The sequence below is a fragment of the Paractinoplanes globisporus DSM 43857 genome, from assembly GCF_000379645.1.
GTDB classification, from domain to species: Bacteria; Actinomycetota; Actinomycetes; order Mycobacteriales; family Micromonosporaceae; genus Actinoplanes; species Actinoplanes globisporus.
The window spans coordinates 1,024,946-1,082,240 of record NZ_KB903294.1; the positions used below are offsets into that span (position 1 = coordinate 1,024,946).

The following is a 57,295-nucleotide window of genomic DNA, read 5'->3' on the forward strand; positions in this document are numbered from 1 at the left end:
CCCGCACGAGCAGGTCGACCAGGCGTTCCTCGTGCCCCGGCTCGGCCGGCGAGTGGATCAGGTTGACGCCCCAGTTGTCCTGGCCGGGCAGGCTGCGGCGCAGCTCGTCGACCGCCCGCTCGACGGCCGGCAGGGCGAGCCCGGCGGCGCCGAAGAACCCCAGCATCCGCGCGCGGGCCATGGCGACCACCGAAGCCACGGTCGCGATGCCGTTGGCCATCTCCCCCGCCACGTACGGAAATCGCACGCCGTGGGTCCGGTTGAAGGACCGGTCGCCGAGCCACTCGGGGTAGAGCGCGGGCAGCGTGCCGACCAGCTCGTGTCCCGCCCCGGCCCCGACGACTCCGCCCAGGCCGAGCCCGGGCTCGCGCCCGGCCTCGCTGCGCACGATGTGCACGGGCTCGCGAAAGCGGCGAACGCCCTCGAGGATGCCCGCCGGCGAGAAGTCGGCCGCACGTCCCCCCGGAGTCCAGCCCAGCGCGTCCACGAGCCCCCACGTTAGTCCCCGGCGGCCACTTAGGATGTCCGGCGTGACCGCGAGCCTCCTCACCACGATGGTCGAGCGCCTCGACGCGGCTCCGCACGCGCCCCTCTACACGTTCCTCGATCGCCACGGGAACGAGACGGACACGGCCGACTGCGAGGAGATCGTGCGGCGGGCGGCGGGAACGGCCGATCTCCTCCGGTCGTGCGGGGTGGTGGCCGGCGACCGGGTCCTCCTGATCTTCCCGCCCGACGACGGTCTCGACTTCGTCGCGGGCTTCTTCGGGTGCCTGCTGCTCGGCGCGATCGCGGTCCCGGTGGCCAGCCCCGATCCGCGGCACCTCGATCGGGAACTGCCGAAGCTGCGGCACATCGTCGAGGACTGCGGCGCCCGCGTCGCGCTCACGCATGCCAGGTACCGCGCGCTCACGACGCTGGTGTCGGTCCGCGACGGTGTCGCGAATCGGCTGCGCGGCCGCGGGACCTCGAGCTGGCCCAAGCTGACCTGGCTCCTGTCCAACCGCGCGAAGCGGACGGAACCGGGCGACGCGGCGGCGAAGCTGGCCCGCGCGGCGAGCGAGTTCGGCCCCGACGACATCGTCTATCTCCAGTACACGTCCGGCTCGACGTCGGCGCCCAAGGGCGTGGTCATCCGCCATCGGAACCTCGCGCACAACCTCGAGCTGATCGGCCGCAACACTCGAGTCGACGGCGAGTCGGTGCTGGTCGGCTGGGTGCCGCTCTTCCACGACATGGGGCTGGCGGGCGGGATCCTCAACGCGATGCACACCGGCGCCCGCTGCGTCGCCTTCTCCCCGCTCTCCTTCCTGGCCGCGCCCCGGCTCTGGCTCGAGGTGATCGACCGCTATCGCGGCACGCACATCGCCGGGCCGAACTTCGGCTACGAGTACGTGCTGCGCGGCCTGCGCGACGGCGACGCGTACGACCTCTCCTCGCTGCGCGCCACCCTGCAGGGTGGTGAGCCGATGCTCGCGGCGACGATGGATCGCGTCGAGGCCCAGCTCACGCCCATGGGCTTCGATCCGGCGTCGTTCTGCAACGTCTACGGCATGGCCGAGGCCGTGCTCTTCGTCAGCGGCGCGGTCGGCCGGAAACCGACGCTGCTCCGCGGGGACCGGGCCGTGCTGGACCGGGACGGCGTGATCGTTCCCCCCTCGCCGGGCGCGCCCGCGGTCACCCTCGTGGGCAGTGGCGTCCCCGATGCCGAGCTCGGCGTCGCGGTACTGGCCGTCGATCCGGTCACACTTCTGCCGCAACCACCCCATACCGTGGGCGAGCTCTGGGTCTCGAGCGCCAGCGTGTCGACCGGCTACTGGGGACGCGGTGACGAGGCCGTCTTCGCCGCCCGCCTGGCAAACAACGACAAAAGACGATTCTTGCGTACGGGTGACCTCGGCGTCATCGGCGACAGCGGCGAGGTGTTCGTCTGCGGCCGGCTCAAGGACCTGATCATCGTCGGCGGCCGCAACATCCATCCGCAGGACCTGGAGACCGCGGTGGTGGCGGCCGACCCGATCCTGCGGCCGGGCAGCGCGGTCGCGTTCGGGGTGCGGGCCGACGGCGCCGAGCGGGTGGTGGTGGCGGCCGAGGTACGCAAGAAGGCCCTCGCTTCGCCGGTCCCGGTCGAGCGTACGGTGTCGGCGATCCGGGCCGCGGTGGCCGCGCACAGCGGCGTGCAGTGTCACGAGGTCCTGCTCTTGAAGCCCGGTCGCCTGCCCAAGACGACCAGCGGAAAGCTTCAGCGCGGGGAGTGCAGGCGGCAGTGGGCGGACGGTTCGCTGCGCTCGTCGGCCTTGGTGGGACAAAGCGGTCCTGGAGAACAAAAAGAACAAGAGCCACCGGCGGACTACCTGCTCTGGCTGCTGCGGACCGAGGTCGCGGCCCTGCTCCAGCTGAGCGACCCGAACGACGTACCCGTGGATCTGCCTCTGCGCGACGCCGGCCTGGACTCGCTCGGGCTGATGGACCTGGCCAGGCGCATCGAGAACCGGACCGGCGCGCGCGTGACACCGGCGGACGTCGACGACGGCACCACCCTGCGGGATCTGGCGACCCTCGTCGCCCGGCAGTTCGAGCTCGCGCCCGCCGAGGATCAGGCGACGGTTCCGAACGCGGACACGGGCGACATCCCGCTCAGCCCCGGGCAGGTGCACGCCCTGCGGCTCGGCCAGGCGGACTGGTGGAACCGCGCGGTCATGCTCGACGTGCATGGGACGCTCACCCCGGAGCGCCTCCGCCGGGCCACATCCGCGCTGGTCGCCCGGCACGACGCGCTGCGGCTGCGGTTGCACCGGTCCGCCCAGCGCTACGGCGACGTCGAGCACAGCTTCACCTTCGAGTCGGTCACCGTGAACGGGCCCGACGAGCTCCTGCCCTTGCTGAACGACCAGCATCGTCGCATCAGCCGGGAGAACGGGCCGGTGATGCGTCTGCTCCTGATCGAGACGGGCTCGGGGCAGCGCCTCTTCATCGCCGTCAATCACTTCGTCATGGACGGCGTGACGCTCGGCATCCTGGTCGACGAGCTCGACCACCTCTGCCGGCTGGACGAACAGGGCGAGCCGCTCCGCCTGGGCCGGGCCTCGGCGCGTTTCGAGGACTTCTCCCGATGGATCAACGATTTCGCGTACGGGGGCGCGGCCGTCGACCGGGATTTCTGGCGCGCGCAGCTCGACGTCCCACCGCCGACCCGATACGACTCCCGCCTTCATGGCAGCCTCAAACAGAAGGACGCTTCCGACGTACGGCAATATTTGAGTCCCGGGGAGACGCGCGCGCTCCGGGGCGTACGGCTGAATGGTCGTCGTTCTCCGATTGCCACGACCCTGCTCGCGGCGCTGGTACGGACCGCTCAGCACGAGTGGGACTGCGGTCGTCTGACGATCAGACTGTCGACCACGGCGCGACAGGGAGCGGTGCACGGCCTCGATCTCTCGCGGACGGCCGGCGACCTCCACTGCACGTTCCCGCTCGCCTTCGAGGACAGCTCCGCCCAGAGCCCGGCGGAGACGTTGACCGCGGTCGCCGAGCGGCTCGCCCGCGTTCCCTCGGCCGGCGTGTCGTTCGAGGCCCTCACGAATCTGAGCGACGACTCGTCCTTCTCCGACGCGCCGGTTCCGACGCTGTGGTTCAACTTCCAGGGCGAGGCGCCGGCACAGAGCCGGAGCGGCCTCTTCTCCCCCCGTGACGTACCGCTCGGCGAGATGTCGGATCCCGAGGGCGGCCTGCGGCAACCGCCGCTCTACCTCGAATGCTCCATCCTCGAGGGAGCAACCCGGCTGGACTGGTCCTGCTCGCCTCGCCACCTGGGGTGGACGGGCGGAGAGATCGACGACTGGATGGCCCGGTTCTCCGACGAGCTGCGCGGCCTGTTGACCATCCCGTCGGAGCGGCGCTGACCGGGCTGCTCCCGGGACTTCGGCCGAACGCAACCACACCACGGGCCGCGGCGGTAAGGTCCCCTATCGACGCAGTGGCGGGCGGAGGGGGCACGATGGCCGTCCTGGGTGTTCTTTCCCCGTTCCTCGGCGGGTGGTACTTCGGCGGCGTGATCGAGGGGATCGCGCGGGCCGCGGCCGACGCCGGCGCCGCGGTGGTCGCCGTGCAGACGCTGGACGCGGGCACCGTCCAGCTGGAACTGACCGAACCGCCGCACCCGCCGTACCCCCTGGCCTGGGACCACGTCGCCGGCTTCGTCGTGATCGTGAACGCGGCGAGCGCCAAGTACCTGCACGAGATCCAGTCCACCGGCCGTCCGGTCGTCGTGGTCAGCCACGAGTTCCCCGAGCTGGACTGCCCGACCGTCTTTCCCGACAACCGGGTCGGGGTGCGGGCCGCGGTCGAGCATCTGATCCGGCACGGGCACCGGCGGATCGCGTTCGCCGGCTTCCTGAACGCGCTGGACCAGCAGGAGCGGTACGAGACCTACCGCCGGACGCTGCGGGCACACGGCATCGAGCCGGACCCGGACCTGGTCTTCGAGGCCACCGACAACCAGGAGGCCGGGGGCGCCGGCGCGGCCCGCGCGATGCTCGAGGCCGGGCTGCCGTCCACCGCGGTGGTTGCCGGCACCGACCTGAACGCGATGGGCATCCTCCGGGTGCTGGCCGGCGCCGGCTGCCGGCTGCCCGAGGACCAGGCCGTCGTCGGCTTCGACGACCTCTCGGACGCGTCGTTCACCGAGCCGCGCCTGACCACCGTCCGCCAGCCGCTGTTCCAGGTCGGCGCCACCGCGGCCGAGGTGCTGCTGGCGGCGATCGACGGCACCGGCGGGCCACCGGCGCGTCACGAGGTCGCGACGGAACTGGTGGTGCGTGAGTCCTGCGGCTGCCCCGGTTCGGCCGGTGAGGCGTCGCTGCGGGCCGAGGGGCAGTCGCAGTACCGGGAGCGCACCCGGTTGCAGCGCTCCCTCAGCAGCCAGTACGACATCAGCCTCGACCTCTTGCGCAGTCACGAGGAGGATCCCCGGCAGTTGGGCTGGCTGGGCCGCACGTCGGCCCGGGCCGGCTGCCTCGGGCTGTGGACCCCCGGCGAGCCGAGTCTCGAGATAGCGGGACACTTCCCGCCCTCGGCGCCGCTTCCGCCGGTCACGGCCAGCGGGTTCCCGCCGGCGGAGATCCTGGACGAGGCCCGCGCCGAGCCCGGCTCGCTGACCTTCGTCGTACCGGTCAGGGTGGGCGACCGCGACTGGGGGCTGCTGGCCACGGTCGACCGGGTGGACCTGGAGGCGGCCACCGGGCGCGAGCCGATCAACCAGTGGGCGGCGCTGCTGACGATGGCGCTGGACTACCAGGCCGTGCTGCACACCCTCCGCGAGCAGGAGGAGCAGTTGCGGGCGAGCGCGCTCCACGACCACCTCACCGGCTTGCCCAACCGGTCCCACTTCCTGCAACTGCTGGCCGCCGCGATCGAGCGTGGCCCGGAGGTGGCCGTGCTCTTCGTGGACCTCAACGACTTCAAGCAGATCAATGACACGTACGGGCACGCCGTCGGCGACCAGATCCTGGTGGAGGTCGCCGACCGGCTGCGTGCCGAGCTGGGCGGCCACGGCACCGCGGGCCGCTTCGGGGGCGACGAGTTCCTGGTGCTGCTGGACGCGCTCGGCGACGACCACACCCCGGAGTCCACGGCCCGGCGGCTGCTGTCCGCGCTCGACCGCCCCCACCGGCCGGACGGACTTCAGCTGGCGGTCTCGGCGAGCATCGGCGTCGCCGTGGCGCACCGCACGCCCTTCGCCGACGCGGATGCCCTGGTCCGCGAGGCGGACGCGGCCATGTACCGAGCGAAGTCCCGGCGCACCGGCGTCGAGGCCGGCTCGGGCACGCCCCGACGCTGACGTCGCCGGAAGGCAGGCAGCGGGCCTCACCCAGCCCGTCGGGCGGCGAAGAACCGCAGCAGCTCGCTGTTCACCGACTCGTGGTGGCTCGCGTACATCCCATGTCCCGCGTCGGGAAACTCGATGTATTCCGAGCCGGAGATCGCGGCGGCGGTGGGTCGTCCGCAGACTTCGACCGGCGCCGAGAAGTCGGCCGTACCATGCATGACCAGCGTCGGCACGTCGACCAAGTCGACGAAGCGGCGATTGTCGTCGTGGAACACGTGCCGCTGCAGGGCCAGTACCGCGTACATCGAGGCCGACTCGCAGTCACGGCGAGTCCGATCGATGAGGCTGGGCGAGACCGGCCTGAGGTGTGACGCGAAGAAGACCTGTTGCTGGTCGGCGAGCCAGCGAGTGCGGTCGGTCCGCAAGGCGTTCAGCAACCCGTCGAACAGTTCCTCCGGCAATCCGCCCGGGTTGTCGGCGGTCTGCTTCAAGAACGGCAGCATCGGCGACACCAAGGTCAGGCTGTGAACGCGATTGCTGCCACGCTCGGCGAGATAGCGGACGGCCACGGCGGCGCCGCCCGAGTGGCCGACCAAGCGGACGTTGTCCAGGTCGAGGGCATTGGCTTCTCCTCGATCTCCGGACGCCGGACCCGTCCGGGTCCACTAGCGTATGACGTACGCTAGTGATAGCGTACGTCATACGCAAGAGAGGAACCGAGATGCCGGCTCAACGTTCAGGCGGGGGCGCGACCAAGCGAGCGCCGCGCAACACACTATCCCGCACGGTGATCGTCGAGGCGGCGCTGGTGCTGATCGACACCGAGGGTCTCGAAGCGGTGACGATGCCGCATGTCGCCCAGCGCCTCGGGGTCGGAACGATGTCGCTCTATCGCCACGTCAGCGACAAGCGCGACCTCGTCGACGCGGTCGCCGAACGGGTCATGGGACAGATCGAGGTCCCGGACGGCGCCGCTGATGACTGGGAACGCCGCGTTGTCGGCTACCTGCGAGCGCTTCGGTCGGCGGCCACCGCCCATCCCGCTCTCGGGCGCATCCTCGCCGACCACGGGCTGACGGTGGGACCCGTCTTCGCCCAGCTCGAGACCGTTCACGGCGTCCTGATACGCGCCGGCTTCGCGCCCGGCGACGCGGTGCGTGCCTTCTACAGCCTGTTCACCTACGTCTTCGGCTCCGTCATCTGGGAGCTGCCGCGGGTGCACCAGCAGCCGGAAGAGGCATACGTGTCCTCGTGGAACAAAGCAATCGACGCACTCGACCCGAGCGACTACCCGCATCTGCACGCCCTGCGCCCGGACCTGCCATCGGCGGCCTCTGACGACCAGTTCGAGTACGGGCTCGGCCTCCTTGTCGAATCACTACGCACCCGAGGAGATCAGCTCACATGAAGTTCACCAACACGATCACGATCGATCGCCGGCTCGCCGACGTGTTCGGCTTCCTCGCCGACTTCGAAAACGTACCGCTGTGGAACTATGCGATAAGCGACACCCGGAAGATCGACGGCGACCCGGTCGGTGTCGGCTCGCGCTACCGGCAAACACGAACGCTTCCCGCCCGGAGGGAGGAGACGTTCGAGGTCACCCAGTTCGAGCGCGACCAGATGCTCTCGATCCGTGGTGCCCTGGGCCCCTTCCACTCCGAGGTCACCTACCTGCTCACCCCGGCCGGGAACGGCACTTTGCTCACCAACACCATGAAACTCGAGGCCTCGGGTCCGGTCCGGCTCGTCGCGCCCTTGGCGGCCGCCGGCATCAAGTCGGCGGTGGCCGCCAACCTCGGCGTTCTCAAGCAGCTCCTCGAAGAACGGCGGCCGGCCTGACCGCGATCGCACGAGGCGTAGGTCCCTCTAGGAGGCGGGGTCCGCCGCCGTGCCCGAGTCTGCTTGATAGGCGCGGAACACGTCTTGCAAGGTCGGGAAGATGTTGTCGCTTCCGATGACATCCACCGTGCCGTACGCCCGGAGCGTCGTGAGCAGCTGAGTGTCCGGCCGGACGAGCACGAAACGGGCGTGGTGGGCCCGGCTGTAGTCGACGAGGTGGCTCAAGGTCACCCCCGCCGAGTAGTCGACGTCGGAGATCGAGGCGCAGTCGAGCGCGATCCAGCGAACGGGGTCCGGGGCGGCGGAGATCACCGATTCGAGGTGGTCGGCGAAGCGGTTGGCGTTGGCGTAGAACAGCTCCGCGTCGTACCGGAAGATCACCAGTCCAGGCAGGCTCTGTGTGCCCGGTCGTGCCGGCAGGTAGACCGGCTGTCCGGACTCGTCCTGCTGGACGACGTAATCGCCGGGTTTGTACTGCCGCCGGACGAGGTCGAGCAAGGACAGTACGACCGCGAGGACGATTCCCTGCTCGACCCCGATGGCGAAGACGGTGACCGTCGTGATCAGAGCGACCACGAACTCGTTCTTGCGGCGGTGCCACAGCCGCTTCAGGCCGGTCAGGTCGATCAGGCTGAAACCGATGAGGAAGACGATCCCGGCCAGCACCGCCGTGGGCATGGCCGTCAGCAGCTCGGTGAAGAACAGGGTGAAGAGCAGCACCACCGCCGCCATCGTCATGTTGGCCAGCTGGGTGCGCCCCTTCTGCTCATCGAGGATCTCCGTCTTGGTCGGGCTGCCGTTGACCACGAAGGTGCCGCTGAGACCGGCGGCGAGGTTGGCGCCGCTGAGCCCGACGATGTCCCGGTTGATGTCGACCGCGTCTCCGTGCTTGAACGCGAAGCTGCGGGAGGTGGCGGCGCTCTGGGCGATGATGAGCACAAAGCACGACAGTGCGGTCGGCAGCACCTTGGCCGCATCCGACCAGGAGATTCCCGACGGCAGGCCGAGCGGTGGGAAGCCGCCCTGCACGGCACCCACCACGGCCACGCCGTGCGCACGCGCGTCGGTCAGGGCGGAGACCGTGGTCAGCAGGAGGACGGCGACGATGGCGCCCGGGACGACCGGCAGGAAGCGCTTGAAGATCAAGATGATCACGACCGTGCTGAGCCCGAAGGCGAACGTGGTGAGGCTGGTCGAGGACAGCGAGGTCAGCCAGTGCCATTGCTGTTCGACCCAGCCGCCGCCGCCCTTGCTGATGCCGAGCAGGCCCGGGATCTGCCCCGACAACACCTGGATCCCGACCCCGGTGAGGAACCCGATCAGCACCGACGCGCTCAGGAAGTCGCCGATGAAACCCAGCCGCAGCAGGCGTGCCAGGAACAGCAGCACACCGCAGACCAGCGCGGTCAGGCCGGCGAAGGCGAGCCACTCCTGCGACCCCGGTGTCACTCCGGCTACGCCGAGACCACTCAGGCCGGCCGCGAGCACGGCCGCGGTCGCCGAGTCGGCGCCCACGACGAGCAGCCGGGAAGAGCACAGCAGAGCGAAGATCAGGGTAGGGAAGATGACGGTGTAGAGCCCGGTCACGATCGGCGTGCCGGCGATGGAGGTGTAGCCCATCACCTCCGGAATCGCCACGGCGGCCAGCGTGAGGCCGGCGATGACGTCGCCGGTCAACCAGGCGCGGCGGTACCCCCGCAACGACATCGGGAACAGGTTCATGCGAAGCCTCCCGGCTGGACCGTGTGCCATCACGGTGGCGGCCCAGCTCGGTACGCACATCACCCGGAACGGAGGAAAGACCCAAGAGATATAGGTGTTTCGATATCTTGTGCCTGGTGGCACCTTCCTGTTCTCCTACGGCCAGCCGTGAATCGGCCTCGACCCTAGGAGCCCCCCATGAGACTCAGAACGGTGACGGCAGGACCTGCCCTAGCTGTTTTAGCCGCGGCAGCGCTGACCCTCAGCGCGCAGCCGGTGGCGGCCTCGCCCGGCTCATCCCTGCCGGCTTTCAGCGCTTCCCTGTTGGCCGCTCCGCCGACCATCAACGTCGCCAACGTCAACGCCCACCTGCAACAGCTGCAGACCTTCGCCAGCAGCAACGGCGGCAACCGGGCGACCGGCACGGCGGGGCACACCGCGACGACGACGTATCTGCAGCAGAAACTGCAGGCGGCGGGCTTCACCGTCACCGTGCAGACCTGCACCACCTGCAGCGGCGGCTCCGCGAAGAACATCATCGCCGACTGGCCGGGCGGGAACACCAGCAACACCTACATGTTCGGAGCCCATTCCGACGGCGTGTCGGCCGGGCCGGGGATCAACGACGACGGCTCGGGCTCGGCCACGCTCCTCGAGGCCGCGCTCCAGCTGGCCGCGAACAACCCGACCATGACCAACCACCTCCGGTTCGGCTGGTGGGCCGGCGAGGAGCAGGGACTGATCGGCTCCAAGTTCTACGTCAACTCGCTGAGCTCGGCCCAGAGGACCGCGATCAAGGCGTACGGCACCTTCGACATGGTCGCCTCCACCAACGGCGGGTACTTCGTCACCGGCACCGACGCGATCGCCGTGAAGCTGCGTGAGTACTTCACCTCGATCAACGTGCCCACCGAGACGTCGACCGAGTGCTGCAGCGACGACGGCTCGTTCCGCAACGCCGGCATCCCGTCCTCGATCAACTCCACCGGTGCCAGCTTCACGAAGACGAGCGCCCAGGTGGCCAAGTGGGGCGGCACCGCCGGGCAGGCGTACGACTCCTGCTACCACAAGGCCTGTGACTCGTACCCGTCGAACATCAACGGCACTTCGCTGGGACGCTGGGCCAACGCCGAGGAGTACGCCCTCTGGACCCTCACCACGGGTGGCACGACACCGGCCAACGACTTCTCGGTGTCGCTCAGCCCGGGCGCGGGCGCGGTCAACCCGGGCTCGTCGGCCACGGCCACCGTCAACACGGCCACCACCTCAGGCAGCGCGCAAACCGTCGCCCTGACCAGTTCCGGTGCTCCGGCCGGTGTCTCGGTGAGCTTCAGCCCGGCGTCGGTCACCTCCGGTGGATCGTCCACCATGACCGTCGCGACCAGCACGGCCGCCGCGCCCGGTTCGTACACCATCACGGTGACGGGAACGGGCTCCGCGACCCACAGCACTTCATACACGCTGACGGTCAATGGGACTGGCAGTTGTACCAGTCCCGGCCAAAAGCTCGGCAATCCCGGCTTCGAGACCGCATCGACACCGTGGACCGCCACGACCGGGGTCATCGGCGCGAACACCGGCGAGGGATCGCCGCGTACCGGCACCCGCGACGCGTGGCTCGACGGCTACGGCTCGACCCACACCGACACCCTGTCCCAGTCGGTGACCCTGCCCGCCGGCTGCGGCTCGTACACGCTGTCGTTCTATCTGAAGATCAGCACGGCGGAAACAACAACCACCAGCCAGTACGACAAACTGACCGTTCAGGTCGGCAGCAGCACGCTGCAGGTGTTCTCCAATCTCAACGCCAGTGCGTACACCCTGCGCTCGTACGACCTGGCCGCCTTCGCCGGGCAGACCGTCACCCTCAAGTTCACCGGGGCCGAGGATTCCTCGCTGAAGACGTCCTTCGTCATCGACGACACCGCGCTCACCGTCAGCTGACAGCCGGCCGCCGGCCCCGCTTCCTGTCCTGAACCTCTCGGCGGAGGTTCAGGACAGGACGGGTTGCGGCGCCTCCAGGAACTGCTCGATCTGCTCGGCCGGCATCGGCCGGCCGAAGTAGAAGCCCTGCATGAGCGGGCATCCCCACCGGCGAAGCTGGTCGATCTGTTCGGCCGTCTCCACGCCCTCGGCCACGACCTGGAGGCCGAGAGCCCGGCTCAGGTTGAGGATCATGCCGACGATCGCCTCGTCCTCCCGGTCCTGGCCGATGCCGGCGACGAACGATCGGTCGATCTTCAGCGCCTCCACCGGGAACCGGCGCAGGTAGGTCAGCGAGGAATAGCCCGTGCCGAAGTCGTCGAGCGCCAGGTGGACGCCGAGCGCGGCGATCGCCCGGAGGGTCTCGACGGCCGCCTCGGTGTCGGCCATGAGGGTGGTCTCGGTGATCTCCAGGGAGAGCAGGTGCGGTTCGAGGCCGGTGTCACCGAGGACGGCCGAGACCGTCGCGACGAAGGACGGGTCGGCCAGCTGAGCACCGGCCACGTTCACCGACAGCCTCCGGCCGGGCCGGTCGCGTTGCCAGCGAACCGCCTGCGCACAGGCCTGGGCCAGGATCTCGGCCCCCAGCGGCACGATCAGGCCGGTCTCCTCGGCCAATTCGATGAAGTCGGCCGGCCCGAGCAGTCCGCGCGTCGGGTGCTGCCAGCGGGCGAGCGCCTCGAACCCGACGACCGCCGCGGTGACACCGTCGACGATCGGCTGGAAGTGCGGGCGGATCTGCCCGCCGCCGATCGCGTGCCGCAGGTCCTCCTGGGTCCGCAGCCGCAACTCGACGGCGGTTCGCAGGGTGTCGTCGAAGACCTCGGCCCGGCCGCGGCCGCGCTGCTTCGCCCGGTACATGGCGACGTCGGCGTCGCGTACCAGATCTTCCGGGGTCAGCTCGGTGGAGCCGTGCGCGTACGCGATCCCGACGCTCGCCCCGACCGTGACCTCGCGGGCGGCGGCGCCGGTGCCCGTCACGATCGGCCGGCTCAGCTCCGCCACGATCAGCTCCGCCACGTTCTCCGGCACCTCGGCGCCCGTGCAGATCACCAGGAACTCGTCGCCGGCCAGCCGGGCCACCGTGTCCACGCCGTGCAAGACCGTGGTCAGGCGCCGGGCGATCTCGATGAGCACCTGGTCGCCGGCGTGGTGCCCGAGCGAGTCGTTGATCGGCTTGAACCGGTCCAGGTCGATGAAGAGGACGGAGACCCGGCCCCTTTTCAGGGCCTGGCCCAGCCGATCCAGCGCGAGGACCCGGTTCGGCAACCCGGTGAGGGTGTCGTGGGTCGCCTCCTGCGCGAGCCGGTTGGTGGCAGCCTCGGTCTTGGCCACCGTCTCGTTCAGCGCCTGCGCCACGAAGCTCAACTCGTCCCGGGTCTCCACGGCGACCCGCTGGGTGAGGTCGCCGCCCGCGACGGCGTGCAGCGTCGCGACGATCCGGCGGATCGGCGGCGCGACCGACAGGTAGAAACCGACGAAGAGGTACGCCGCGAGCAGCGCCGCCAGCCCGGTGGCGAGTTCGACCCGGTCGGCCCGGCCCGAGAAGCCGTCGATCCGGATCTCGAGGAGACGGTCCAACGACGTCGCGGCCTGCGCGGCGAAGTCGGTCGCCGCCGCCTGCACCGCGCCGGCGCCGTCCGCCGGGATCTCGGCCGGCCGGCGGTCCTTGACGGCCGTCGTCAGGGTGGCGGTCAGCCTCGTGATCGCGCTGTTCAGACGGTCGAAGCTCGCGCCGGTCCGGCTGCGTACGTCGGCCTCGGCGGTGGTGGCGGTGATGGTCGTCACCGCCCGGGCCATGGTCGCTCTCGTGGCCGCGAGGACGCCGTTGGTGAGCCCCAGGTCGATCAGCGCCTGCGTTCCGGCCGTGGCGGGCGCCGCGGCGGCCAGCACCGCCAGGTCCGCGGCGCGTCCGGCGTTGTCGAGCACCACCGGCAGCCGGAACTGCAGCGTGTCCATCAGGTAGTAGCTGTCGAGGTCCGGGTCGAGGGTCAGGTTGGAGAGGTCCCCGACCCGCACGATCAGATCGGAGAGCGCCTGCATGGCCGTGTTGTAGGCCTCGTACCGGGCGCTGGCCGCGCCGGTGGCCTGGTGGGCGGCGACGACCAGCCCGCGGGTGGCCGCCCACGCGTCGCCGGTGCCGAGTTTCGGTGCGAGCCGGTGGTCGACGGCGTCCACCGCGGCGATCTCGCCGTCGAGCGGCACCCCGGCCCGATCACCGGTGACCGCGACGTGGCGGGCCTGCGCGGTCCGGGCGGCCAGCGCGACCAGAGGTGCGAGGTAGGCGACGCCGTTGCGCTCCTTGGCGCTGAAGGCGATCTGGTTGCGCTGCAGTCCGACGTATGCGGCCGCGACAAAACCCAGCGGGATCAGGAGCACCAGGCCCACCACGACGAACTTCTGCGCGTACCGCAGCCGGCCGATCAGCGTGGCGGCCGCGCCGAACAGAGCGCCGATGGCTCGAATGACCAAGATCCGCGCTCCTCGAGGGCCGCAGCCGGATGCGACTCCCCTCTCATCGGCCACCGATTGTCAGTCCTGAGTCGCGATCACCCTCAGTCCTTTCGGCCGCTTGCCGCCAGGCCGACGCCGAGGCCGACCATCGTGAGGCCGGCCGCGCCGCCCACCAGATCGAGCCGTCGTGCGGACCGGGCGAACCAGGCCCGGACGGTGCCGGCGGCCATGCCCCACACCGAGTCCATGACCAGCGCCATCGCCGCGAAGACGGCGCCCAGCACGAGCATCTGGATGTTCGCGTGGCCGGCCCGCGGGTCGACGAACTGCGGCAGGATCGCGGCGAAGAACACCACGGTCTTCGGGTTGGTCACGCCGACCAGGAAGCCCTGCAGCACGGTCCGGCCCCCGCTGATCGGCCCGGCCTGGGCCGCGAACGCCTCGCGCAGGCTGCGCCGGTGCCGGACCGCCTGAACCCCGAGATAGATGAGGTACGCCGCGCCCGCGAACTTGATCACCGTGTACACCACGACCGACGTCTCGACGATCGCCCCGATCCCGAAGGCCACGGCAAAAGCCAGGGTCAGGCTGCCGAGGGCGCCGCCGACGACGGTCTTGAGAGCCACCGTCCGCCCGTACGCGAGGGCCCGGCTCACCGCGAACAGCACGGCGGGCCCGGGAATGACGATGAGCACGAACGAGGCGAGAGCGAAGGCGGCAAGCCGATCGGCAGGAGGCATGCTCGCAAGGCTAACCGTATTGGCGGGCGGCGTCGCCGGTCAGCTGGGCCAGCAGCACGAGGGCCTCGGCGGACGGGGAACCGGCCCGAGCCGTGTACGTCACCAGGCGCTGCCCGATCGTGTCGGCCGTGCTCAGTGCCTGCTCGGTGACCGTGATCCGGCCCACGAGCGGGTGCCGCAGCTCGTAGATCGACGAGGCGCAGGTCGTCACCCGATGGTCGGCCCACATCGCGGCGAACTCGGAGCTCCCCACGGCCAGGGCGCCCACCAGCTCGGCCAGGGCCGGGTCGTCGGGGAACTGACCGGCGACCAGACGCAGGCAGCCGACGTCGGCGCGGGCCTTGGCCTCCCAGTCGGCGAACAGCTCGCGCATCTCCGGGTCGAGAAAGACCAGCTTGGCGATGTTCGGACGGATTGCCGGGGACGCCGGGGCGTCGGCCGGGAGATGACCGGCGAGCAGCGCGTGGCCGAGCGGGTTCCAGGCGAGCACGTCCTTGCGGGCGCCGACCACCATCGCGGGCGTGGTGCCCAGAGCGTTGAGCAGCTCCAGCAACCCCGGCTCGGGTTTCTCGACCGCGGGCCGCCGGACGCGGCGAGGGCCGGCGCCGTCGGCGCCGAGGCGGTGCAGGTGCAGACGCTCGGTCTCGTCGAGGCGCAGCGCGGCGGCCAGCGCGTCGAGCACCTGCGGCGAGGCGTTGCGGGACTGCCCCTGCTCGAGACGGGTGTAGTAGGACGAGCTGACCCCGGCCAGCAGCGCCAGCTCCTCGCGCCGCAGACCGTCGACGCGCCGCCTGTCCCCGTACGTGCTGAGACCGGTTTGTTCGGGTGTGACCCGGGCGCGATGCCACTGCAGGAACTCGCCGAGGGTGCCGGCGATCTTCGGCGTCGTCATGCGGCAAGTATGCGTCGCGGCGAGACCGGTTTCCTGACCCTGCCGGGGGTACCAAATGCCGGGTCTGGGCGAGCGTGATCACCGGCGGCACGGTGGGACGCATGTCAACCTTCACCATCGGCGGCGACCTGACCGTCGGCCGTCTCGGATACGGCGTCATGCAGCTCACCGGCCCCGGCTTCGTCGGGTACCCGGCCGACCAGGACAACGCCATCGCCGTGCTGCGCCGCGCGATCGAGCTCGGCGTCACACTCATCGACACCGCCGACGCGTACGGCCCGCTCGTCACCGACGACCTGATCCGCCGCGCCCTGCACCCGTACCCCGAAAACCTGGTGATCGCCACCAAGGTCGGTGTGACCCGTCCCCGCGCCGGCGAGTGGGTGCCGGTCGGCCGCCCCGAATACCTGCGCCAGCAGACCGAGCTGAGCCTGCGCACGCTCGGCCTCGAGCGCATCGACCTGCTCCAGCTGCACCGCGTCGACCCGCAGGTGCCGATCGAGGACCAGGTGGGCACGCTCGCCGACCTGCGGCGCGAGGGCAAGGTTCGGCACGTCGGCCTGTCCGAGGTCACCGTCGAGCAGATCCGGGCCGCCCAGGCGGTGACCCCGATCGCCGCGGTGCAGAACCTCTACAACCTCACCAACCGCGCGGCCGAGGACGTCCTCGACTACGCGGAACGGGAGAAGATCGCCTTCCTCCCCTGGTATCCCCTCGCCGGCACGGGCATGGCCGACCCCGGCGGCGCCTTCGCCACCACCGCCACCCGCCACGGCGCGTCGCTCAACCAGCTCGCGCTGGCGTGGCTGCTGCGACGCTCCCCGGTGATCCTGCCCATCCCGGGCACCTCCTCGGTGGCCCACCTCGAAGAGAACCTGGCCGCAAGCGACATCGACCTGACCGCCGAGGAGTTCGCACGCCTCACAAGGTGACCAGCTGCGCGTCCGGGAATCGCGGCGACGGACGGTGCAGCAGGCCGTCGTCGCGGTGCCGCAGCGTCAGATCCAAGAACGAGCGCAGGTACGCCCGGACCGTGCGCACCGAGGCGGCCGGGGCGATGGTGCCGATGTAGCCGGCCACCTGCTCCGGTGTGAACCCCGCCGGCCCGGCGAGCTGGGGGATCAACGCCTGGAAGTCGGTGAACGACAGGTGCCCGGAGTCGCGCAGGTTCACCGCGGCCCGGAAGCCGTGCAGCCGCACCCACAGGTCGTGCAGGGTCGGGTCGAGGATGGTGTCGTGCCCCTGGCCCAGGAAGAACAGGAACGGCTTGTCCGAGCTGTCCCACAACGGCGGGCCGAAGATGCCGCCGTCGAGGTTCGCGCCGGCCCTCACCCGCGGGTCGTTGAGCAGGTGCGCCGCGGTGGCTCCGCCGAGCGAATGCCCGATCACCGCCACCCGGCGCAGATCCAGCGCGCCGGTCAGGCCGACCGGCAGGGGCCCGCCCTCCACCGACGGGTTCCGGCCGGCATTCACCGTGGACAGACGGCTCAGCGCGAAGAGCACGTCGGCCATCCGCAGCCCGACCAGCCGTACGTCGTCGTCGGGGGTGTCGTCCGCAAGGCCGATGGCCACCACGTGACCGTCCGGAAACTGCACCTCCCCCGCGTCGTGCGGGTGGTCCACGGTGACCACCAGGTACCCGTGGCTGACGAGATCCTCCACCAGCACCGTGGCGCTGCCCCGGTCCAGGCCGTACCCGGGCGAGAAGATCACCACCGGGTACGGCGCGGCCGCGGGCAGCACGCGGGCACCGATCCGGCCGTGGGTACGGGGCACCGCGAGCAGGTCGAGCGGCAACGCATTGCGCTCCAGGAACGTGCGCCAGGCCGCCGGCGGGAGCCAGTCGGTGCGCGGCTGCCCAGGGCCCGGGTGCGCCGGGTACCAGACGCTGATCATGAAGTCGCGGAACGGGATCCCGGGTACCAGCGGGTCGGGACGGGAGGCGTCACGCAGATGCAGCGGTAGCACGCCGACCGGGAACCGGCCGGTGGGCTCGGGCAGCAGCAGCGGGATCGGCCCGGACGGGACGTGCGCGGCGGCCGCGCCGGCCTCGCTCGGATCCAACGCGGGGGCGACGAGTGCAGCGGCGGCCGCCGTGATCAGGAACGAGCGCCGGGACAACAAGCTGGTCGGTATGTCCGGATGGGACATCTTTCCTCCCGTAGCGGTCGGGTGGCTCGGCCCGACAGTACGGCCGGCGGGCCGGCCCGGGATCCGGCACAATCCCGGGCCGGACCCTGAACCGCCTCAGGGTCGCGCGAGAACCGCTGCCGCCGTACGGAACGCGGCCGCGACCGCCTCGCGTACCGGCGCCTTCCGATGGTCTTCGGAAAGGATCTCGACGCCCCACGGACCGTCCCAGCCCGCGGTGCGCAGCGCGGCGATGACGCCCGCCAGATCGAAGGTGCCCTGGCCGCACAGCCGCCGCCGGTTGACGGTGTCGTCGAAGAGCGTGCCGACCGGCTCCGCGTCGGCGTCATTGAGCTCGACGCCCACGATGTGGCGCAGCGGCACCGCGGCGAGATCGGCCGGTGGGGTGTGCGCGCGCTCGGTGTGCCAGACGTCGATGATCAACCCGCCGGCCGCCGTACCGGCCGCCTCGACCAGCGAGAGGCCGTCGTGCACGGTCTTGATGTTCGACCAGGGCAGGAACTCCAGGCCGACCCGGGTTCCGGCGTTCGCGGCATCGGCCGCCAGCGCGGCGAACGCCGTGACCCACTCGTCGCGGTTCCACGGGCCGTCGGTGACGTCGGGGGCGACCTTGATGTGCCGGGCGCCGAGCGCCTCGGCCGCCGTGAGCAGGTCGCGGCGTACGCGATCGGAGCCTCTCCCCCACCAGCCGGTGATCAGTTCCAGCTCGAGGTCGGCGATGCCGTGGTCGTCCAGAAGGGCGCGCAGGCCGCGTACGCCGTACTCGTCGAGCGCCGGCATCAGGTCCGCGTGCAGCAGGCCCATGCCGCCGAACCCGGCGCCGGACGCGGCCTCGACCCGCTCCCGGATCCCGACCGGGCTGCGCTGGTCGCCGGGGTAGGGGCTCGCGTCGCCGGCGGTGGTCCAGCAGGTCGCAAGGAGACTCATGGCCGAATCCTGCGCGCGACCGGGCCTGGGGAACCATGCCTGAGGGCCTTTTGATGGGTTCGGGCGTGATAAACGGACAGTCACGGTTCCTACGCTGAGCGCCATGCGTATCGGATTGATCGGCCTCGGCCGGATCGGCGCCTTCCACGCCGGCACCCTGAGCACCATCGACGCCATCGACTCGCTCGTCGTCACCGACATCCTGCCGGAACGGGTCCGGCAGGTCGCCGACCGCCATGGCGCCGAAGGTGTCGGCTCGGTCGGCGAACTACTCGCGGCCGGGATCGACGGCGTCGTCGTCGCGGCCGGCACCGACCTGCACGCCCCGCTCATCCTCGCCTGCGCCGAGGCGGGCGTGCCGACGCTCTGCGAGAAGCCGGTCGCGTCCGACGCGGCCGCCGGCGCCGCCCTGCTGCGCCGGCTCGCCGGCAACGACGTACCCGTGATGATGGGTTTTCAGCGTCGTTACGACGTCGCGATGGCGGCGGTCAAGGCCGCGGTCGACGCCGGCGAACTCGGCCGCCTCACCACGGTGCGATCGACCACCATGGACCCCGAGCCGCCGTCCCGCGACTACATCGCGGGCTCGGGCGGCCTCTACCGCGACTGCGGCGTGCACGATTTCGACATCGTACGGTGGGTGACCGGCCAGGAGGCCGTCGAGGTCTACGCCACCGGCAGCGACCGCGGTGCGCCCTTCTTCGCCGAGGTCGGCGACGTCGACACCGCGACGGCCGTCATCACGTTCGCCGACGGCACCCTCGGCGTCGTGTCCAATACGCGCTACAACGGCCGCGGCTACGACGTACGGCTGGAGGTGCACGGCTCGGCCGACAGCATCGCCGCCGGCATCGACCCGAAGTGGCCGATGCGCGACGCGACGCCGGGCGCCGCGGGCGCCGACCCGCAGCCGCATCGCTTCTTCATGGACCGCTTCGCCGACGCCTTCCGCATCGAGTTCGAGACGTTCCTCGACGTCGCCGCCGGGAAGCAGCCGTCGCCGTGCACGGTCGCCGACGGTCTCGAGGCGGACTGGATCGCCGAGGCCTGCATCCGTTCGGCCGCGGAGCACCGTCCCGTACGCATCGACGAGGTCCGGATCCGATGATCGCGGACGGGCGAACCGCGTCGAACTCAGGAGCCTCCGCCAAGTGCCCGGCCGGTGCCGGGTAACTTCGCGAATCTCCTGGCCAATTCTTCGTCCACAGCCTTCTTGTCGGATCGATGACACGGGCGAACCGCGGGGGTCATGGATCCCGTACCACCACGCATGTCGCCGGATGACCTGATCGCTCGGCTCGACGAGCGGCTGAAGCGCTTCGAGACCTCCCGGCAACCCGAGCTGATCCTCGGCCATGAGATCAAGGCGGAGGCGACTGCGCTGCTGGCGGCGACACGGATCGAAAGAGATTCGCTCCCGCCCACCCGGGACGACGCGATGCGGATGATGCTGGCCCACCACCACGTGTCGAGGCTCTATTTTCTCCGGTCCTTCGTGTCCGACCCCGCGGGCGATCCGGCCGAGTTGGCCGCTGCCGTCTTGATGTCGGCCTGGCTCGGCAACATGGTCCCGGACCTCCTTCAGCCGGAGGTCCGCGCTCTCGTCGGGCTGACCCCGGCAACCGGGTCCGAGTCCGAATTCGCCACGACGATCACCGGGGTACTCCAGGCCGCGTCGATGACGTCCGGCGACCCGGCGGTACTTGACGCAGCCGTCCTTACTATGCGCGCCCGGCTTTCGGATCCGGGCGGGGACCCGGGCGGCCGGGTGGCTTCGTGCCTCTGTGTCGCCTACCGGAGCCGTTTCATGCAGCGCGGCGACGCGGCGGACCTGGACTTGGCGATCGAGCAGGGCGTGCGGGCATTCGAGGCGGCGGAGGGCGACGAGGAGCGGATGTCCCGGGCCACGAACCTTTGTGCGTGCTACCGCGACCGGTTCGACCTCGGCGGTGCGGACGCCGATCTGGACCGGGCCGTCTCGTCGGGCGAGCGGGCACTCGGCCTCGTCCCGCCCGGCCGCCCGGTCGCTCAGGTGCTGGTCAACCTCTCGACGGCCTACTTCCGGCGGTTCACTCACCGGGGCACGGAACACGCCGCCCTGGATCGCTGCATCGAGCTCGTTGAGCAGGCGATGGCGGCGCCCGGCGGCGTCCCGGCACCGGTTCTCTCGAACGCCGGGATGGCCTACCGCGAGCGGTTCCTCCTGCACGGACGGCCGGACGACCTGGAACGCGCGGTCGAGCTGACCACCCGCGCGAACGAGGGTGGGCCCGGCGCAGAGCCCGACCGGGCCATGTCCCTCGCCAACGCCGCCGTTGTCCTACGGCAGCGGTTCGACCGTCTCGGGGAGGTGGCCGATCTCCGGCGAGCGATCGAGCTGAACAGGCAGGCCATCGCGGGTATGCCCGACCACCTGACGAACCCGGCCCGGGCGAACCTGGCCAACATGTACCGGGAGCTCTATGGCCGCACGGGGGAGATCGGCGACCTGAGCCGGGCCGTGGACGCCGGCGAGGGCGTCCTGGCGCGGATGCCACCCGGCCACCCGAACAGGGCGACTCACAGCGCCGACCTGAGCGTGGTCTACCAGCGGCGCTTCCGCCGGCTCGGGAGCCGCTCCGATCTGGATCGCGCCGTTGAGCTCGGCGAGCAGGCGCTCACCGGCACCGGGTCGCGCAGTCCCTCGATCCCGCAGGCCGCCGGCCTTGCCCACCTGGAGCGCTACCTCCTGCACGGCGTGACCGGCGACCTGGACCGCTCGATCGAGCTGTCCCAGCGGTCCGCCGACGAGACGCCGGCCGGCCACATCGAACGGCCGGGCCGGCTGCTCGACGCCGCGATCGGCTACTTCGAGCGTTTCCGGCGGCGCGGCGCGGAGACCGACCTGACTCGCGCCATCGCGATGGGCGAGGAGGCTCTCGGCGCGATGGCCGACGACCAGCCCGGTCGCGCCCAGCACCTGGCCGAGCTGAGCCTCGCCCACCTGGAGAAGTTCCACCTCGAATCAGGCGACGAGTCGGCGGATCGGGCGATCGGCTTGGCGGCCGAGGCGGAAGCCGCGTTGGCTGCCGATCATCCGGACTTCACCGGGATCCTCGGCCTCCGATGCATGGCGCATCAGGCAAGATACTGGCTGCGGCGCCGGCGGTCCGACCTGGACGAGGCGATCGCCGCCGGGGAACGGGCGCTGGAGCTGTCCGGTCCCGACGATCCGCGTCTCGCCGACCAGGTGGCCAACATCGCCGTCGCCTATATCGGCCGGATGGATCACTTCCGACGCTCGATCACGCCGGACCGGCTGGCATGGCTGTGTGAGCAGGCGGCCGGCGCCGGCTCGGCGCAGCCCGCCGAGAGGCTTCGGGCCTGCTGGCGGGTCGGAGCGCTGGCCCTGGCGATGGGCCGGGCTGAGCTGGCCGTGCCGCTGCTTGACCAGGCCGTCGACCTGCTGCCGGCGACCGCGCCGCGGGAAGGCGACTGGGCCGACCAGGAGCACCGGCTCGGCAGCCAGCCGGATCTGGTGAGCCAGGCGGTCGCCGCGCACTGCACGGCCGGCGACCCGGGCGGGGCGTTGGCGGTGGCGGAGGCGGGCCGGGCCGGGCCGTCCTACTCACCAACCAGATCCGATCCCGTACGGACCTGAGCGATCTAAGGAGTGCCGCGCCGGCGACAGCCGGCCGCCTCGAAGACGTCTGGCGCGAGCTCAACGCCATGCAGCCGCATGAGGGCATGCCGGAGCACCCGGCCCGGGCCGACGAGCGTCGCGCGCTCTGGGCCGAGCAGGACCGGCTGCTGCACGACATCCGGGCCGATCCGCGCTTCGCCAACTTCCTGCGGCCGGACCCGCTCGGCCACGACCGCCCACCGACCGGCGCCGCGATCCTGATCAACGCCGGCCCGGCCCGCGGCGACGCGGTGATCCTGCGGCCCGGCGGAGACCCCGAACACATCGCGCTGGACGACTTCACCAGCGCCGCCGCGTTGGCGGCCGCCCAGCTCGTGCGAGAGGCCGACGACGTGGGCAACGTACTGGGCTGGCTCTGGGACAAGGTGGTCGAACCGATCCTCGCCGTCGCGGCGCCGGCCGACGCGGGCAAATCCCGGATCTGGTGGCTGCCGGTCGGCCCGATCGGTGGTCTGCCGTTCCACGCGGCCGGGCATCCGGGCCGACCCGGCGCGCTGCATCGGGTCGTCTCGTCGTACGCACCGACCTTGCAGGCGCTCGCCTACAGCCGCGCACGGCCCGCCGCCGGCACCCGCCGCCAGCTGGTGGTCGGGCCCGTGCGCGCGCCCGGCGACGCCAACCTCCCTGCCGCCCGGCTGGAGGTGGCCGACCTGTCCGCGCGGGAGCCCGGCGCCCGCAGCCTGATGGACGACGAGGCCCGCGTTGAGGACGTGCTCCGCGCGCTGCCCGAGGCGACCTGGGTTCACTTCGCCTGCCACGCCGAGGCCGATCCGGTGGCTCCCAGCCGCTCGAACCTCCGGCTGTACGAGGGAAAACTTCCGGTCGCCCGCATCGGCCGCCTCGACCTCGCCTGCGCCGACCTGGCCTACCTCTCCGCCTGCTCCACTATGGACGCCTGGTCGCGCTCGGCCGACGAGTCGCTGCACCTGGCAGGCGCGTTCCAGCTGGCCGGCTTCCGCCACGTGGTCGCGACGCTCTGGCCGCTGAACGACGAGCTCGCCCGGCGGGCCGCGCGGATGTTCTACGACCGCCTGACCGACCCCGACCAGGCGGCGGAGACGCTCAACCACGTCACCCTCGAATTGCGGAACAGTCTCCCGAACCGCCCCGACGCGTGGGCGACGCTGGTGCACAGCGGCCCATAACACGAAGCGGCCTTCACCGGGTGTGAGCTAACAGCAACCGGACGATGCCGCAAGGCCGATCGCCCTGCGGCATCGATCCGGTTCTCAAGGCTTACCGGTAGGTGATGTCGCTCTTGTTGACCTTGCAGTTGGCGGTGTTCCAGCCTTCGCCGAGGTACGACGGTTCGCTGCCCTTGGCGACGCCCTTGTACATGCCGCAGACCACGGCGCCGGAGTTGACGGTGACGCGGGTGATGGTGGCGGTGTCGCCCCAGTTGGTGTTGATGCCGACGACATAGTCGACGCCGGTCAGCAGCACGTTGTTGACCACGACGTTGCGCTGGTACGAGTTCGTGCAGTTGCCGCAGGCGCGGTACAGCTTGCCGGCGCCGTTCAGGTAGAAGCCGGAGATGTTGACCGTGCCGTTGCCGTTGTGCTGGAACGTCTTGTCACTGCCGTTCTTCGCGCCGCCGCCGATGACGTAGCTGGTGCCACCGTTGGTCTGCAGGAAGGTCGCGGCGTCCTCGCCGATGTCGTTCCACCACACGTTCCGGATGGTGCAGGTGCCCAGGCAGTGCACGCCGTCACCGGCGGGCGAACCGAGGATGACGTTCTGCAGGGTGCCGCCGTTGGCGATCTCGAACATCGGGTCCTGGGACTCGCTCTGCGAGCCGTCACCGATGCAGCAGTAGGTCTTCATGCCGCCGTCGAAGGTTCCGGAGACGGAGATCGTGCCGGAGACCGACACCGAACCGGCCGAGGACGGCCACGAACCGGTCGGAGTGCCGGGGTTGCTGGGCGGGCTGGTCGTGGGACCCGTGGTCGGGCCGGTGGTGGGGCTCGTGGTCGGGGTCGAGCCGCCGCTGGCGTACGTCTCGAACTCGGCGATGCGCGGCGCGCTGGACGCGCTGGTGATCTCGAACGTCAGCTTCTTCAGCGACGTCGAGGTGAAGTTGATGGTGCTCGGGCTGCCGCTGCCGCTGGCCAGGACGGAGCCATTGTCGTAGTTGAGCAGTCGCCAGGCGCTGATCGAGCCGCCGCCGGAGGCCTGCCGGATGACGGCGGACGAAACCGTCATGGCACTGCCCCACTTGACCGAGACGTAGCCCGTCGAGCTGGCCGGCGCCCAGTAGGTGCTGGTGCTGCCGTCCTTGACGTTGCCGTAGCTGGTGCCGCTGGCCTTGCTGGAGCCGTCGGCACCGCCGCTGAGGCTCAGGTTGTCGGCGGCCGAAGCGGAGGACACCGGCAGCATCAGCGTGATTGCGGCTGCGGCGACGGCGGTGGCCCCTCCGGCGACCCATCGGAGCGCGATTGGCCTTTTCATCAGTGTGTCACCTCGTGATCGAGAGCGCGTGGCGTGGGTGGATGAGCCACAGGTAAGCGCTTTCCTCGACAATAGAGACCCGTCGATGCCTAGACAAGCGGGTGTCCCATTTGCGTGTGATGTGGATTACAGCACGGCCGGCATCGCGGTCGCAGTGGTCGCGGGCGGTGGACGCCGGGCGAGATCGAGGCGGCATCACCGCCCTCGCACCCGGCGCCCCGCCCAGCGGCCGCCCGCGATGGNGCGAGCCGGTTACGGATATCGGGTGTCGACGACAGTGGCGACACGCCCGGTCTCGGTGTCGTACACGTGCCCGGAGACGCCCATCCCCGGTGGGAGCAAGGGCGAGGCCAGCAGGCGTTGGACATCCGCGGAAACGGTGGTCCGCGGATCGCCGACGACCGAGGCTGCCAGTGCGGCCTCCTCCACGCCCGTCGCCTCGGAGGCTTGTCGACGGAAGCCCGGGTCGGCGAGAAAGCCGGTTCCGCATTGCGTGTGATGGATGACGGCGACCTCGAAACGGCTGTCGACCGGCAGTTGTCCTCCGGACATCCTCTGGGCGAGGAAGGCCAGGTAGGCGATTTCCTCGATGATGGGCTGGGTGACCCGGCCCCCCGCGTTGCGCAGGACCGGTGCGTCACCGAGTTTGAGCCCGAGGGTGACCGCGGGATCCACCCGGTGGTCGAGGCAGGTGACAACGATGACCTGCGCGGCGGGCAAGGCAAGTGGCACGGGAGTGTACGTACGAGCGAACTGCTCGTTGCGTTCGAGCAGCGGTGTCATTTTGCTGATCATGGCGGTTCGGTTCCTCTCCGGCGTGATTGGTGGACACTGACCACTCATTAGTGGACGCTGTCCACGTTACGACGACGAGTGGACGGCGTCCACTAAACTGTGGGAATGACGAGCGACGAATCGCGTGAGACGACCGGGACCAGGCAACGACGCCCGCGCGGCGCCGTCCGCGACGGCCTGATCGCCGCCGGGGTCGAGCTGGCCCGCGCCGGCGGCCCGGATGCCGTGGTGCTGCGCGAAGCGGCACGGATGGTTGGCGTCGTACCCAACGCCGCGTACCGGCATTTCGCCGACCGGGGCGAGCTTCTCGCTGCCGTCTGCGCCGCGGCCATGCGCGAGCTCGCGGCTCGGATGGCCGCCGGAACCGCCCGAGTGCGCGGTAAGTACGGCGATGCCGCCGCGGCCCGCCGGCGATTGCACGCGATAGGCCGCGCGTACCTGGAGTTCGCCCGCGAACAGCCGGGGCTGTTCGAAACGGCCTTCGCCCTGCCCCATCAGCACGCCTACGCAGCACAGGACGGCGGGGCAACGCACTCCCCCATGCCCCTGGATCAGCTCCGCGCCGTCCTCGACGAACTGACCGACGCCGGCGTCCTCAGCAAGCAGCGCCGTCCCGGGCTGGAATACCCCATCTGGTCCACGGTGCACGGGCTCGCCGTGCTCACCGGGCAAGGACCCCTGCGCGAGGTCGCCGCCGGCAGCCGCGTTCATCTCGAAAAAGTGACTCGCACCTTCATCGAAGCCGGCCTGTCGTGAGCCCCAGGCCGGACCGGGCCTGACCCGCCGGTTGTTCATCGGTAACCTTTTTGTTACGGTCACCATTCTGTTACCGATGCGATGGGGTGGTGCGATGCGGGGATATGCGGCGTCCTCGGTGATCCGGGCGACACCGGAGGCCGTGTGGGCGGTACTGGTGGACGGGGCGCGCTGGACGGAATGGGACTCGGCCGTGGTGCGGCTCGACGGGCGGATCGAGCTCGGCGAGAAGGTGACGGTCTACCCCGAGGTGAACCCCAAACGGGGATTCGCCGTACGGGTCGCCGAGATGGTGCCCGGCGAGCGGATGACCTGGCGGGGCGGCATGCCGCTGGGTCTGTTCACCGGCACCCGCACGTACGGGCTGGTGCCGGACCCGGACGGGACGGTGACGTTCGAGATGCGCGAGGAGTACACCGGCCCCTTCGCGCCGATGATCTTCAAATCGATCCCGGACCTCGGACCGTCGTTCACGCGCTTCGCCGACGGACTCAAGCGGCGGGTGGAAGGCTGATGACGCAGCCGGCCGGGGACCCGTTCAACGCGCTCGGCGATCCGCACCGCCGTCAGATCGTCGAGCTGCTCGCGGCCGGCGGCCGGTCGGTCGGGCAGATCGCCGAGGCGTTGCCGATCAGCCGTCCGGCGGTGTCACGGCATCTGCGGCTCCTCCGGGAGGCCGGACTGGTCGTCGAGCAGGCGCACGGGACCCAGCGGATCTACCAGCTGCACGACGAGGGCGTCGCGGCCGTCCGGGCGTACCTCGTGCAGGTCTGGGACGAGGCCGCGGCCCGGCTGCGGCTTTTCGCGGAAAACACCGGCGACGGTACGACGGGAGATCAGCCATGACCGAGCCGTTGCGGATGGCCTTCGACGTGGACCGCGCCGTCGAGCACGTGTTCGAGGTGTGGACCGAGAAGTTCGCCCGGTGGTGGCCGGCCGACCACACGGTCACCGGGGACGCGGAGGCACGGGTGGTGCTCGAGCCCAAGCTGGGCGGCCGGATCTTCGAGGAGACCACGGCCGGTGAAACCCATCAGTGGGGTGAGATCACGATCTGGGACCCGCCGCACCGGCTCGGCTATCTGTGGTACCTGCGCCGCGATCGGGCGGACGCCACCACCGTCGAGATCACCTTCGTCGACCGCGGCGGCTCGACCCGGGTGGAGATCGAACACCGCGGCTGGGAACGCCTCGGCGCCCGCGGCCCGGACTTCCGCACCGCCAACCGCGCCGGGTGGAACGGCCTGCTACCGCACTTCATAGCCGCCTGCACCACCTCGGAGGAACACAGCCGCAACCAGGGAGATTCGGACGAGAACCCGCTGGCGAGCACCGCCGCGTTCGCGCGGTTTCAGGAGGGCCTCGACGAGCGGTGCGCCGTGCCCCCGTCGCCCAGCCCGGCCACCCTCATCGGCCACTACGACGGGTTGGATCCAGCGGAAACGCCAAAGGTTCAACGCCCGCATTCTTGAGAGGCGAGCTGGGTGAGCCCACGGCCGGGAGGCTGGTGTCGCTGGTGGTGGCGGCCCAGGAGGCCAGCAGGGTGAGCGCGTGCGCGGTCGGCGACTCCGGCTCGGCGGCGTAGATGGTCATCGTCAGGCCCGGCTCGGCCTGGAGATCCATGGTCTCGTACGCGAGCTCCAAGTCACCCACGATGTGGTGCCGGAAATGCTTGATGCCGGTGCCGTGGATGCGCACGTTGTGCGAGCCCCAGCGGCGGCGGAAGTCGTCGCTGCGGGTCGAGAGCTCGCCGACCAGGTCGTGCAGGCCCTTGTCGTGCGGGTCGATGCCGGCCGCGGTGCGCAGATTGGCCACGGTCATGTCGGCGAAGCGGTTCCAGTCGGGGTAGAACCGGTGCGCGGCGCTGTCGAGGAACGTGAAGCGGGCGAAGTTCGGCGGGGTGGCCGGATCGGCGTACAGGTCGCTGAACATGGCGCGGCCGAGGTGGTTGCAGGCCAGCAGGTCGGCGCGGTGGTTGACGACCATGGCGGGGGCGGTGACGACATCGAGCGCCCACTGCAGGCTCGGTCGCACGGCCCACTGCTTCGGCCGCCGGCTGGGGCGAAGCAGCGCTCCCGTGCCGTTGGCCTCCTGGGCGAGGCGCATCAGGTGGGCGCGTTCGGCGTCGTCGAGCTGCAGGGCGCGGGCGATCGCCTCGAGCACGCCGGCCGAGACTCCGGCCAGGTGGCCCCGTTCGAGCTTGGCGTAGTACTCCACGCTCATCCCGGCCAGCGTGGCGACCTCGCTGCGGCGCAGGCCGGGCACGCGCCGGGTCCCCGCGGACGGGATGCCGGCCCGCTCCGGGGTGATCTTGGAGCGGCGCGAGGTGAGGAACTCGTGCACTTCCGCTCGGTTGCTGTTCACACCTTCGACCGTACGACGTGTCACGCGCACCAGGGATGTACTGCCAGTACACCCCTCATCAGGAACTCCCTCCGACGGTTCGGGCGCGGTTGTCTGGGACAGAAGCTTCACGAAACGAACCGAGGAGAAAGATCAGCGCATGCTCACCGTCAACGCGATCGCCGCGCCGTCCGCCACCGAGCCGCTCGTCCGGGCCACGATCGAGCGGCGCGACCTGGGGCCGCGCGACGTGCTCATCGAGATCCGGTACGCCGGGATCTGTCACTCCGACATCCACACCGTGCGCGGGGAGTGGGGTGTGCAGTCCTACCCGCTGACGGTCGGTCACGAGATCGTCGGCCGGGTCGCCGAGGTCGGCGCCGAGGTCAGCCGGCACGCCGTCGGTGACCGGGTCGGCGTCGGCTGCATGGTCAACTCGTGCCGCGACTGCGAGAACTGCAAGGCCGGGCACGAGCAGTACTGCACGAACGGCAACACCGGCACCTACGCGAGCGTCGACCGGGACGGCACCATCACGCAGGGCGGCTACTCGACCCACATCGTCGTCGATGAGGACTTCGTGCTGCGGGTGCCCGAGACGATTCCGTACGAGAAGGCCGCTCCCCTCCTGTGCGCGGGCATCACGACGTACTCGCCGCTGGTGAATTGGAATGCCGGCCCCGGCCGAAAGGTCGCCGTGGTCGGCATGGGCGGCCTGGGTCACATGGCCGTCAAGATCGCCGCCGCGATGGGCGCCGAGGTCACCGTGCTGTCGCAGACCCTCGGCAAGAAGGACGACGGCCTCGCGTTCGGCGGCGGGGACTACTACGCCACCAGTGACGCGGCCACCTTCGAGGCGCTCAAGAACACGTTCGACCTGATCGTCAACACCGTCAGCGCCCCCATCGACATGGCCGCCTACCTGGGCCTGCTGCGCCTCGACGGCACCCTGGTCAGCGTGGGCGCCCCGCCGGAGCCGCTCACGGTGCCGGTGTTCGCCCTGTTCGGCAACCGCCGCTCGTTCGCCGGCTCCGGCATCGGCAGCATCGCCGAGACGCAGGAGATGCTCGACTTCTGCGCCGAGCGCGGCATCGCCCCGGAGGTCGAGGTCATCGGCGCCGACGAGGTCAATGACGCGTACGAGCGGGTGTTGCGGTCCGACGTCCGCTACCGCTTCGTCATCGACGTCGACACCCTGCGCTGAGGCGCCGCCGGATGGGGCCGGCCGTGCGCCGGCCCCATCGCGGACAGATTTCCTCGTGGTCAGGCCCGGGTGAAGACGTAACTGCCCGACGGCAGCGTCCAACTGCCCGATCCCTGCGGCACGGCCTCGGCCGGAGCGCTGACCGAGTCTCCGAGGCGCACGGTCGCGGTCGTGTTCGCGGGGACCACCACGCGCAGGGTCAGCGCGGTGCCGCTCCGGGTCCAGGACGAGCTCGCCGTCCCGTACGCCGTCCGCAGCGACGACGACGCGGAGGTGAGCGAACCGCCCGGAATCGGCTCGATGAGCAGTTGCCGGTAGCCGGGCGCGGCCGGAGCGAGACCGCCGACCCCGCGGTAGAGCCAGTCGCCGACCGAGCCGAGCCCGTAATGGTTGAACGAGTTCATGCCCGGGTCCTGGAGCGAACCGTCGGTGCGGATGCCGTCCCACCGCTCCCAGATCGTGGTGGCGCCGCGGGCGTTCATGTAGCCCCAGCCGGGGTAGTCCGGCTGTTGCAGGATCCGGTACGCGGTGTCGGCGTGCCCGTGGTCGGCGAGCACCGGCAGCAGGTTCTCCACGCCCATGAAGCCCACCGACAGGTGACCGCCACGAGCGTCCACTTTGGCCGCGAGCTTGTCGGCCACCGCCTGCTGCCGGGCGGCCGGCACCAGACCGAACGCGAGCGCCAGCACGTACCCGGTCTGGCTGTTGTTGCCCACCGTGCCGTCGGCCGCGACGAACCGGCCGGTGAACGCGGCCGCGATCTGGTCGGCCAGCGTGCCGTACGAGGTGGCCTCGGCCGTCCGCCCGGTGGCCGCCGCCATCCGCGCCAGCAGCCGGGCCGACCACCCGAAGAACGCCGTGCTGGACACGTCGTTGGGCGTGCCGTCGTCGACGTTCAGCCAGTCGCCGTACGTGTCCTGGTTGCGGATCAGGTCGGCGCCCGCGGTCGAGCGCAGGTAGTCGACGTAGCGCGCCATCGCCGCGAAATGCTGGTCGACCACGCTCAGATCGCCGAAACGCTGCCAGACCGTGTACGGCACGATCACCCCCGCGTCGGCCCAGCCCGCCTTGCCGGCGCCGTCGATGACCGCCGGCGCCACGTCGGTGAAGGCGCCGTCCGACCGCTGGGCGTCCACCAGGTCGTCGGCGAACTTGGCCAGCAGCCCGTGGGTGTCGAAGTTGAACGTCGACGTCGCCCCGAACGCGGCGATGTCCCCGGTCCAGCCGAGCCGCTCGTCGCGCTGCGGGCAGTCGGTCGGGATGGAGAGCATGTTCGAGCGCGCGCCCCACAGGATGTTCGACTGCAACTGGTTGACCAGCGGGTCGCTCGACTGGAACGTTCCGGTCGGCGTGCCGCCGGTCCAGGCGGCCAGCCCGGTGATGCTGTCGGCGGTGGGCGTGCCGGGGAACCCGGTGATCTCGACGTACCGGTATCCGTGCACCGTGAAGTGTGGCTCGAAGACCTCGGGCGTGCCGGTCCCGGCCAGCGTGAACGTGTCGGTGGCCTGGGCGGCCCGCAGGTTCGCGGTGTAGAGAGTGCCGTCCGCGTTGAGGATCTCGCCGTGCCGCAGGGTGACCTTCGTGCCGGCCGGCCCGGTCACCCGCAGCCGGTTCCAGCCCGCGAAGTTCTGCCCCATGTCGGCGATGAACACGCCCGGCTGGGGCTGGGTGATCGCGCGCGGCCGGAACTCCTGCTGCACGGTGACACCCGGATCCACCTGGGCCACCAGATGCGGCAGCGCGGCGGTCCGGACCGTCACCGGCACTCCGGCCGTGGTCCCGATCCGGGCGTCCTGGTCCTCGCCGTGGTAGAGGTCGTCGGCGACGATCGTGCTCGGCGCCGCGGTCCAGCTGCCATCGGTCCGCACCTCGGTGCGCGTGCCGTCGGCGTACTCGATGACGAGCTTCGCCGAATACCACGGGGACGTGCCGTACCGCTGGCTGCCGGCGAAGCCGATGTTGCCGGAGTACCAGCCGTTGCCGAGCAGCGCGCCGAGGGTGTTGCCGCCGGTGCGCAGCCGGCCCGTCACGTCGTACTCGCGGTATTGCAGCCGCTTGTTGTAGTCGGTCCAGCCCGGCGCCAGCCGCTCGTCGCTGACCTTCGCACCGTTCAGATAGGTCTCGTGCAGGCCGAGCGCGGTGGCGAACAGCCTGGCCCGGGCGACCGGCTTTCCAAGATCAAATGCTTTGCTCACGTACGGGGTGGGATTCGTGACCGACACTTGGCTGCCCCAGGGGCCCCCGCCCAGCGCGGCGGTAGTCTTTGCCGCGGGCCATGCGGAGTCGTCGAATCCGGGCTGCTCCCATCCGGACGGCCCACCGGTCGAGGCCTTCCAGGAGCCATCGGTGACGACCGTGCCGAGCTTGGCGATCACACCGGCCGGGCTCGCGGTCGTGTTCGTGGCCGCGATCGCCAGCGTGTTGCTGCCGGCTCTGGTCGGCACGGTGACCGTGGTGGCGCGCTTCCACGAGTCGACGACCCGGCGGGACGCGCTGACCTTGGCCCCGTTGAGCCACACGTCGGCGGTGTCGTCGCCGGTCACCACCAGGGTCGCCGTCCCGGCCGCGGAAAGGTTGAACGTGCGGCGGAAATACCGGGTCCCGGCGGGCGCGCTGGTGGCCGGATCGCCTTCCGGGTACCAGATCCATTGCGCGCCGGTCAGATTCGCGGTGACGGGCGCGCCGACGAAGCTCGCCTGCCACTCGGTGGCCGGATCGAACAGCCCGGTGTCGAATGTGGCCGGTGCGCTCCACGGGCTCGGCCGCCCCTGGGCGTCCCAGACGCGTACCTGCCAGTGGTATGTCCGGTTGCCGGCGAGCGCCGGTCCGCCGTACGCGACGTCCACGCTCTGGCCGGACGCGACCTGGCCGCTGTCCCACACGTCGGCGGCGCCGGGCGAGGTGCCGACCGTGATCTGATAGCGCCCCTGGATCTGGGCGTTGGCGGTGGCGGCCAACTGCCAGCCGAACCGGGGCTTGGCCGCGTCGATGCCGACCGGGTTCGGGCGGCGCTCGGTGGTCAGTCCGGCCACGGTGACCGGCGAGGCGGCGGCGACATCGGGGGCGACGACGTTCCGGGCCCACGGCCCGGTCCCGTACGCGCCGAGGTCGCGAGCGGCCACCCAGCTCTCCGGGACGCCGTTCGCCGCCTGCCACGCCCCGTCGGTGACCAGGTCGGCCGTGCCCGCCGCCGAGGCGACCCGCAGGTGCGCGAGCAGCCCCGCCGGCCCGGCGCTGGTGTTACGCACGGCGATCCGAAGCGTGTTACTGCCCGGCCGCAGCGCCGCGGCGAGGTCGACGTAGCGGGCCTGGCGCCAGGAGTCGGTGACCCGGGCCGAACCGGCCAGGTAGGTGTCGTTGAGCCAGACGTCCACTGTGTCGTCGCCGGTGACGACCAGTTGGGCATCGCTGTAGGGCCCGGCCGGCGCGCTGAAGACTCGGCGCAGATAGCGGGTGGCGGCCGGCGCGGACTGCACCGGATCGCCTTCCGGATACCAGATCCAGTGCGCTCCCTCGACCCCGACGGGGGCGGGGGCGGCGGCGTTGGCGGAGATGGGGGCGGAGATGACGGCGAGAGCGGTGACGCTCGCCGCGATCACGGCAACCAGGCGTTTGACGGCCATCCTGTGGTCTCCTCGGGGGATGCGAGGCATTGACACGTTTCAATGCGAAACGTGATTACAGGCTAGGGTCCGGCGTGTGATCGTTTCAATACGAAGCGGCGAGCACTGCCCTTTCGGCCCTCCTGACGAATCGCGTCAGCCGTGCCCGCCGCTCCGGGTCAGATCGAGGCCATCTGCCGTTCCAACGCCTTCGGGTCGTCGCGCCACGTCTGGTGACCGGCGCGGGACATCGCGTCCGGGAAGATGTCTTCCTCGCCGGCCTCGACGCCGTCGAGGATCGCCCGGGCAACGTCCTCCGGGCTGGTCTTGGGCATGTCGAACGCGCGGATCATGTCGGTGTCCACCGCGCCGGGGAACACCCCGTGCACGGTGATGCCGAGGTCGGCCACCTGTGCTCGGACCGCCTGCGTCATCGATGCCGCGGCGGCCTTGGACACGCTGTAGCCGCCCATTCCGCGGACCGCGCCCAACGCCACCAGGCTCAGCAAGTTGACGATCGCGCCACCGCCGTTGCGCCGCAGCACCGGCACGAACGCACGGGTGACGGCGAGCGTACCGAAGTAGTTGGTGTTCAGATCTGAATGTATCGCCTTGAGGTCGCCGCTGAGCAGGTCCGCGAACTCCAGCGAACCTCCGTTGTTCACCAGCAGCGTGACGTCGCCGGCGGCTTCGGCCGCGGCTGCGACGTCGTCGGCGTCGGCGATGTCCATTCGCAACGGCACGACGCGTGGGTCGGTGGCGAGACCGGCCAACGTTTCGCGACGGCGGGCCGTCGCGTACACCTTCCGTGCTCCCCGGGCGAGCAGCGCCTCGGTGATCGCCCGCCCGATGCCGCGATTGGCACCGGTCACCAGCGCCGTTCCGTTCTTCAGTTCCACCACGGTCATGCTCCGTCCACGCTCGATCGTTCCGGTGCCCTCAGCATCGGCCGATCCGCGCGGGCTACCCAGGGCACCGATCAACCCCGGGCGGCGTCAGCCTGGGTCTGGCAGAACCAGGCTCGCGCGGTGCCGGAGCGCCATACTGGTCGGCATGGAACGGCACACCACGTTGGGTGAGTTCCTGCGGTCCCGGCGGGCGCGGCTGCGCCCCGAGGACGTGGGACTGCAACCGATGCTCACCCGGCGCAGGGTGCCCGGGCTGCGCCGGGAAGAGCTCGCCCAACTGGCCGGCGTCAGCGTCGACTACTACGTTCGCCTCGAACAGGGCCGGGGCACCCACGTCTCGGACGCCGTCCTCGATGCCGTCGCCAACGCCCTTCAGCTCGGCGGCGACGAGCGGGAACATCTTCGCGACCTCGCCCGCCCGAACCGGTCCCGCCGCCGTCCGGTCCGGCCGCAGCGAGTGCGTCCTCAACTGCGTCAACTGTTGGACGCCATGACTGATGTCCCCGCGTTCGTCGTCGGCCGGCGCACCGACGTGCTGGCCTGGAACCCACTCGGTGCCGCCCTCGTCGCGGATTTCCGTTCACTGCCGCCACGGCAGCGTAACTTCGCCCGTCTGATCTTCCTCGACGAGCACACCGGGGCGCTGTTCACCGACCGGCGCCGCAAGGCACGCGACATCGTGGCGTTCCTGCGCCTCGACGCCGGCCGTCACCCCGACGATCCGCTGCTCGCCGAGCTAGTCGGCGAACTGTCCCTGCACAGCCGGCTCTTCCGGCAGTTGTGGGCCGAGCACCCCGTCGGCGACAAGACCCACGCCGCGTACGAAATCCTCCATCCCCTCGCCGGACGCCTCGTCCTGGCACAGGAGGCGCTGCGAGCGCCCGACGACCCCGATCAGACGCTCGTCACCTACACCGCCGAGCCCGGGTCACCGTCCCAGGAAAGCCTTCGCATGCTCGCGTCCTGGCACCTCCCGGCGCCGGAGCCCGTCGATCGGTCATGAGACTGACGTCAGCACGGCGCGGTGGTAAAGCAGGTCGAAGCCGCGACGCTGGGCGTTCTGCTGCGACTTGGAGCCCGGCTGAACGGTGATGACCGCGACGTCGCAGCCGGCCGCCGTGGCGTCGGCGAGACGGGCGGCCAGCAGGGCACTCTGGATGCCGCGGCGGCGAAAGGCGGGTGCGGTGGCGGCCCCGGTGAGCTGGGCGATGCCGTCGGCGATGCGCATGCTGCCGCCGCCGGCCGGAATCCCGTCCGACGTCGCCAGATAACGGCGGACGAGGCCGGCGGTGTCCCGCTCGGCGTTCTCGAGGATCTCTCGCGGGAAGTCCTCCTGCCATGGGACGCCTTGCGTGTCCGGGTGCAGCGACGCCTCGACGACGACCTCCACCCAGGCCTCGAACTCGTCGTCGCCGCACGGACGAACCTCGATCCCGGGCGGCGCGATCAGTTCCACGGCGTCGCCGAGAGCCCGGCCGAGGACGTTCTCGAACGACACCAGCCGGTAGCCGCGCGCGGCCAGCACCTCCAGCAGCGCGGGGTCGGCGAGGCTGGCAACCTCAGCCTGGACCGGAGCGCCACGCTCGGCGTACGCCTGCTCGATCTTGTCGAATTCGGCCGGCTCGGGCCGGCCCGCGAAGCCGAGGCCGGCGACTTTGTTGATCGGCGAGTCGGGTTCGGCGTAGCTGGCCACGCCGCCCGCGACGGGCATCGCGAAGCCGCCCGCCGGGCCCCGCCGACGCCGGACGGCCTCGTTCCACACGGCGATGAACTCTTCCTCGGCCCGCTCGATCCGCGCGGCGAGCGGGATGTCGCAGAACAGAGCGGTACGGTCAATCATCGGTACTCCTCGACAAGTTCGGGTTGGTGTGAACGGGCCGGGATACGCAACAGCAGCACCAGGCCGCCGAGGATCGCGGCACCGCCGATCATCTGCGGGAACGAGGGACGGTCGCGGAGAAACACGACCGCGGTCAGCGTGCCGACGACGGGAGTCAGATTTCCCAGCTGACCGGCCCGGGCCGCCGGCACCCGGCCGATCCCCCGGTTGAACAGCACGCCACCGACCACGCCGCAGACGACCACCGCGATGCAGGCCGGCCAGCCCTCGGCACCGGCCGTGCCGAGCCGGCTGCCGCCGGTCGACCACGAGAAGATCAGGAAGGGCACGACTGTCAGGAAGCCGCCGGTGCTCTGCCAGGCGCTCTCGTTGAGCCCGTCGCCGCCGTCGTTGAAGCGCCGAGTGACGATCAGGAACGTCGCGGCGGCCACCACCGCGAGCAGAACCAGCACGTTGCCGACGGTCGTATCGGTGCCGGCCGGGCCGCCGGGTTCGAGCGCGACCAGCGCCCCGCCCGTGAGGCCGACGATCAGTGCCAGCATTGCCCGGCCGGGCAGCCGCTCACGCAGTACCACGACCGCCAGCAACACCGACAGCAGCGGCTCGGCGGCCAGCAGCAGGCTGCCGCTCGACGCGCTGGTGCGGGACAGCCCCAGATCGCCGAACAGGAACGCCAAGCCCGGCACCAGCGCACCGGCCAGCATGTGCCGCAGCGCCCCGCGCCGGCGCAGTTGCCCGCGCACCGCGGCGGTGACCAGCAGCATCGCGGCCGCGCCGGAGATCTCGACGGCCAGCAGGTCGGCCGGGCGAACGGCCCGCAGCGCGACCACCGAGACGGTCGTGCTCACGCCGTAGACAGCGGCCGAGAGCAGCAGCGCCGATTCGCCGGCGCGCAACCGGACAACCCTGACCACCGCGACCTCCCGAAACGATGCAACCGTCATAACCGTTACACCGGTTACGGGGAGAGTCAACCTATAAAGCGTGTACGGTGGTTACATGGTGCGGAACATCTCCTGGCCCGGTCTCGGCGACGAGGATCTGCTCATCGCCGTGGCCAACACCGCCCACGGCGAGCACGACGAGCTCGCCGATGCCGCCTCGGTCCGCGCCTGGTGGCACGGCTTGAACGCGCCGGTCACCGGCCGGGACAGCGGCTCGGAGGCTCCGGAGAGCGTCGCGACATTGCGCGCCTTGCGCGGCCTGATCCGCGGCCTGGCTCTGCGCAACAACGGCATAGAACCCGACATGAGCGGAACGTACGGCCTGGATGGGCTTGCCTTGCGCCTCGATCTGCGTGAAGCGCCGTCGCTTCGCGCCGACGTCCCCGGCGATCTCGCGACCGACATCGGCGCCGCCACCGTCGCGGCGCTGCTACGCGCCACGGCTCGACCCGGCTGGTCCCGGGTCAAAGCCTGCCGCGGGGACGACTGCCGCTGGGTCTTCGTCGACGGGTCGCGCAACACCTCCCGCCGGTGGTGCGCCATGGCCAACTGCGGCAACCGCGCCAAGATGGCCACCTTCCGCGACCGCCACCGCACCCCGTCCCACTCGCCGGCCGGAGGCATCGGCAGCGCCACCTGAGTCGGGGCGCGTCACCTGGGCGCCGGACAGGGCCGAGCGGCCGTACTGACCGGCGAGCCGGGTATCGGCAAGTCGCGCCGGACGCTCGGTCAGATCGCGGTGCGCCCGGCGTCGACCGCGACGGTCGCGCCGGTCATGAAGCCGGCTCGGTCCGACGCCAGGAACCCGATGACCTCCGCGATCTCGCCGGGGTCGGCCAGCCGCTTCAGCAGCGTGGTTCCCGCGACCTGAGCGGCACCCTCCTCCCCCATGCTCAGCATCACCATGTCCGTCCGCGTCGGGCCCGGGGAGACCGTGTTCACCCGCACCCCGGCCGGGCTGAACTCGGCCGCCCAGGTGCGAGTGAGAGCCTCCAGGGCGGCCTTGGTCGCGCTGTAGGTCGACAGGCCGGGCATCCCGATCCGGGCGGCCATCGTGCTGACGTTGACGATGCTGCCCGAGCCCTTCGCCGCCATCGCCGGGGCGAGCGCCGCGACCAGCAGGTACGGTGCGCGCACGTTGGCGGCGAACGCCTCGTCGAGGCGGTCGGGCTCCTGCTCGGTGGTGGCCGCGATCGGGAACAGCGCGGCGTTGTTGACCAGAATGTCGACGTCGCCGGCCTCGTCCGCCAGGCGTCGCAGCGACGCCACGTCGGTCAGGTCGGCGGCGACGAACCGGGCCGTGCCGCCGGCCTCGGTGATCTCCTTGACCAGCGCCTCGCCGCGCTGGGCGTCCCGGCCGGACGCGACGACCCGCGCGCCGCGGGCGGCCAGCAGCCGGGCCGTGGCGCCACCGATCCCCCCGGTCGCGCCGGTGACGAGTGCGATCTTGCCGCTGAGCTCCATGAACAAACCCTTCTCCGGTACGGAATGGATTGCATGGCCCACAATTGCGGCGAGAAAATGGGTTGTCCAATCCAAAACGGGGTAGTGTGTCCGGCGTGACAGCGAAACGGCTCACGGCCAAGGGAGAGGCGACCCGCCGGCGGATCGTCGAGGCGGCCGCCCAGCTCATGTACGAGCAGGGTGTCACCGATGCCACGCTGGAGGACGTTCGAGCCGCGGCCGGGGTCAGCGGTTCGCAGATCTACCACTACTTCGCCGACAAGCAGGCTCTGCTGCTCGCCGTGATCGACCACCAGACCGAGGCGGTCCTCGACCTGCAGGCACCGCATCTCGGCCGCCTCGACACGATCGGTGAGCTACGCGCCTGGCGCGACATGCTGGTCGAGAACCAGAAACGGATGCAATGCCGCGGCGGCTGCCCGATCGGCTCCATCGGCAGCCAGGTCGCCGAGACCAACCCCGAGGCCCGGCTCGCGGTCGCCTCCGGCTACCTGCGCTGGGAGCAGGCGATCCGAGCCGGCCTCACCGCCATGCACGCCCGCGGCGACCTGGCCGGCAATCCCGAGGACCTGGCGCTGGCACTGCTCACCGCCCTGCAGGGCGGGCTGCTCATGGCACAGATCCATCGAGACGTACGCCCGCTGGAAGTCGCCCTGGACGCCGTCATCGACCGTATCGGCTCAGCCCGTGGGCCAGTCCCGGAAGGCGGCCAGTAGGCGGTCGCGGACCTCGGGCGCCATGCGCTGCGCGGGCAGATGGCCGAGGTTGTCCACGGTGCTGCGGATCTGCTCGAGGTAGCGGTCACAGCCGTCGCACTCGGCGAGGTGCTCGACGAACCTCTGCTCGGTCTCCGCCGGTAACGTGCCCTCGAGGTAGGCGGTGACCAGCTCCACGAACTCGTCGCAGTTCACGCCCTCGCCTCCTTGATCCAGTGCTGTTCCAGGGTGGCACGCAGCGCGGCCCGGCCCCGATGCAGCAGGACGCGCTGGTTGGCCGCGCTGATCGACAACAGGTCGCACACCTCGTCGCTGCTGTGCCCGGCGACATCGCGCAAGGTGACCACCACGCGCTGCCGGGCCGGCAGATCGGCCAGCGCGGCGGCGAGTTGACGGCGGGTCTCGGCGGCCACCGCGCCGTCCTCCGGTGACGGCCAGGCGGGTGGCAAGCCACGCCAATGCCCGGGGTACGGGTCGTCGCCGCCCCGGAAGCGGGCCGGGTCCACGGTCGGGCCGCGGTCCCCGTCGCCGGCGACGACGAGACCCGGGACGGTGCGCGCGTCCCGTACACCCCGGGTCCTGGCCTTGTTGATCAAAATCTTGTAGACCCAGGTACGCAGGGAGGACAGCTCCTGGAAACCGTCGATGCCGCGCAGCACGCCCAGCCAGGCCTCCTGGACGACGTCCTGCGCCGCGTGGTCGTCGGCAACATAGGCCCGGGCGGCGCGCAGCATGCCGGCCGACCACGCGTCGAGCAAGGAGGCGAACATGGTCTCGTCCCGGGCGCGCAACCGGGCCACGACGACCGCGTCGGCGGGCAGCGCGGTGTCGGCCATGCAGCGCACGTTACCTGCCGTCGATACCGGGATCGCGCACCCCAGGGGTCGTCGAATGGTGGTCGGCCTTTCAGCGGTATTCGGGGTTGGGGAAGTCGAAGCGGCAGCCGGCGTCCCACTCGCTGCGCTGGTTGCCGTGCGCCGGGATGCCGCCGGCGTCCTTGAGCATCCGGGCCAGGTGCAGCAGGTTCCAGGTCATGAACGTGGTGTTGCGGTTGGTGAAGTCGTTCTGCGGTCCGCCCGAGCCGGCGTCGAGGTAGGAGGGGCCCGGTCCGGCCTCACCGATCCAGCCGGCGTCGGCCTGCGGCGGGATCGTGTAGCCCAGGTGCTGCAGGCTGTACAGGATGTTCTGGGCGCAATGCTTGACGCCGTCCTCGTTGCCGGTGATCAGGCAGCCGCCGACCCGGCCGTAGTAGGCGTACTGGCCGGCGTCGTTGAGCAGATGCGAACAGGCGTACAGCCGCTCGATGACCTGTTTGGTGATCGACGAGTTGTCGCCCAGCCAGATCGGGCCCGCGATGATCAGGATGTCGGCCGGCAGCACCTTGTCCCGGTAGATCTCCGGCCATGCGTCGGTGGCCCAGCCGTGCTCGGTCATGTCCGGCCAGACCCCGGTGGCGATGTCGTGGTCCACGGCCCGCAGGACGTCGACCCGCACCCCCTGTTTCTCCATGATCGCCCGGCTCAGGTCGATCAGCCCACCGGTGTGGGTCAGCTCCGGGGAGCGCTTCAGCGTGCAGTTGATGACCAGGGCTCGCAGATCGTCGTAGCGGGTTTCGGGCATCGGTTCCTCCTCGATCGGTGCCCTGTAGTCCCGGCAACCCCCGCCGGCGTTACACCTCATTTCCGGCGACCTCCGGCAGCGCCGCCTTCCTCGCCTTTTGATCTCGGTCGACACGTGCCTGCCTGTCGCTACCCTGCTCCCCAGGACAAGGGATCCGTCAAAGATCTTGGCCGCCGGTGTCGGAAACCGCGTCGTCCGCTCCGACCGGAGGCCGGCGCCCGCACCGGGCACCGGACGACGGAAGGGATCACCGTGAAGTACATGATCATGATGTTCGGCGGGCTGGGCGAATCGCTGGCCGGCCGGAGCCCGGAGTGGATCGAGAAGATGCAGTCCACGCTCGTCTCGATGGATCGGGAACTGCGCGAGACCGGCGAGGTCGTGGAAAGCCGGCACCTGATGGATCCCGGCCAGGCCACGACCGTTCGGTTCCGCAACGGAACCACGGCCGCAACGGACGGCCCGTTCGCCGAGATCAAGGAATCGCTGGCCGGCTACTGGATCGTCGAGGGCACCCACGAGCGCGCGGTCGAGATCGCGGCACGGGTCGTGGCGCATACCGAATATCCGATGGAGGTCCGCCGGGTCATGGACGAGTCGCCCGAGATGTGATCCGGTGACCGTGTCGTTCGAGAGCCTGCTGCGCGAGCTCGCGCCGCAGGTTCTCGGCATCCTCGTACGCCGGCACGGGCAGTTCGACATCTGCGAGGACGCCGTGCAGGAGGCGCTGCTCGCGGCCGCCGCCCAGTGGCCGCGCGACGGCGTACCCGATCGGCCTCGCGCCTGGCTGCTGACCGTCGCCGACCGGTCCCTCGTCGATCACTGGCGAGCCGACAGCGCCCGCCGGCACCGGGAGGCGGCGGTCGCGCTCGAGACGGCCCGCCGCCCGCCGGCCGAGCCCGGCGACGACACCCTGATCCTGATGTTCCTGTGCGGGCACCCGGCGCTCTCCCCGCCCGCGCAGGTCGCGCTCACCCTCAGGGCGGTGGGCGGTCTGACCACGACACAGATAGCGGCGGCCTTCCTGGTCCCGGAGGCCACAATGTCGCAGCGGATCCGCCGGGCGAAGCAGCGCATCCGCGACGCCGGCGCCCGGTTCGAGCTGCCCGCGGCACACGAGCGGGAACACCGGCTGGACGTCGTCCTGCACGTGCTCTACCTCATCTTCACCGAGGGTCACACGGCAAGCTCCGGGCCCCGCTTGCTCCGCGACGACCTCACCGCGGAGGCCATCCGTCTCACCCGGACGCTGCATCGCCTCGTGCCGGGCGAGTGCGAGGTGGCCGGTTTGCTGGCGTTGATGCTGCTCACCGACGCCCGGCGGGCGTCGCGCACCGACGAGAGCGGATCGATCGTGCCGCTCGCCGACCAGGACCGCGGGCGGTGGGACGCGGCGGCCATCGCCGAGGGCAGGCGGCTGCTCACCCGCACCCTGGGCACCGGACCGGTCGGGCCGTACCAGGTCCAGGCGGCGATCGCGGCGCTGCACGACGAGGCACCCACCGCCGACCAGACCGACTGGCCCCAGATCCTCGCCCTGTACGACGTCCTCGCCCGCGTCACGCCCGGCCCGATCGTGACGCTCAGCCGAGCGGTCGCCGTCGCCGCGGTGCACGGCCCCGCCGCCGGACTCGCCGAGCTCGGCACCCTCGACGCGGACGATCGGATGGCACACACGCACCGCCTCGAGGCGGTCCGCGCTCACCTGCTCGAGGAGGCCGGCGACGCGGACGCGGCCCGCGAGTCCTACCTGCGGGCCGCCCGCGCGACCACCAGCCTGCCCGAGCAGCGCTACCTCACCCGCCGCGCCGCCCGGCTCCGCGGCCCGCAGCCGGAATGAACGGCCGGCCCGTTCCCCGTCAGCCTTCGAGACGGGCAGGACAGCCGGCGCCCGGGCCGCGCTCATCCTGCGCGACGTCCTCGCCTGGAATGCCGCCGAGGTCGCGACCCTGCTCGGCCTCAGCGTGCCCGCGGTCAACAGCGCACTCCACCGGGCGCGTGCCAAGCCGGCCGAGACCGGCGGCGTACCGGCCGCTCCCCCGACCGCGGAGGAGAAACCGGTGCTGGACGCGTTTCTGCGGGCCTGGCAGGCCTGCGACATCCCGGCGGTTTCCCCGACCCGTCCCTCTTCCCGGTCTTCGGCCTGCCCGACCGCGACCGACCGGCCGGGCCGCAATGACCGACTGTCTCGCTCGGGTCGAGCCGGCCTCGGTCGGCGAGGCCCGCCCCCGGATTTGAGGCGTGGCCCCGCGAACGAGCCGGATCAGGTGCCCGGGCGGTCACTCTTGGCGTCGGCCGGCGGCGGCTGTGAGCGGCTCGAGCTCGGAGTCCGGCAGGCCTGCCCGTTCGGCGTCCGCGATGACCGCGGCGAGCTGGCGGTCCAGTTCGCCGACCGCCGCAGCCCGGTCGCCGTGCTCGGCGGTGACGTCACGCAGCATTCGCAGCACCCGCACCAAGGTCAGCGCCACCTGCGGATGCGCTCCGGCATAAAGACGGATCTGGCCGTACGCGTGCCGGACGTACTCGGGGTGGTCGAGGTCCCACGGAGTCAACAGGGTCCGGCCGTCGCCGTCACGCTGCGCCTGGTCGGGCAGGTCGGCCCGTAACAGCGGCCGCATGATCGACGTGACCCGCAGGATCACCTCGTTGGCCGTGGTGGGGTCGTTGACCGCGGGCGAAAGGGCCCGCAGGCCGATGTCGTTGAGCTGACGCAGGGCGAAGTCGATGTCCTGCCGCATGGTGCGGGTCGCGCCGACGATGACCGCCTCCCCGATCAAGCGGGCCGCCCGGCGCCCGGCCTCGGCATCGGGCGCCGGCCAGATCCGGGCCAGCGGCTCGTCCCGGATGAGGTACGACCCGACCCGGGTCTCCAGGCGGATCGTGCTGCCCGGCGGCACCGCGGCCAGGACCGCGCGGTGGCTGACCTGCTGGACCCAGCCGTCGGTGTGCGACCGGACGAGCAGCGCGGCGCCGGCGTCCGGCAGGTCCGGTGCGGCGATCGGCTCGCCGCAGCGTTGACCCATCTGTGTCCCGTACGGCAAATCTTTGATCAGGTTTGTGGCCTCGAGCTGGATGCGTTCCATGATCCGTCCGACGTACTGCTGCCGGGTGATCCGGTTGAGGAAGCCGACGATGGCCAGGATCGACGCCAGCGCCAGAGCGATCGCGCAGGTCATGGTGAGCGTCGGCGCGTGCTCGGCGCTGGTGTCGATCTGGCTGAGCGCGAGCACGCAGAACGCGAACGTGGCCAGCAGCAACCCGATCAGCACCTGCCCCATCCGGTCACGCCAGAAGGTGCGCAGCACCCGCGGCGAGAACTGCCCGCTCGCCAGCTGAAGGGACACCACGAGCAGCGAGAACACCACACCGGCGGTGGTGATGGTCGCCCCGGCCACGGTGGCCAGCAGGGTCACCGCCGCGTCCGGAGCCATCGTGAACGAGTCGAGCCAGCCGATCGGAGCGTGCCGGTCGACGAGCTGGGCCGCTTCCTCCAGGACGACGCCGGCGGCCAGCAGCAGGAGTGGGAGGAACAGCAGGCTTTCCCGGAGCCGGTCGCGCAGTGCCCGCTGTTTCAGCCGCCGAACCTGCGGCGCCACGCTGTCCGCGGTGTCATCGTCCATACCGCGGACCCTAGCGCCGGTCAGGTCACCAGAGGGAAGGTCACGACGTACGCCGTCAGCAGCAGGCCCGCCCCGACCCGGCCGATGCGATGCTGGCGTCGCAGCAGCAGCCAGACAACGACGTTGACCACGACCATCACCGCCGGCGCCGCGTAGCCGAGCGAGGCCGGGCTCCCCCGCCCGGCCAGGCCGACTACCGCCCCGCCCGCCAGGCTGTTGAACAGGTTGCTCCCGAGCAGGTTGCCGATCAGCAGATCCCCCTCGCCTCGGCGCTGGGCCTGGATCGCGGTGACCAGTTCCGGCAACGAGGTGCCCAGGGCTACGACGGTGAGCCCGACGACACTCGCCGGCACGCCGAGCCGGTCGGCCGCCGTCATGGCCGTCACCACCAGCAACTGGGCGCCGGCCAGGGTTCCGGCGAGTCCGGCCACCGCGCGGAGAACCTCCCTGCCGGGCCGGCGGATCGGCGGGCGGTCGAGGAAGTCGTCGACCTCACCCGCCAGCGGATCCGCGATCGGTCCCCGCGCAGTCCGGATCAGCAGCCCCACGGCCGCCACGGTCAGGGCCAGCAGGACGATCCCGGCGATCCGGCCGAGCCCCAGCATGGCGAGCACGGCCAGGACGATCACCGCGCCGACGGTCAAGGGCGCCTCCCGGCGCGATACCGACGACCGCACGGCGATCGGCCCGACCAGAGCGGCGACGCCCAGAATGAGCGTCACGTTGACGATGTTGGAGCCGACCAGGTTGCCCACGGCGAGCCCCGAGTTGCCACCCGCGGCGGCCAGGCCGGACACCACGAACTCGGGCGCGCTCGTGCCTACGCCGATCACGACCACTCCGACGACCACGGGCGAGATCCCCCACCCGGCGGCGAGCCGGCCGGCGCCGACGACCAGCTGATCGGCGGCTGCGGTGAGCAGCACGAGACCGACGACGGCACCGCCCACGAGCACGAACACGCTGGCCTCCGGGGCACACGGCGGACGAACGCCGACCAGACTTCCCGGCACACCAGGTGAAGCAACGGCAACTGTACGACGTGCGCGCACCTGCTCGACGAGCTCGGACCGCATGCGCCGACGCTGCTGACACCGTGGACGAGCCGCGACGTCGCCGCGCACCTGGTCGTGCGCGAGAACGACTACCTCGCCGGTCCGGGGCTGGTCCTGCCCGGCGCGTGGGGCCGATTCGCGGAACGCCGCCGGGCGGCGCTCGCCCGCACGGACTTCGCCTCGCTCAGAACGACGCTGCGGGCGGGGCCGCCGCCAGGTTTCTTCCGACTCCGATGGGTACGGCGGCTGCCGAATCTCAACGAGTTCTTCGTCCACCACGAGGATGTCCGCAGAGCTAACGGCCTCGGCCCTCGCACTCTCGAGCCCGCGATGGACAACGCTCTGTGGCGCAACGTTGTGCTCGGACGGTGGTTCCTCGCCCGCCGGCTGCGCGGTGCGGGACTTGAGCTTCATTGGGCGGGGACAGCCCGAACCGTTCGTGCGAGACGGGCAGAACCGGTCGCCCGCATCACCGCAACTCCCGGCGAACTCCTGCTCTACCTGTTCGGCCGGCAGGGCGCGGCACACGTCGAGCTCAGCGGACCCGCCGAGGCGATCCACGCCGTACGCGGCGCCCGGTTCGGCATGTAGGCACCAGAGCTCCGTCTCGATCAGTGGGAACAGAACGCTTGCCTCAACCGGAACGGACCGGGGGCCGTACTCCACATCGGATTGCGACAGGTCCTACCTCTCACCCAGAGGACTTGCCCGCCATCTGTCCGATTGAGGGTCACATGCGAAGAAAACCGAGGTCCATCCGCTCGAAGATCGTTCTTGCTCTCCTGGTGCCGGTCGTCGCGCTGACCGGGTTGTGGGCGATCGACGTCAAGGCTTCGTTCGCTGACGCGACCGCGTTGCGCGACACGTACAACACGCGGGACAACGTGAGCCTGCCGTGCGACCGGATGGTCGCCGCCCTGCAGGCCGAGCGCACCCGGTCGGCGGAGTTCCTGGCCACGTCGGACGGTGACGCCGCCGCCCTGCGTACGCAACGGGCGGCGACCGACGCGGCGATAGCGCAGTTCCGGGAGCTGTCCCGCCGGTACCGGGGAAGCGGCGTCTCGGCCGAGATCACGCGGGCGCGGTTCCGGGACATGGCCACCAGCATCGATTCCTTGACGCTGGTACGGGCTCAGGTCGATGCCCGGGAAGCCACGGTCACCTCGGTCCTCGGCGGCTACACCGGCGTCATCCGGACCGCGTTCAGCGTCTCGAACGCGGCCGCGGCCTCCAGCGACCCGCTGGTGGAACGCGTCATGCGCACCATGGTCGCCATGCGCCGGGCCGGGGAGCTGCTCTACCAGGAGGACGCCCTGCTGACCGGCGCCACCGCGGCGGGCCGGTTCGGCGGCGGGGAGTACGTGCAGCTGATCCAGATCGTCGGGGCGTTGCGCTTCCAGATCCCCACCGCCGGCTCGACCCTGCCGGCACCCGATCAGGCGCTGTTCAAGAGCATGCTCAGCGGCCCCGCCTTCGCGGCACTGCGGGCGGCCGAGGACCAGATCATCTCCAAGGGCCGCTCCGGTGGGCCGGTGGGGATCAGCCGGGAGGTCTGGAAGGCGACCTCGGCCCCGGCCGTGGGCCAGTTGTTCGCCTTCATGGCGGACGGCTACGACCACGCCGTCGAGTTCGCCAAGGAAGCCCGCGACCGGATCCTGGTGCGTTTCGGCGTCTCCGGCGTGCTCGGCCTGATCGCCATCGTGGTGTCGCTGGTGATGGCCGTCCACATCGGCGGCTCGGTCGTGCGGCGGCTGTCCCTGCTCCGGACGGCGGCCGCCGAGCTCGCCCGCCGGCGGCTGCCGGAGCTGGTCCGGCGGTTGCGGGCCGGTGAGCGCATAGAGGTGGACGACGGGGCGCTGGGCCTGCGCCTGGGTGACGACGAGATCGCGGAGGTCGGCGCCGCGCTGACCGACGTGCACCTCAGTGCCCTCGAGTCGGCGGCCGGGGAAGCGGCCGTGCGGCACGACATGAACAAGGTCCTGGTCAACATCGCCCGGCGCAACCAGGCGCTGTTGGACCGCCAGATCGAGGCGCTCGGTCCGGTGGATGCGGACGCCCGCGCGTACCAATTGGCCGTCCGGATGCGCCGGCACGCCGAGCATCTGGTGATCCTGGCCGGCTCCGCGCGGAGCCGGCGCGGGCTCGGCGCCGAGTCGCTTGCCACGATTCTCGCTCGGACGGCCGGCGAGATGGTGCACGCCGATCGGGTCGCGATCGGACCGGTCGTGAGCGCCGAGGTGCCCGAGCACGCCGTCGGCGACCTCGGCCATCTGATCGGTGAGCTGCTGGAGAACGCCGTCACGTTCTCGGCGCCGGATACGCCGGTGCGCTTGTCGGCCCGCACGGGACCGGACGGGACCGTGGTGGAGATCGAGGACCGAGGGATCGGGATGTCGGCCGCCGCGGTCGAGGAGACGAACCGGAGACTCGCGCAGCCGGGCGAGTTCGATCCGGCCAAGAGCGCCCGGCTCGGCCTGGTCGTGGTGGCGACCCTGGCCGCCCAGCACGGGATCGCAGTGACGCTCGGGCCGGCCGGCGAGGGCGGCATCCACGCGGTGGTGACCCTGCCCGCGGCGCTGGCCGTCCCGACCGAGGAAGCGGCGGAGGCCGCCCCGATCAGGCGGTCGGACGCGTCCCGGCTGGTCGGGATGGCGGTACGGACCGGCCGTCGCCCTCGCCACGCCGCGGCTCAGGCCGACGCGCTGCCGTGACGAGGTGGATGGTGCTCCGGCGCGGAACCGGAGCACCATCGCTCCGGCGCGGAACCGGAGCACCATCGCTCATCGGCGGGTCTTCGGCAGATCGAACTGGTCGGCGGAGCGGCAGTCCTTCTGGTTGCCGATCGCGTCGGGGCCCAGTTCGGCCAGGGCTTCCCGCGCTCGTTGCCGTCCGAGGTTCCACGCGTACCACGGGTCGGGGCTCTTCAGGTCCTCCGCGATCCAGCTGAGCGTGCAACGGCGTACGGGATCGGGAAGTTTTGTCAATGCCGGAGTCGCGTCGGCGGAGAGCGCCCGCAGATACCAGGCGTCGATCTTGCCGGAGCCCGCGTAGCGAGCGGCGTTGCGGCTGGCCACGTAGCCCTCGGGGTCGAGGGCGGCGAGACCGAGCAGCATCAGCACGGCGAGAGCGACGGTGGTGCCGGGGATCCACTTGCCCTGCCACTTGATCCCGGCGACCGCGATCAGCACGAAGATCACGCCGAGCAGCATCTCGGACGACATCACGAAGATCCGCTCACCGGTGAAGCTGTAGACCCGCTGGTACTCCCACATCCGGGACAGCGCGGACGCCACGATGACCACGCTGAGAGCACAAAGCAGACCCAGCAGTACGCGCAGCAGCAGTCGTTCCATCGGCTGGTCCCGCTTCGCCCAGCGAGCCAGGGCCGCGATCAGCGCCAGCGACAACAGCGTGACCGCGACCAGCTGCCAGAAGCCGCTCCGGGCGTACTGCGAGTAGCTGAGCCCGGCCGTCTGCAGCACGTGCCGGCGTCCACCGAACAGCACGGTGAACTGCACCGCCACGAAACCGGCGAAGAGCAACACCAGGGCGGCGCAGGCCGGCGCCCACTCGATCAGGCCGAGCCTGCCCTTGCCCTCCGTGTCCAGGCTGGACGTCGCCGGCGGCGCGGTCAGCGTGTAGAGCCCGGAGACGGCGAGCAGGCCACCGGCCACGGCCAGGAAGATCCACTGGAAGATCGAGCCGATGGCGAAATCGGGGATGACATCGTCGAGCAGCTGGGAGAACGCGCCGTCCGCGGACGACAGCAGGGCGCCGAAGACGAGCAGCACCACGACGGTGAGGGCGATCGAGAAGAAGGTTCGCTTGGCGATGCCCGGGCTGCGGCTCCCTTTCAGGTGCCTGCGGACCCACGGAATGCCGGCGAATGCCGCCCAGGTGGCGGCCACCAGGCTGAACAGGATCGACCTGACCTGCCGGCCGCCGACGATCGCCAGCGCGGTGCAGCCGATCGCGCCCAGCACGCTGAACGTCACCAGCCACCACGCGTTGCGGAACGCCAGGATGAGCAGCAGGGCGAGCGCCGCCGCGGCCCAGCCGGAACGGACCAGCCGCTCCCGGCGTGGCAGATCGGTGGACTGCCGGACGCCGAAGGCCACGCCCAGCGTCAGCACCAGCCAGCCGAGGAACCAGCCGATACCCACCCGGTTCAGCGGCAGGAAAATCAGGAAGCCGAGGGCTCCGGCGAGCACACCGGCCGGGACAGCCCAGCCCTTGGCCTCCTTCGGCGCGGGCCAGTGCTTCTTGCGGAACGTCTGCCAGGGGGTTGGCGGCCGCTCGTACGTGCCGAACGGGCGAATCGGGTGCGGGGGTGCGTACGGCTGCGGCGCCTGAGTAACCACCACTTCCGGTTTCAGCGGTTGGGGGCTCGGCGGCGGGACAGCTCGGGGTGCCGGGGTCGCGGTCTCTGTCGGCTTCGGAGCGACCACGGCCGGGGCTGTGGTCGCAGGCGGGGCGGTGGTCGCAGGCGGGGCGGTGGTCGCAGCCGGCGCGGCGGTCACGGCCGGCGCGACTGCGGGTTTCTCGGGTTGGTCGGCCGGCTTGGTGACGGCCGGGGCCGACGCCTGGGCCGGGACCATCGGCACGAAGAGGGCATACCCCCGCGTACCAGATGGGATCTGGATCGGGATCGCCCATGCCGTTTCACCCTCGGTCCCCGGCCAGACCATCAACGGAATCGCGTCGGTCGGCGGCATGACCAGCAGTTGGGGCGCCGGCACCGGGACGGCGCGAACGTCTGTGCCCGTGTCCGCGGGAACGGCCTTCGCCGCCTCCGCGGGATCCGACTGCTCTGGTGGCGAATGCGCCACTGCACCCTCCTAGGTCGATCGGTGCGCACACCGTAAGCCGTACGCACGGCAATTTCTACGCCGGGACGGGTCCGTACCGCCGCGACGGCTCGCCCGATTGGCACGGATGCGGGATAGGAGGTCGGCCTTGCCACGAGCGTTCGGCACTCCAATAATGATGAGGATCTTCGTAACTTTGCCAAGACTCTTTCGTAACATGCCGACGTCTCCCACCCCAACGGAAGGCCCGCACCATGCGCACTCGTCTCCGGCGACGCGGCCTGACCGCACTCGTCGCCCTGTGTTCCGTCGCTCTCGGCATCGCGGCGCCGCAACCCGGCTTGGCGTTCGCCGGCCCGGCCGCACCGTCGCCCCAGCTCGGTTGGCATCGGCTCGCGCCGGCCGCGGCGCCCGAGGCGAACCCGCTGGAAGGGTTCATACCGTATGCGGGTAAATACAGTACGTTCCCCTACACAATGGAATGGTTCTACCTACCGCTGAACGCCGTCATGTCCGGGCCGGACGTGTTCAACTGGTCGGCGCTGGAGGCACAGCTCAACGCGATCGCCGCTCGCGGCCACCAGGCGGCATTCCGCTTCTACCTCGACTATCCGGGCAAGCCCAGCGGCATCCCGCGGTATCTGCTCGACAACGGGCTGGTCACCCACGCCTACGACGACTTCGGCAACAACGGCCTCAGCGTCTCCCCGGACTACGACGACCCGAACCTCGGCACCGCACTGGACCAGTTCATCGCCGCGCTCGGCGCCCGCTACGACGGCGACCCGCGCATCGGGTTCCTGCAGGTGGGTCTGCTCGGGTTCTGGGGTGAATGGCACACGTACCCGCACGATGGCTACACCCTGCCGGAGAACTGGTTCGCTTCGCAGGCGGAACAGGTTCGGGTTTTGACCGACTTCGACGCCGCGTTCAATAAGACCAAGTTGCAGGTTCGCTACCCCAGCACCGACAACGCGCCGCTGGGCATGGGCTACCACGATGACTCGTTCGCCGTGGAGACGTTGCCCGGTGTCGGCTGGCACTTCATGGACAAGATGATCGCCGCCGGAACCACCGGCAAGTGGCAGAGCGAACCCGTCGGCGGCGAACTGCGGCCGGAGATCCAGGGCTGCATCTTCGACGCTCCGGCCGACTGCCCGGTGATCGAAGGCGGCGCCGACAACGACTTCCCGGACAGCGTCGCGCAGACCCATGCGTCGTGGCTGCTCAATCAGTACGCATTCGACCCCGGGTACGCCGGCCCGAACCTGGCCCGCGCCCTGGCCGGTTCAAAGTCGCTCGGCTACCAACTGCAGGTCACCCAGGCCAGTACCCCGCTGTTCGTTCGCGGCCGTACGTTCACCGTCGGGGTGAAGATGGCCGACCTCGGCATCGCTCCGTTCTACTACGACTGGCCGCCGCAGATCGCCGCCGTCGACGCCCGCGGCCACATCACCCGGACCTGGACCACGCCGTGGCAGTTGACCGCCGTCGGTCCCGGCCGCCCGGCGCAGTTCACGGCCTCGTTGACCAGCGCCGGGCTGCGGCGCGGCACCTACACCCTGGTCATGCGGGCGGCGAACCCGCTGCCCCGTGGCGTACCACTGCGCTTCGCCAACGCCGCCCAGGACCGAACGCTGCGCGGCTGGCTCACCCTCGGCCGTACCGCCGTCGTCTGACCCCCGCCCGGCGGCGGGAGCGATCCCGCCGCCGGGCTTTCACCACGGAAAGAGAGCCGGCGGCCCGCGCACACGAGCGCTTCCGCGATGCGGGCCGGGTCGGCGAGGGGGCCGGCGGCCCAGAGGTGATACGCGAGGCGCTCGGCGACGGCCTCGTCGCCGGCGTGAAGGTGATCGAGCGCGTCCGCGACGCGCAGGTGCAGCCGGACGGCCCGCGTCCGGGTCGTGGTCTCGGAGATCGACTCGCGGACGAGGTCGTGCGCGAACCGCACCGTCGACGGGTCGTCCGGGCTGGTCTCGAGGAGGCCCAGCGCGTGCAGCGGTTCGAGGCGTACGAGGCAGTCGGCGGCGTCGACACCGGTGGCTCGGGACAGCAGCCGCAGGTCGACGTCGCCCCCGATGAGCGCGGCCACGTCCAGCAACTCGGACGTGCCCTCGTCGAGGCCGGCCATGCGGTCGCGGACGACGTCACGGACCGTCGGCGGCACCCCGAGGCGGGGCGAGGAGACGCCGTCGAGCAGCCGGGACAGTTCCCGGACCAAGAACGGATTGCCGGCCGTACGGGCGTGGATCGAGCGGGCGACGCCGTCCTCGGGATCGGTGCCCGTTTCCTGGCGGATGAGTTCGGCGACATCGGCCGGACCGAGCGGGCCGAGGCGGAACCGGCGATGATCGGGCAACCGGCTCGCCGCGGCCAGGATCCGGGACAGGTCCGAGCCGGGCAAGGGCGCGCGGTCGCGGAGCGCGCCCACTATCGCGGTCCGGTCGGGGAGCCGGGCCGCCAGGTGACCGAGGAGCCGCAGCGATGCGGCGTCGGCCCAATGGAGATCGTCGAGTACGAGAAGGGTCGGCCGGCGCGCCGACGCCGCACCGATGACGGCGACAACCTGTTCGAACAGCCGGAACTGGGCGTTGCCGTGGGAAAGGCTTCCGAGGTCACCGGCGAGCCACTTCTCCCGCGACGGCGCGGGCAGGCTGTCGACGACCGGCCCGAGCGCCTGCTCCCAAGGCCACATCGACGGTACGCCGTCGCCCGGCAGGCAGGTGCCCCGGACGACGAGCATGCCGTGCCGGTCGGCGATGACGGCCACCTCTTCCAGCAGGCGGGTCTTGCCGGCGCCGGGTTCGCCTTCGATGAAGCGGATCGCTGTGCGGCCGGCGAGTGCCCGCTCCACGCCGCGCCGCAGAACGGCGAGCTCCCCGGTCCGTCCGACGAGGCCGGCCGCCGGGGCAAAGGGCGTCGAGACGGTGACCGGAATCCTCGCCGAGGTCAGGACCCGCTGGTGCGCGTCCACGAGCGCTGGACCGGGATCGACGCCGAGCTCGTCGGCGAGGCGGTCGCGGACGGCGCGGAACACCGTCAACGCCTCCGCCGGGCGACCGGCGGCGCCGAGCACGCGGATGAGAGCGCCCTGGACGGGTTCGTGGAACGGCGCCATCGACGCGGCCAGCTGCACCGCCGGAAGCACCCGCTCCGGTTGGCCCAGCGACGCCGCGACCTCGGCCGCCGCCGCGCACGCCTCATAGAACTCGTCGTCGAGTGCGGCGAAGATCGGCTCAGCGGCCGTGGCGGCGGCGCCACCGCCGGCCGGCCCTCGCCACAAGCCGAGCGCCTCGGCGTACAGATCCATTGCCTCGGGTCCCGCGGCGGCCCTCGCGCGGTCGACGAGTTCGCGGAAGGTGACCAGGTCCAGCGTGCCGGGGCCGGCGGTGAACAGGTACGCGTTCGCGCGGCGGTGGACGAACGACCCGGTTGTCCGGGCGGGGAGCTCCGGCTGGAGCACCCGGCGCAACGAGCCGACGTACTTCTGGACGATGTTGAGGGCGCTGGCCGGAACGTCGTCGCCCCAGATCAGGTCGATCAGCTCGGCGGTGCTGGTCGGCCGGCCGGCCCGAGCCAGGAGCAGGGCCAGCACGTACGCCTGTTGCGGAGGGCCGGCGTCCACCTCGGCCTCGCCGTGCCACAGCCGCAACGGTCCGAGAATCTGCAGCCGCACAACAGCCGGTGACGTGACCATGCCACCATGCAAACAAGCTGGTCCGGGCCGGACAATGAAGAAGAATACGCAGAACGTCAGGCAGGATCCGTGCCGTCCAGGACGGCCCGTGTCGCGCGGGCCTCGGTCTCGATCCGGCGGGACAGGCTGTCGGCGAGCGTCTCGAGGGTGCGGGTCAGGTCGGCCCCGGCCTCGGCCGTCGCGGTGCCGTCCAGCGTGGGCAGGATTGCCCGCGCCTCGTCCTCGAGCCGGCTGGGCAAGCTTTCGGCGAGCATCTCCAGAGCACGGGTCAGGTCGGCACGGGCCTCGGCGGGCCGGCCGAGCGCGGCCCGGGCCTTGCCCCGCAGGACAAGGGCGAAGGCCACCACGTCGTCGTAACGGTTCTCCATCAACACTGGCAGCGCTCGTTCGACCGCGCGCAGCGACTCTTCGTGACGCCCGGCATGGTCGAAGGACGACGCCACGCCGTACATCGCGGTGGCCCGGTTGGCGAGGGCCGGGCGGGCGGCCACCGGACGTCGGTCGAGTTCGGCCAGGGCCCGCTGGAACTCGCCGATCGCCTCGTCGTAGCGGCCCAGGTACTCCAGCGCATAGCCGACGCCCACCAGGTGATCCACGTACAGGTCGTGGTCGCCGGCCCGGTCGGCCAGCTCGCATCCCGTGCGGTGGGCCCACAGCGCGTCGTCGAAACGGCGAAGGTTCAGCCAGGCAGCTCCGGCCGAACTGAGGGCGCGGGCCTGCTCCTGGAGGTCGCCGATCGACTGTGCGAGCCGGTACGCCTCCATCGCCGCCTCCGCGGCCTCCTCGTACAGGGCCATCAGATACACGGCCGTCCAGGCGTAGAGGCTGGTGTGGAAGGCCTGCTGGCTCAAGTCGGGCAGCGCGCCGGCGGCGGCGCGGGCCAGCCGGCGCACCTCCCACCAGCCGCGCCACCGCAGCGTCGACTCGGAGTACCAGCGGGTTGCCGCCGCGACGCCGGCGACGAGTTGGTGCCGGCCCTCAGCGGCCGCGGTGCGCAGCGCCGGGAGCCAGTTGTCGACCTCCGCCCGCAGCCAGGCGTCGGCCTCCTCCAGGGTGGCCAGGCGCGCCAGGCCGGCCCAGCCGTCGGGCAACCGGCCGTACCCGGGTTCGTACCACCGCCCGGCGACAACGACCGTCTCCAGCAGCCAGGTGTTCATCCGTTCGGTGGTCTCCGCCCGGGTGTCGGGTGGTTCCTCGGCGTGCAGCCGCTCGTCGGCATAGAGCCGGATCAGGTCGTGGAAACGGTAACGGTCGACGCCCACCGTCTGCAGAAGCCCGACCTCCACCAGATCCTCCAGGCGGCCCTCGGCGTCGGGCAGCGCGGCCTCGACGAGCACCGCCGCGAGCGGCGCCGCGAAATCGGCGGCCGGAATGTGGGCGAGGCGGCGGAACAGCTGGGCGGCCGGAGCGGGCAGTTGGGCGTACGACAGCGCGAACGCCGTCGCCACTCCGGTGTCGCCCGCGGACAGGGCGGCCAGCCGGCGGCCTTCGTCGGCGAGCCGGTCGACCATCTGCCCGACCGTCCATTGGGGACGGCTGGCGAGGCGGGTCCCGGCGATCCGCAGGGCCAGCGGCAGGTGCCCGCACAGGTCGGTGACCCGGTCGACCTGGGGCGCCGTCCGCGGGTCGGCGGCCTGCCTGGCGATGGAACGGAGCAGGCCGGCGGATTCCTCCGGCGCGAGGGGTGGCAGCGCGATCCGCAGCACCCCCTCGAGACCGCCGAGCGCCCGCCGGCTGGTCACGATGACGAGACACCTGCCGGCCGCGGGCAGCAGTGGCCGGACCTGCGCCTCCGAACCGGCGTTGTCGAGGACCAGCAGGCATCGCCGGTCGCGCAGGATCCCGCGCAGGTGGGCGCAGCGTTCGTCGTCGCTGTCGGCGACCTGGTCGGGCCGGACGCCGAGCGCACGCAGCAGACGCAGCAGGACGTCCCCGGCGGGGAGCGGCGCGGCGTCGACCCCGCGCAGGTCGACGTACAGGCAGCCGTCGGGGAAGCCGTCACGCAGGTCGTTCGCGGCCCGGACGGCCAACGCGGTCTTGCCCAGTCCCGGCTGCCCGTGCACGACGACGACCGGCGGCAGGTCGTCGCCGTCGACGGCGCGCTTCGCGGCGTACCGGACGATCTCGAGTTCGGCCTGCCGGCCGACGAAGTCGGTGACGCCGCGTGGTGGCTCGCACAACCGGGGCCGGCCGGCCGCACTCGGGGAGCGGGCCTCCTTCGCCGCGGCCGTGAGGCCGGCCCGGGCGTCATCGTCGAGGCCGAGTCCGTCGGCGAGAGCGGCGAGGGTGCGGACCTGCGGCGTGCGACTGCGCCCGCGTTCCATGTCGGAGATGGCCCGGGCGCTGACGCCGGACCTCTCGGCCAGCTCCTCGATGGTGAGGCCGGCCGCTCGGCGCAACGCCCGTAGTCGGTCGCCGAACGGGGACGTCTGGCCGGGCACCCCATCATCGTAGATCGGGGAGTTCCGGTGGACGCCGTCATCTCACGCCCACCGGCTTCCTTCTCGCGACGGTCACGAGGTACAGGAGCAGACCGGCGGCGGTCATGGCGAAACCCGCCCAGACGGTGGAGAGGGTCCCCCACCCGGCGTCGAGGGTGGCGGCGCCGCCGATCGCGCCGAGCGCGTTCGCCAGGTTCAGGGCGGCCAGGTTGAGCGCGCCGGTGAGGGTCGGTGCTCCGGGAGCCGCCCGGGTCAGTCGGACCTGAATGGTCGGGATCGCCGCCATCATGGTCGCCCCGACACCGAACAGGCACGGCAGCAGGACGGCGACGTTGCTACCGCCCACGCCGATCAGCACGAGGAAGATCAGTGCGCCGCCGTAGCCCAGGACCAGTCCGCGGTGCTCGTACCGGTCGGCGAAGCTTCCGCCCACCTGGTTGCCCACGGCCATACCGATCCCGAAGACGGCGAGCGCCACCGGAATGAGCGTGGCGTCCCGCCGCGCCGCGTCGGTGACGAACGGACCGATGAACGTGTACACGGCGAAGATGCTGGAGATGCCGAGCGCCGCAACGGCGACGATCAACCAGACACCGCCCCGACGCAGCGCGCCGACCTCGTTGGCGACGGAGCGTCCCCGGAGGTCGCCGGTGCGGGGCAGCCAGGCCAGCAGCGCGGCGCCGGCGAGCAGGCCGAGGCCGGCGACGACCCAGAACAGGACCCGCCAGCCGGCGTTCTGGCCGACGAGCGTGCCCAGCGGCGATCCGGCGATCGCGGCGACGGTGAGGCCGCTCATCACGGTGGCGAACGCCCGTCCACCCTGGCCCGGGCCGTA

General features: G+C 71.1%; 46 protein-coding genes and 2 pseudogenes (2 of these 48 cut by a window edge). 23 read left to right on the forward strand and 25 right to left on the reverse strand.

The annotated features are described in order from the left end of the window. Positions 1 to 487, reverse strand: the start of a protein-coding gene (locus A3CQ_RS0104490) for a PfaD family polyunsaturated fatty acid/polyketide biosynthesis protein (RefSeq protein ID WP_020509716.1). 1,088 nt of this gene lie to the left of the window's left edge; the window shows 487 of its 1,575 coding nt (coding positions 1–487); the start codon lies at positions 485 to 487; its stop codon lies off the left edge, out of view. 43 nt (positions 488 to 530) lie between these two features. Between A3CQ_RS0104490 and A3CQ_RS60480 the strand changes: the two genes are divergently transcribed. After that, positions 531 to 3,902 (forward strand): AMP-binding protein, encoded by a 3,372-nt coding sequence (locus A3CQ_RS60480; RefSeq protein ID WP_169516249.1) that lies wholly within the window; start codon positions 531 to 533, stop codon positions 3,900 to 3,902. A 95-nt stretch (positions 3,903 to 3,997) separates the two neighbouring features. Beyond that, positions 3,998 to 5,839, forward strand: a complete 1,842-nt coding sequence (locus tag A3CQ_RS0104500; RefSeq protein ID WP_020509718.1) for a substrate-binding and GGDEF domain-containing protein — start codon at positions 3,998 to 4,000, stop codon at positions 5,837 to 5,839. Positions 5,840 to 5,865: 26 nt separating this feature from the next. Here the strand turns inward: A3CQ_RS0104500 and A3CQ_RS51455 are convergent, their stop codons facing one another. After that, positions 5,866 to 6,438 (reverse strand): alpha/beta fold hydrolase, encoded by a 573-nt coding sequence (locus A3CQ_RS51455; RefSeq protein ID WP_084698899.1) that lies wholly within the window; start codon positions 6,436 to 6,438, stop codon positions 5,866 to 5,868. Between the two features lie 176 nt (positions 6,439 to 6,614). Here A3CQ_RS51455 and A3CQ_RS57050 point away from each other — a divergent pair, with 176 nt between their 5' ends. Together A3CQ_RS57050 and A3CQ_RS0104515 are read left to right on the forward strand one after the other, a co-directional pair. Next, entirely contained in the window at positions 6,615 to 7,235 is a 621-nt protein-coding gene (locus A3CQ_RS57050; protein ID WP_020509720.1) for a TetR/AcrR family transcriptional regulator, read from the forward strand. Beyond that, the gene (locus A3CQ_RS0104515) at positions 7,232 to 7,669 is read left to right on the forward strand and encodes an SRPBCC family protein (RefSeq protein WP_020509721.1); all 438 of its coding nucleotides are present in this window, start codon (positions 7,232 to 7,234) and stop codon (positions 7,667 to 7,669) included. The genes A3CQ_RS57050 and A3CQ_RS0104515 overlap by 4 nt, the downstream gene beginning before the upstream one ends. Before the next feature lie 27 nt (positions 7,670 to 7,696). On the opposite strand, the gene A3CQ_RS0104520 is transcribed toward A3CQ_RS0104515, so the two are convergent. Further along, on the reverse strand, positions 7,697 to 9,391 hold the full coding sequence (locus A3CQ_RS0104520) for a SulP family inorganic anion transporter (protein WP_020509722.1): 1,695 nt from the start codon (positions 9,389 to 9,391) through the stop codon (positions 7,697 to 7,699). 177 nt (positions 9,392 to 9,568) lie between these two features. On the opposite strand from A3CQ_RS0104520, the gene A3CQ_RS0104525 reads away from it, so the two are divergent. Next, entirely contained in the window at positions 9,569 to 11,314 is a 1,746-nt protein-coding gene (locus A3CQ_RS0104525) for a M20/M25/M40 family metallo-hydrolase (protein ID WP_026205297.1), read from the forward strand. 48 nt (positions 11,315 to 11,362) lie between these two features. Here the strand turns inward: A3CQ_RS0104525 and A3CQ_RS57055 are convergent, their stop codons facing one another. From A3CQ_RS57055 to A3CQ_RS0104540, 3 genes are all read right to left on the reverse strand, one after another. Continuing rightward, positions 11,363 to 13,825 (reverse strand): putative bifunctional diguanylate cyclase/phosphodiesterase, encoded by a 2,463-nt coding sequence (locus A3CQ_RS57055; RefSeq protein ID WP_020509724.1) that lies wholly within the window; start codon positions 13,823 to 13,825, stop codon positions 11,363 to 11,365. 83 nt (positions 13,826 to 13,908) lie between these two features. After that, positions 13,909 to 14,547, reverse strand: coding sequence for a LysE family translocator (locus A3CQ_RS0104535; RefSeq protein ID WP_020509725.1), 639 nt, complete (start codon positions 14,545 to 14,547; stop codon positions 13,909 to 13,911). A 10-nt stretch (positions 14,548 to 14,557) separates the two neighbouring features. Continuing rightward, entirely contained in the window at positions 14,558 to 15,439 is an 882-nt protein-coding gene (locus tag A3CQ_RS0104540) for a helix-turn-helix domain-containing protein (RefSeq protein WP_020509726.1), read from the reverse strand. 101 nt (positions 15,440 to 15,540) lie between these two features. On the opposite strand from A3CQ_RS0104540, the gene A3CQ_RS0104545 reads away from it, so the two are divergent. Further along, positions 15,541 to 16,371, forward strand: a complete 831-nt coding sequence (locus tag A3CQ_RS0104545) for an aldo/keto reductase (RefSeq protein WP_051115166.1) — start codon at positions 15,541 to 15,543, stop codon at positions 16,369 to 16,371. Here A3CQ_RS0104545 and A3CQ_RS0104550 read toward each other — a convergent pair. Next, positions 16,361 to 17,590 carry an alpha/beta hydrolase family protein gene (locus A3CQ_RS0104550; protein ID WP_020509728.1) on the reverse strand — a complete coding sequence of 410 codons (1,230 nt, stop codon included), beginning with the start codon at positions 17,588 to 17,590 and terminating at the stop codon, positions 16,361 to 16,363. The two genes, A3CQ_RS0104545 and A3CQ_RS0104550, sit on opposite strands and share 11 nt — an antisense overlap. A gap of 96 nt (positions 17,591 to 17,686) precedes the next feature. Beyond that, on the reverse strand, positions 17,687 to 18,517 hold the full coding sequence (locus A3CQ_RS0104555; RefSeq protein ID WP_020509729.1) for a sugar phosphate isomerase/epimerase family protein: 831 nt from the start codon (positions 18,515 to 18,517) through the stop codon (positions 17,687 to 17,689). Positions 18,518 to 18,620: 103 nt separating this feature from the next. On the opposite strand from A3CQ_RS0104555, the gene A3CQ_RS0104560 reads away from it, so the two are divergent. The 3 genes from A3CQ_RS0104560 (at position 18,621) to A3CQ_RS57065 (ending at position 23,344) form a co-directional block, all read left to right on the forward strand. Further along, the gene (locus tag A3CQ_RS0104560) at positions 18,621 to 19,625 is read left to right on the forward strand and encodes a Gfo/Idh/MocA family protein (protein WP_020509730.1); all 1,005 of its coding nucleotides are present in this window, start codon (positions 18,621 to 18,623) and stop codon (positions 19,623 to 19,625) included. A gap of 162 nt (positions 19,626 to 19,787) precedes the next feature. After that, positions 19,788 to 22,157 (forward strand): tetratricopeptide repeat protein, encoded by a 2,370-nt coding sequence (locus A3CQ_RS57060; protein ID WP_026205299.1) that lies wholly within the window; start codon positions 19,788 to 19,790, stop codon positions 22,155 to 22,157. Positions 22,158 to 22,225: 68 nt separating this feature from the next. Further along, a complete protein-coding gene (locus A3CQ_RS57065; RefSeq protein ID WP_026205300.1) occupies positions 22,226 to 23,344 on the forward strand; it encodes a CHAT domain-containing protein in 1,119 nt (372 codons plus the stop codon). Between the two features lie 91 nt (positions 23,345 to 23,435). On the opposite strand, the gene A3CQ_RS0104575 is transcribed toward A3CQ_RS57065, so the two are convergent. Further along, positions 23,436 to 24,647, reverse strand: a complete 1,212-nt coding sequence (locus A3CQ_RS0104575; RefSeq protein WP_020509731.1) for a pectate lyase — start codon at positions 24,645 to 24,647, stop codon at positions 23,436 to 23,438. 252 nt (positions 24,648 to 24,899) lie between these two features. Then, positions 24,900 to 25,430: a carbonic anhydrase gene (locus tag A3CQ_RS0104580; RefSeq protein WP_020509732.1), complete on the reverse strand. Its 531-nt coding sequence runs from the start codon at positions 25,428 to 25,430 to the stop codon at positions 24,900 to 24,902. Between the two features lie 117 nt (positions 25,431 to 25,547). Between A3CQ_RS0104580 and A3CQ_RS0104585 the strand changes: the two genes are divergently transcribed. From A3CQ_RS0104585 to A3CQ_RS57070, 4 genes are all read left to right on the forward strand, one after another. Next, positions 25,548 to 26,198: a TetR/AcrR family transcriptional regulator gene (locus A3CQ_RS0104585; RefSeq protein WP_020509733.1), complete on the forward strand. Its 651-nt coding sequence runs from the start codon at positions 25,548 to 25,550 to the stop codon at positions 26,196 to 26,198. A 94-nt stretch (positions 26,199 to 26,292) separates the two neighbouring features. Beyond that, positions 26,293 to 26,712, forward strand: a complete 420-nt coding sequence (locus tag A3CQ_RS51475; protein WP_020509734.1) for an SRPBCC domain-containing protein — start codon at positions 26,293 to 26,295, stop codon at positions 26,710 to 26,712. Then, a complete protein-coding gene (locus A3CQ_RS51480) occupies positions 26,712 to 27,044 on the forward strand; it encodes an ArsR/SmtB family transcription factor (protein ID WP_020509735.1) in 333 nt (110 codons plus the stop codon). Before A3CQ_RS51475 ends, A3CQ_RS51480 begins: the two co-directional genes overlap by 1 nt. Beyond that, entirely contained in the window at positions 27,041 to 27,670 is a 630-nt protein-coding gene (locus A3CQ_RS57070; protein WP_020509736.1) for an SRPBCC domain-containing protein, read from the forward strand. The genes A3CQ_RS51480 and A3CQ_RS57070 overlap by 4 nt, the downstream gene beginning before the upstream one ends. Here the strand turns inward: A3CQ_RS57070 and A3CQ_RS0104600 are convergent. After that, entirely contained in the window at positions 27,606 to 28,562 is a 957-nt protein-coding gene (locus A3CQ_RS0104600; RefSeq protein ID WP_020509737.1) for a helix-turn-helix transcriptional regulator, read from the reverse strand. The genes A3CQ_RS57070 and A3CQ_RS0104600 overlap by 65 nt on opposite strands. A 139-nt stretch (positions 28,563 to 28,701) precedes the next feature. Between A3CQ_RS0104600 and A3CQ_RS0104605 the strand changes: the two genes are divergently transcribed. Then, positions 28,702 to 29,745, forward strand: coding sequence for an NAD(P)-dependent alcohol dehydrogenase (locus A3CQ_RS0104605; RefSeq protein ID WP_020509738.1), 1,044 nt, complete (start codon positions 28,702 to 28,704; stop codon positions 29,743 to 29,745). A gap of 59 nt (positions 29,746 to 29,804) precedes the next feature. Here A3CQ_RS0104605 and A3CQ_RS0104610 read toward each other — a convergent pair whose 3' ends face one another. Together A3CQ_RS0104610 and A3CQ_RS0104615 are read right to left on the reverse strand one after the other, a co-directional pair. Next, entirely contained in the window at positions 29,805 to 33,368 is a 3,564-nt protein-coding gene (locus A3CQ_RS0104610; protein ID WP_020509739.1) for a family 78 glycoside hydrolase catalytic domain, read from the reverse strand. A gap of 158 nt (positions 33,369 to 33,526) precedes the next feature. After that, on the reverse strand, positions 33,527 to 34,255 hold the full coding sequence (locus A3CQ_RS0104615) for an SDR family oxidoreductase (RefSeq protein WP_020509740.1): 729 nt from the start codon (positions 34,253 to 34,255) through the stop codon (positions 33,527 to 33,529). 145 nt (positions 34,256 to 34,400) lie between these two features. Between A3CQ_RS0104615 and A3CQ_RS51490 the strand changes: the two genes are divergently transcribed. Then, positions 34,401 to 35,258 (forward strand): helix-turn-helix transcriptional regulator, encoded by an 858-nt coding sequence (locus A3CQ_RS51490; protein ID WP_020509741.1) that lies wholly within the window; start codon positions 34,401 to 34,403, stop codon positions 35,256 to 35,258. Here A3CQ_RS51490 and A3CQ_RS0104625 read toward each other — a convergent pair. After that, on the reverse strand, positions 35,253 to 36,095 hold the full coding sequence (locus tag A3CQ_RS0104625; RefSeq protein WP_020509742.1) for a GNAT family N-acetyltransferase: 843 nt from the start codon (positions 36,093 to 36,095) through the stop codon (positions 35,253 to 35,255). The genes A3CQ_RS51490 and A3CQ_RS0104625 overlap by 6 nt on opposite strands. Then, positions 36,092 to 37,009 (reverse strand): DMT family transporter, encoded by a 918-nt coding sequence (locus A3CQ_RS0104630; protein WP_211216449.1) that lies wholly within the window; start codon positions 37,007 to 37,009, stop codon positions 36,092 to 36,094. Before A3CQ_RS0104630 ends, A3CQ_RS0104625 begins: the two co-directional genes overlap by 4 nt. Before the next feature lie 85 nt (positions 37,010 to 37,094). Between A3CQ_RS0104630 and A3CQ_RS57075 the strand changes: the two genes are divergently transcribed. Further along, positions 37,095 to 37,679 (forward strand): CGNR zinc finger domain-containing protein, encoded by a 585-nt coding sequence (locus A3CQ_RS57075; RefSeq protein ID WP_020509744.1) that lies wholly within the window; start codon positions 37,095 to 37,097, stop codon positions 37,677 to 37,679. 89 nt (positions 37,680 to 37,768) lie between these two features. Here the strand turns inward: A3CQ_RS57075 and A3CQ_RS0104640 are convergent, their stop codons facing one another. Further along, positions 37,769 to 38,503 (reverse strand): SDR family NAD(P)-dependent oxidoreductase, encoded by a 735-nt coding sequence (locus tag A3CQ_RS0104640; protein ID WP_020509745.1) that lies wholly within the window; start codon positions 38,501 to 38,503, stop codon positions 37,769 to 37,771. Positions 38,504 to 38,598: 95 nt separating this feature from the next. Between A3CQ_RS0104640 and A3CQ_RS0104645 the strand changes: the two genes are divergently transcribed. Beyond that, positions 38,599 to 39,219, forward strand: a complete 621-nt coding sequence (locus A3CQ_RS0104645) for a TetR/AcrR family transcriptional regulator (protein WP_211216450.1) — start codon at positions 38,599 to 38,601, stop codon at positions 39,217 to 39,219. Here the strand turns inward: A3CQ_RS0104645 and A3CQ_RS0104650 are convergent. The 3 genes from A3CQ_RS0104650 to A3CQ_RS0104660 all read right to left on the reverse strand — a co-directional run bounded on the left by A3CQ_RS0104650 (position 39,184) and on the right by A3CQ_RS0104660 (position 40,839). After that, positions 39,184 to 39,414, reverse strand: coding sequence for an anti-sigma factor family protein (locus tag A3CQ_RS0104650; protein WP_020509747.1), 231 nt, complete (start codon positions 39,412 to 39,414; stop codon positions 39,184 to 39,186). The genes A3CQ_RS0104645 and A3CQ_RS0104650 overlap by 36 nt on opposite strands. After that, complete coding sequence (locus A3CQ_RS0104655; RefSeq protein ID WP_020509748.1) at positions 39,411 to 40,055, reverse strand: RNA polymerase sigma factor; 645 nt, start codon at positions 40,053 to 40,055, stop codon at positions 39,411 to 39,413. The genes A3CQ_RS0104650 and A3CQ_RS0104655 overlap by 4 nt, the downstream gene beginning before the upstream one ends. A gap of 70 nt (positions 40,056 to 40,125) precedes the next feature. Beyond that, on the reverse strand, positions 40,126 to 40,839 hold the full coding sequence (locus A3CQ_RS0104660) for a flavodoxin family protein (RefSeq protein WP_020509749.1): 714 nt from the start codon (positions 40,837 to 40,839) through the stop codon (positions 40,126 to 40,128). 261 nt (positions 40,840 to 41,100) lie between these two features. Here A3CQ_RS0104660 and A3CQ_RS0104665 point away from each other — a divergent pair, with 261 nt between their 5' ends. The 3 genes and pseudogenes from A3CQ_RS0104665 to A3CQ_RS64175 all read left to right on the forward strand — a co-directional run. Continuing rightward, positions 41,101 to 41,451 carry a YciI family protein gene (locus A3CQ_RS0104665; RefSeq protein ID WP_245577065.1) on the forward strand — a complete coding sequence of 117 codons (351 nt, stop codon included), beginning with the start codon at positions 41,101 to 41,103 and terminating at the stop codon, positions 41,449 to 41,451. Between the two features lie 4 nt (positions 41,452 to 41,455). Continuing rightward, a complete protein-coding gene (locus tag A3CQ_RS0104670) occupies positions 41,456 to 42,679 on the forward strand; it encodes an RNA polymerase sigma factor (protein WP_020509751.1) in 1,224 nt (407 codons plus the stop codon). Between the two features lie 67 nt (positions 42,680 to 42,746). Then, a pseudogene (locus A3CQ_RS64175) lies at positions 42,747 to 42,791 on the forward strand (hypothetical protein); the annotation flags it as partial. 327 nt (positions 42,792 to 43,118) lie between these two features. Here A3CQ_RS64175 and A3CQ_RS0104675 read toward each other — a convergent pair. Continuing rightward, positions 43,119 to 44,459: a DUF2254 domain-containing protein gene (locus A3CQ_RS0104675; protein WP_020509752.1), complete on the reverse strand. Its 1,341-nt coding sequence runs from the start codon at positions 44,457 to 44,459 to the stop codon at positions 43,119 to 43,121. A gap of 20 nt (positions 44,460 to 44,479) precedes the next feature. Further along, positions 44,480 to 45,421, reverse strand: coding sequence for a calcium/sodium antiporter (locus A3CQ_RS0104680; RefSeq protein WP_020509753.1), 942 nt, complete (start codon positions 45,419 to 45,421; stop codon positions 44,480 to 44,482). A 90-nt stretch (positions 45,422 to 45,511) separates the two neighbouring features. Here A3CQ_RS0104680 and A3CQ_RS51500 point away from each other — a divergent pair, with 90 nt between their 5' ends. Both A3CQ_RS51500 and A3CQ_RS51505 read left to right on the forward strand, forming a co-directional pair. Further along, a complete protein-coding gene (locus A3CQ_RS51500; protein ID WP_051115132.1) occupies positions 45,512 to 46,105 on the forward strand; it encodes a TIGR03085 family metal-binding protein in 594 nt (197 codons plus the stop codon). Positions 46,106 to 46,248: 143 nt separating this feature from the next. Further along, the gene (locus A3CQ_RS51505) at positions 46,249 to 48,225 is read left to right on the forward strand and encodes a sensor histidine kinase (RefSeq protein ID WP_084698904.1); all 1,977 of its coding nucleotides are present in this window, start codon (positions 46,249 to 46,251) and stop codon (positions 48,223 to 48,225) included. Positions 48,226 to 48,294: 69 nt separating this feature from the next. Here the strand turns inward: A3CQ_RS51505 and A3CQ_RS0104695 are convergent, their stop codons facing one another. Then, positions 48,295 to 50,229 carry a DUF4153 domain-containing protein gene (locus tag A3CQ_RS0104695; RefSeq protein ID WP_085944296.1) on the reverse strand — a complete coding sequence of 645 codons (1,935 nt, stop codon included), beginning with the start codon at positions 50,227 to 50,229 and terminating at the stop codon, positions 48,295 to 48,297. 569 nt (positions 50,230 to 50,798) lie between these two features. On the opposite strand from A3CQ_RS0104695, the gene A3CQ_RS64180 reads away from it, so the two are divergent. Next, a complete protein-coding gene (locus A3CQ_RS64180) occupies positions 50,799 to 52,001 on the forward strand; it encodes a DUF4832 domain-containing protein (protein ID WP_157295280.1) in 1,203 nt (400 codons plus the stop codon). A gap of 776 nt (positions 52,002 to 52,777) precedes the next feature. On the opposite strand, the pseudogene A3CQ_RS64185 reads toward A3CQ_RS64180, so the two are convergent. The 3 genes and pseudogenes from A3CQ_RS64185 to A3CQ_RS0104715 all read right to left on the reverse strand — a co-directional run. Beyond that, positions 52,778 to 54,019 (reverse strand): annotated as a pseudogene (locus tag A3CQ_RS64185) (AfsR/SARP family transcriptional regulator); the annotation flags it as partial. A 56-nt stretch (positions 54,020 to 54,075) separates the two neighbouring features. Next, complete coding sequence (locus A3CQ_RS63560) at positions 54,076 to 56,460, reverse strand: ATP-binding protein (protein ID WP_020509759.1); 2,385 nt, start codon at positions 56,458 to 56,460, stop codon at positions 54,076 to 54,078. Positions 56,461 to 56,497: 37 nt separating this feature from the next. Next, on the reverse strand, positions 56,498 to 57,295 hold the 3' portion of the coding sequence (locus A3CQ_RS0104715) for an MFS transporter (RefSeq protein WP_020509760.1). 435 nt of this gene lie beyond the right edge of the window; the window shows 798 of its 1,233 coding nt (coding positions 436–1,233); the start codon falls outside the window, past its right edge; it ends in the stop codon at positions 56,498 to 56,500.

Bases quoted from the DNA above. Each gene is read 5' to 3' on its own strand.
- A3CQ_RS0104500 (WP_020509718.1), top strand. From the start codon at position 3,998: ATGGCCGTCCTGGGTGTTCTTTCCCCGTTCCTCGGCGGGTGGTACTTC.
- A3CQ_RS0104515 (WP_020509721.1), top strand. From the start codon at position 7,232: ATGAAGTTCACCAACACGATCACGATCGATCGCCGGCTCGCCGACGTG.
- A3CQ_RS0104520 (WP_020509722.1), bottom strand. From the start codon at position 9,391: ATGAACCTGTTCCCGATGTCGTTGCGGGGGTACCGCCGCGCCTGGTTG.
- A3CQ_RS0104525 (WP_026205297.1), top strand. From the start codon at position 9,569: ATGAGACTCAGAACGGTGACGGCAGGACCTGCCCTAGCTGTTTTAGCC.
- A3CQ_RS0104535 (WP_020509725.1), bottom strand. From the start codon at position 14,547: ATGCCTCCTGCCGATCGGCTTGCCGCCTTCGCTCTCGCCTCGTTCGTG.
- A3CQ_RS0104540 (WP_020509726.1), bottom strand. From the start codon at position 15,439: ATGACGACGCCGAAGATCGCCGGCACCCTCGGCGAGTTCCTGCAGTGG.
- A3CQ_RS0104545 (WP_051115166.1), top strand. From the start codon at position 15,541: ATGTCAACCTTCACCATCGGCGGCGACCTGACCGTCGGCCGTCTCGGA.
- A3CQ_RS0104550 (WP_020509728.1), bottom strand. From the start codon at position 17,590: ATGTCCCATCCGGACATACCGACCAGCTTGTTGTCCCGGCGCTCGTTC.
- A3CQ_RS0104555 (WP_020509729.1), bottom strand. From the start codon at position 18,517: ATGAGTCTCCTTGCGACCTGCTGGACCACCGCCGGCGACGCGAGCCCC.
- A3CQ_RS0104560 (WP_020509730.1), top strand. From the start codon at position 18,621: ATGCGTATCGGATTGATCGGCCTCGGCCGGATCGGCGCCTTCCACGCC.
- A3CQ_RS57060 (WP_026205299.1), top strand. From the start codon at position 19,788: ATGTCGCCGGATGACCTGATCGCTCGGCTCGACGAGCGGCTGAAGCGC.
- A3CQ_RS57065 (WP_026205300.1), top strand. From the start codon at position 22,226: ATGCAGCCGCATGAGGGCATGCCGGAGCACCCGGCCCGGGCCGACGAG.
- A3CQ_RS0104575 (WP_020509731.1), bottom strand. From the start codon at position 24,647: ATGAAAAGGCCAATCGCGCTCCGATGGGTCGCCGGAGGGGCCACCGCC.
- A3CQ_RS0104580 (WP_020509732.1), bottom strand. From the start codon at position 25,430: ATGACACCGCTGCTCGAACGCAACGAGCAGTTCGCTCGTACGTACACT.
- A3CQ_RS0104585 (WP_020509733.1), top strand. From the start codon at position 25,548: ATGACGAGCGACGAATCGCGTGAGACGACCGGGACCAGGCAACGACGC.
- A3CQ_RS51475 (WP_020509734.1), top strand. From the start codon at position 26,293: ATGCGGGGATATGCGGCGTCCTCGGTGATCCGGGCGACACCGGAGGCC.
- A3CQ_RS51480 (WP_020509735.1), top strand. From the start codon at position 26,712: ATGACGCAGCCGGCCGGGGACCCGTTCAACGCGCTCGGCGATCCGCAC.
- A3CQ_RS57070 (WP_020509736.1), top strand. From the start codon at position 27,041: ATGACCGAGCCGTTGCGGATGGCCTTCGACGTGGACCGCGCCGTCGAG.
- A3CQ_RS0104605 (WP_020509738.1), top strand. From the start codon at position 28,702: ATGCTCACCGTCAACGCGATCGCCGCGCCGTCCGCCACCGAGCCGCTC.
- A3CQ_RS0104610 (WP_020509739.1), bottom strand. From the start codon at position 33,368: ATGGCCGTCAAACGCCTGGTTGCCGTGATCGCGGCGAGCGTCACCGCT.
- A3CQ_RS0104615 (WP_020509740.1), bottom strand. From the start codon at position 34,255: ATGACCGTGGTGGAACTGAAGAACGGAACGGCGCTGGTGACCGGTGCC.
- A3CQ_RS51490 (WP_020509741.1), top strand. From the start codon at position 34,401: ATGGAACGGCACACCACGTTGGGTGAGTTCCTGCGGTCCCGGCGGGCG.
- A3CQ_RS0104625 (WP_020509742.1), bottom strand. From the start codon at position 36,095: ATGATTGACCGTACCGCTCTGTTCTGCGACATCCCGCTCGCCGCGCGG.
- A3CQ_RS57075 (WP_020509744.1), top strand. From the start codon at position 37,095: ATGGTGCGGAACATCTCCTGGCCCGGTCTCGGCGACGAGGATCTGCTC.
- A3CQ_RS0104640 (WP_020509745.1), bottom strand. From the start codon at position 38,503: ATGGAGCTCAGCGGCAAGATCGCACTCGTCACCGGCGCGACCGGGGGG.
- A3CQ_RS0104655 (WP_020509748.1), bottom strand. From the start codon at position 40,055: ATGGCCGACACCGCGCTGCCCGCCGACGCGGTCGTCGTGGCCCGGTTG.
- A3CQ_RS0104660 (WP_020509749.1), bottom strand. From the start codon at position 40,839: ATGCCCGAAACCCGCTACGACGATCTGCGAGCCCTGGTCATCAACTGC.
- A3CQ_RS0104665 (WP_245577065.1), top strand. From the start codon at position 41,101: ATGATCATGATGTTCGGCGGGCTGGGCGAATCGCTGGCCGGCCGGAGC.
- A3CQ_RS0104675 (WP_020509752.1), bottom strand. From the start codon at position 44,459: ATGGACGATGACACCGCGGACAGCGTGGCGCCGCAGGTTCGGCGGCTG.
- A3CQ_RS51505 (WP_084698904.1), top strand. From the start codon at position 46,249: ATGCGAAGAAAACCGAGGTCCATCCGCTCGAAGATCGTTCTTGCTCTC.
- A3CQ_RS0104695 (WP_085944296.1), bottom strand. From the start codon at position 50,229: ATGCCGCCGACCGACGCGATTCCGTTGATGGTCTGGCCGGGGACCGAG.
- A3CQ_RS64180 (WP_157295280.1), top strand. From the start codon at position 50,799: ATGGAATGGTTCTACCTACCGCTGAACGCCGTCATGTCCGGGCCGGAC.